At 59.9% G+C, this 55,370-nt stretch carries 59 protein-coding genes and 1 riboswitch (1 of these 60 only partly in view); of the genes, 20 read left to right on the forward strand and 39 right to left on the reverse strand.

Annotated elements, in window-relative coordinates; genetic code table 11:
• Positions 1–1,258 carry the 5' portion of an aconitate hydratase AcnA gene (acnA, locus tag K6T64_RS03565; RefSeq protein WP_288008580.1) on the reverse strand. Its footprint begins 1,454 nt before the window's first position, so the window shows 1,258 of its 2,712 coding nt (coding positions 1–1,258); its start codon is at positions 1,256–1,258; its stop codon lies beyond the left edge, outside the window.
• Between the two features lie 299 nt (positions 1,259–1,557).
• On the opposite strand from acnA, the gene K6T64_RS03570 reads away from it, so the two are divergent.
• The gene (locus tag K6T64_RS03570; protein WP_288008581.1) at positions 1,558–2,181 is read left to right on the forward strand and encodes an NUDIX hydrolase; all 624 of its coding nucleotides are present in this window, start codon (positions 1,558–1,560) and stop codon (positions 2,179–2,181) included.
• A 45-nt stretch (positions 2,182–2,226) separates the two neighbouring features.
• Here the strand turns inward: K6T64_RS03570 and K6T64_RS03575 are convergent, their stop codons facing one another.
• On the reverse strand, positions 2,227–3,261 hold the full coding sequence (locus K6T64_RS03575; protein ID WP_288008582.1) for an amidase domain-containing protein: 1,035 nt from the start codon (positions 3,259–3,261) through the stop codon (positions 2,227–2,229).
• Between the two features lie 147 nt (positions 3,262–3,408).
• Here K6T64_RS03575 and K6T64_RS03580 point away from each other — a divergent pair, with 147 nt between their 5' ends.
• From K6T64_RS03580 to K6T64_RS03590, 3 genes are all read left to right on the forward strand, one after another.
• Positions 3,409–4,164: an IclR family transcriptional regulator gene (locus tag K6T64_RS03580; RefSeq protein ID WP_288008583.1), complete on the forward strand. Its 756-nt coding sequence runs from the start codon at positions 3,409–3,411 to the stop codon at positions 4,162–4,164.
• A 44-nt stretch (positions 4,165–4,208) separates the two neighbouring features.
• The gene (locus K6T64_RS03585) at positions 4,209–5,324 is read left to right on the forward strand and encodes an isocitrate/isopropylmalate family dehydrogenase (RefSeq protein WP_414467671.1); all 1,116 of its coding nucleotides are present in this window, start codon (positions 4,209–4,211) and stop codon (positions 5,322–5,324) included.
• Between the two features lie 74 nt (positions 5,325–5,398).
• Positions 5,399–6,847 carry a phosphotransferase gene (locus K6T64_RS03590; RefSeq protein ID WP_288008584.1) on the forward strand — a complete coding sequence of 483 codons (1,449 nt, stop codon included), beginning with the start codon at positions 5,399–5,401 and terminating at the stop codon, positions 6,845–6,847.
• Here K6T64_RS03590 and K6T64_RS03595 read toward each other — a convergent pair.
• Together K6T64_RS03595 and rnhA are read right to left on the reverse strand one after the other, a co-directional pair.
• On the reverse strand, positions 6,815–8,017 hold the full coding sequence (locus K6T64_RS03595) for an epoxyqueuosine reductase (RefSeq protein WP_288008585.1): 1,203 nt from the start codon (positions 8,015–8,017) through the stop codon (positions 6,815–6,817). The two genes, K6T64_RS03590 and K6T64_RS03595, sit on opposite strands and share 33 nt — an antisense overlap.
• Positions 8,018–8,088: 71 nt before the next feature.
• Complete coding sequence (gene rnhA / locus K6T64_RS03600) at positions 8,089–8,559, reverse strand: ribonuclease HI (protein WP_100668433.1); 471 nt, start codon at positions 8,557–8,559, stop codon at positions 8,089–8,091.
• Between the two features lie 116 nt (positions 8,560–8,675).
• Here rnhA and K6T64_RS03605 point away from each other — a divergent pair, with 116 nt between their 5' ends.
• The 3 genes from K6T64_RS03605 (at position 8,676) to K6T64_RS03615 (ending at position 11,079) form a co-directional block, all read left to right on the forward strand.
• On the forward strand, positions 8,676–9,932 hold the full coding sequence (locus tag K6T64_RS03605; protein ID WP_288008586.1) for an aminotransferase class I/II-fold pyridoxal phosphate-dependent enzyme: 1,257 nt from the start codon (positions 8,676–8,678) through the stop codon (positions 9,930–9,932).
• A 121-nt stretch (positions 9,933–10,053) separates the two neighbouring features.
• Positions 10,054–10,647 (forward strand): hypothetical protein, encoded by a 594-nt coding sequence (locus tag K6T64_RS03610; protein WP_288008587.1) that lies wholly within the window; start codon positions 10,054–10,056, stop codon positions 10,645–10,647.
• A 126-nt stretch (positions 10,648–10,773) separates the two neighbouring features.
• On the forward strand, positions 10,774–11,079 hold the full coding sequence (locus K6T64_RS03615) for a YgzB family protein (protein WP_232059724.1): 306 nt from the start codon (positions 10,774–10,776) through the stop codon (positions 11,077–11,079).
• Positions 11,080–11,491: 412 nt separating this feature from the next.
• Here K6T64_RS03615 and K6T64_RS03620 read toward each other — a convergent pair whose 3' ends face one another.
• The 13 genes from K6T64_RS03620 to K6T64_RS03680 form a co-directional block, all read right to left on the reverse strand.
• A complete protein-coding gene (locus K6T64_RS03620) occupies positions 11,492–12,256 on the reverse strand; it encodes a hypothetical protein (protein WP_288008588.1) in 765 nt (254 codons plus the stop codon).
• Positions 12,257–12,728: 472 nt separating this feature from the next.
• On the reverse strand, positions 12,729–13,430 hold the full coding sequence (nth, locus tag K6T64_RS03625; RefSeq protein ID WP_232796609.1) for an endonuclease III: 702 nt from the start codon (positions 13,428–13,430) through the stop codon (positions 12,729–12,731).
• Positions 13,431–13,457: 27 nt separating this feature from the next.
• Complete coding sequence (locus tag K6T64_RS03630; protein ID WP_353737784.1) at positions 13,458–13,943, reverse strand: NAD-dependent epimerase/dehydratase family protein; 486 nt, start codon at positions 13,941–13,943, stop codon at positions 13,458–13,460.
• Entirely contained in the window at positions 13,840–15,342 is a 1,503-nt protein-coding gene (locus K6T64_RS03635) for an MFS transporter (RefSeq protein WP_288008590.1), read from the reverse strand. The genes K6T64_RS03630 and K6T64_RS03635 overlap by 104 nt, the downstream gene beginning before the upstream one ends.
• A 13-nt stretch (positions 15,343–15,355) precedes the next feature.
• Positions 15,356–16,174 carry an ABC transporter permease gene (locus K6T64_RS03640; protein ID WP_288008591.1) on the reverse strand — a complete coding sequence of 273 codons (819 nt, stop codon included), beginning with the start codon at positions 16,172–16,174 and terminating at the stop codon, positions 15,356–15,358.
• On the reverse strand, positions 16,134–16,961 hold the full coding sequence (locus K6T64_RS03645; RefSeq protein WP_288008592.1) for an ABC transporter ATP-binding protein: 828 nt from the start codon (positions 16,959–16,961) through the stop codon (positions 16,134–16,136). The genes K6T64_RS03640 and K6T64_RS03645 overlap by 41 nt, the downstream gene beginning before the upstream one ends.
• A complete protein-coding gene (locus K6T64_RS03650; RefSeq protein ID WP_100669506.1) occupies positions 16,958–17,398 on the reverse strand; it encodes a MarR family winged helix-turn-helix transcriptional regulator in 441 nt (146 codons plus the stop codon). The genes K6T64_RS03645 and K6T64_RS03650 overlap by 4 nt, the downstream gene beginning before the upstream one ends.
• A gap of 110 nt (positions 17,399–17,508) precedes the next feature.
• On the reverse strand, positions 17,509–17,880 hold the full coding sequence (crcB, locus tag K6T64_RS03655; RefSeq protein ID WP_288008593.1) for a fluoride efflux transporter CrcB: 372 nt from the start codon (positions 17,878–17,880) through the stop codon (positions 17,509–17,511).
• Positions 17,877–18,260, reverse strand: coding sequence for a fluoride efflux transporter FluC (locus tag K6T64_RS03660; RefSeq protein ID WP_170086224.1), 384 nt, complete (start codon positions 18,258–18,260; stop codon positions 17,877–17,879). Before K6T64_RS03660 ends, crcB begins: the two co-directional genes overlap by 4 nt.
• A 71-nt stretch (positions 18,261–18,331) precedes the next feature.
• Positions 18,332–18,394, reverse strand: a riboswitch (Fluoride riboswitch).
• A gap of 44 nt (positions 18,395–18,438) precedes the next feature.
• Entirely contained in the window at positions 18,439–19,305 is an 867-nt protein-coding gene (locus tag K6T64_RS03665; protein ID WP_170086225.1) for a 3-hydroxyacyl-CoA dehydrogenase family protein, read from the reverse strand.
• A gap of 135 nt (positions 19,306–19,440) precedes the next feature.
• Positions 19,441–20,220, reverse strand: a complete 780-nt coding sequence (locus tag K6T64_RS03670) for an SDR family oxidoreductase (protein ID WP_170086226.1) — start codon at positions 20,218–20,220, stop codon at positions 19,441–19,443.
• Positions 20,221–20,355: 135 nt separating this feature from the next.
• Positions 20,356–20,721 (reverse strand): DUF488 domain-containing protein, encoded by a 366-nt coding sequence (locus tag K6T64_RS03675; RefSeq protein ID WP_170086227.1) that lies wholly within the window; start codon positions 20,719–20,721, stop codon positions 20,356–20,358.
• A 34-nt stretch (positions 20,722–20,755) separates the two neighbouring features.
• Entirely contained in the window at positions 20,756–21,295 is a 540-nt protein-coding gene (locus K6T64_RS03680) for a nitroreductase family protein (protein WP_170086228.1), read from the reverse strand.
• Between the two features lie 160 nt (positions 21,296–21,455).
• Here K6T64_RS03680 and K6T64_RS03685 point away from each other — a divergent pair, with 160 nt between their 5' ends.
• Positions 21,456–22,763, forward strand: coding sequence for an acetamidase/formamidase family protein (locus tag K6T64_RS03685; RefSeq protein ID WP_288008594.1), 1,308 nt, complete (start codon positions 21,456–21,458; stop codon positions 22,761–22,763).
• 65 nt (positions 22,764–22,828) lie between these two features.
• On the opposite strand, the gene K6T64_RS03690 is transcribed toward K6T64_RS03685, so the two are convergent.
• The 4 genes from K6T64_RS03690 to K6T64_RS03705 form a co-directional block, all read right to left on the reverse strand.
• A complete protein-coding gene (locus K6T64_RS03690) occupies positions 22,829–23,335 on the reverse strand; it encodes a hemerythrin domain-containing protein (RefSeq protein WP_288008595.1) in 507 nt (168 codons plus the stop codon).
• Between the two features lie 87 nt (positions 23,336–23,422).
• The gene (locus tag K6T64_RS03695) at positions 23,423–24,658 is read right to left on the reverse strand and encodes a TIGR04053 family radical SAM/SPASM domain-containing protein (protein ID WP_288008596.1); all 1,236 of its coding nucleotides are present in this window, start codon (positions 24,656–24,658) and stop codon (positions 23,423–23,425) included.
• The gene (locus K6T64_RS03700; RefSeq protein ID WP_170086231.1) at positions 24,655–25,845 is read right to left on the reverse strand and encodes a radical SAM/SPASM domain-containing protein; all 1,191 of its coding nucleotides are present in this window, start codon (positions 25,843–25,845) and stop codon (positions 24,655–24,657) included. The genes K6T64_RS03695 and K6T64_RS03700 overlap by 4 nt, the downstream gene beginning before the upstream one ends.
• A gap of 176 nt (positions 25,846–26,021) precedes the next feature.
• Positions 26,022–27,470, reverse strand: a complete 1,449-nt coding sequence (locus tag K6T64_RS03705) for a hypothetical protein (RefSeq protein ID WP_288008597.1) — start codon at positions 27,468–27,470, stop codon at positions 26,022–26,024.
• A gap of 84 nt (positions 27,471–27,554) precedes the next feature.
• Here K6T64_RS03705 and K6T64_RS03710 point away from each other — a divergent pair, with 84 nt between their 5' ends.
• Positions 27,555–28,262: a Crp/Fnr family transcriptional regulator gene (locus K6T64_RS03710; protein WP_288008598.1), complete on the forward strand. Its 708-nt coding sequence runs from the start codon at positions 27,555–27,557 to the stop codon at positions 28,260–28,262.
• A gap of 52 nt (positions 28,263–28,314) precedes the next feature.
• Here K6T64_RS03710 and K6T64_RS03715 read toward each other — a convergent pair whose 3' ends face one another.
• The 5 genes from K6T64_RS03715 to K6T64_RS03735 form a co-directional block, all read right to left on the reverse strand.
• Complete coding sequence (locus K6T64_RS03715; RefSeq protein ID WP_288008599.1) at positions 28,315–28,959, reverse strand: amino acid ABC transporter permease; 645 nt, start codon at positions 28,957–28,959, stop codon at positions 28,315–28,317.
• Between the two features lie 5 nt (positions 28,960–28,964).
• On the reverse strand, positions 28,965–29,789 hold the full coding sequence (locus K6T64_RS03720; protein ID WP_288008600.1) for an amino acid ABC transporter ATP-binding protein: 825 nt from the start codon (positions 29,787–29,789) through the stop codon (positions 28,965–28,967).
• A complete protein-coding gene (locus tag K6T64_RS03725; protein ID WP_100668454.1) occupies positions 29,767–30,426 on the reverse strand; it encodes an amino acid ABC transporter permease in 660 nt (219 codons plus the stop codon). The genes K6T64_RS03720 and K6T64_RS03725 overlap by 23 nt, the downstream gene beginning before the upstream one ends.
• Positions 30,427–30,489: 63 nt before the next feature.
• The gene (locus K6T64_RS03730) at positions 30,490–31,344 is read right to left on the reverse strand and encodes a substrate-binding periplasmic protein (RefSeq protein ID WP_232796613.1); all 855 of its coding nucleotides are present in this window, start codon (positions 31,342–31,344) and stop codon (positions 30,490–30,492) included.
• A gap of 221 nt (positions 31,345–31,565) precedes the next feature.
• A complete protein-coding gene (locus tag K6T64_RS03735) occupies positions 31,566–32,735 on the reverse strand; it encodes a mechanosensitive ion channel family protein (protein ID WP_288008601.1) in 1,170 nt (389 codons plus the stop codon).
• A gap of 464 nt (positions 32,736–33,199) precedes the next feature.
• Between K6T64_RS03735 and K6T64_RS03740 the strand changes: the two genes are divergently transcribed.
• From K6T64_RS03740 to K6T64_RS03755, 4 genes are all read left to right on the forward strand, one after another.
• On the forward strand, positions 33,200–33,391 hold the full coding sequence (locus K6T64_RS03740; protein WP_353737785.1) for a hypothetical protein: 192 nt from the start codon (positions 33,200–33,202) through the stop codon (positions 33,389–33,391).
• 238 nt (positions 33,392–33,629) lie between these two features.
• Positions 33,630–33,866, forward strand: a complete 237-nt coding sequence (locus tag K6T64_RS03745) for a FeoA family protein (protein ID WP_013076518.1) — start codon at positions 33,630–33,632, stop codon at positions 33,864–33,866.
• A complete protein-coding gene (gene feoB / locus K6T64_RS03750; protein WP_288008603.1) occupies positions 33,863–35,899 on the forward strand; it encodes a ferrous iron transport protein B in 2,037 nt (678 codons plus the stop codon). Before K6T64_RS03745 ends, feoB begins: the two co-directional genes overlap by 4 nt.
• A 75-nt stretch (positions 35,900–35,974) precedes the next feature.
• Positions 35,975–36,187 carry a FeoB-associated Cys-rich membrane protein gene (locus tag K6T64_RS03755; RefSeq protein WP_100668457.1) on the forward strand — a complete coding sequence of 71 codons (213 nt, stop codon included), beginning with the start codon at positions 35,975–35,977 and terminating at the stop codon, positions 36,185–36,187.
• Between the two features lie 27 nt (positions 36,188–36,214).
• On the opposite strand, the gene K6T64_RS03760 is transcribed toward K6T64_RS03755, so the two are convergent.
• Positions 36,215–36,526, reverse strand: a complete 312-nt coding sequence (locus K6T64_RS03760; protein WP_288008605.1) for a cupin domain-containing protein — start codon at positions 36,524–36,526, stop codon at positions 36,215–36,217.
• A 140-nt stretch (positions 36,527–36,666) separates the two neighbouring features.
• Positions 36,667–38,151, reverse strand: coding sequence for a TPR domain-containing glycosyltransferase (locus tag K6T64_RS03765; protein WP_288008607.1), 1,485 nt, complete (start codon positions 38,149–38,151; stop codon positions 36,667–36,669).
• A 237-nt stretch (positions 38,152–38,388) separates the two neighbouring features.
• Between K6T64_RS03765 and K6T64_RS03770 the strand changes: the two genes are divergently transcribed.
• The 3 genes from K6T64_RS03770 to K6T64_RS03780 all read left to right on the forward strand — a co-directional run bounded on the left by K6T64_RS03770 (position 38,389) and on the right by K6T64_RS03780 (position 40,240).
• Positions 38,389–38,604, forward strand: coding sequence for a hypothetical protein (locus tag K6T64_RS03770; protein ID WP_288008609.1), 216 nt, complete (start codon positions 38,389–38,391; stop codon positions 38,602–38,604).
• Positions 38,605–38,688: 84 nt separating this feature from the next.
• Complete coding sequence (locus K6T64_RS03775) at positions 38,689–39,438, forward strand: response regulator transcription factor (protein ID WP_288008611.1); 750 nt, start codon at positions 38,689–38,691, stop codon at positions 39,436–39,438.
• Positions 39,439–39,535: 97 nt separating this feature from the next.
• Entirely contained in the window at positions 39,536–40,240 is a 705-nt protein-coding gene (locus tag K6T64_RS03780) for an SCO family protein (protein WP_288008613.1), read from the forward strand.
• A 130-nt stretch (positions 40,241–40,370) separates the two neighbouring features.
• Here K6T64_RS03780 and K6T64_RS03785 read toward each other — a convergent pair whose 3' ends face one another.
• The 3 genes from K6T64_RS03785 to K6T64_RS03795 form a co-directional block, all read right to left on the reverse strand.
• On the reverse strand, positions 40,371–40,958 hold the full coding sequence (locus K6T64_RS03785; RefSeq protein WP_100668464.1) for an HD domain-containing protein: 588 nt from the start codon (positions 40,956–40,958) through the stop codon (positions 40,371–40,373).
• A gap of 14 nt (positions 40,959–40,972) precedes the next feature.
• A complete protein-coding gene (locus K6T64_RS03790) occupies positions 40,973–41,644 on the reverse strand; it encodes a DUF1054 domain-containing protein (protein ID WP_288008614.1) in 672 nt (223 codons plus the stop codon).
• A 65-nt stretch (positions 41,645–41,709) separates the two neighbouring features.
• Positions 41,710–42,702 carry a D-2-hydroxyacid dehydrogenase gene (locus K6T64_RS03795; RefSeq protein WP_288008615.1) on the reverse strand — a complete coding sequence of 331 codons (993 nt, stop codon included), beginning with the start codon at positions 42,700–42,702 and terminating at the stop codon, positions 41,710–41,712.
• A 170-nt stretch (positions 42,703–42,872) separates the two neighbouring features.
• Here K6T64_RS03795 and K6T64_RS03800 point away from each other — a divergent pair, with 170 nt between their 5' ends.
• Both K6T64_RS03800 and K6T64_RS03805 read left to right on the forward strand, forming a co-directional pair.
• Complete coding sequence (locus K6T64_RS03800) at positions 42,873–43,376, forward strand: low molecular weight protein-tyrosine-phosphatase (RefSeq protein WP_100668467.1); 504 nt, start codon at positions 42,873–42,875, stop codon at positions 43,374–43,376.
• Between the two features lie 153 nt (positions 43,377–43,529).
• The gene (locus K6T64_RS03805; RefSeq protein ID WP_133121301.1) at positions 43,530–44,588 is read left to right on the forward strand and encodes a peptidase MA family metallohydrolase; all 1,059 of its coding nucleotides are present in this window, start codon (positions 43,530–43,532) and stop codon (positions 44,586–44,588) included.
• Between the two features lie 266 nt (positions 44,589–44,854).
• Here K6T64_RS03805 and K6T64_RS03810 read toward each other — a convergent pair whose 3' ends face one another.
• The 6 genes from K6T64_RS03810 to bioA form a co-directional block, all read right to left on the reverse strand.
• The gene (locus K6T64_RS03810; RefSeq protein WP_288008617.1) at positions 44,855–45,079 is read right to left on the reverse strand and encodes a hypothetical protein; all 225 of its coding nucleotides are present in this window, start codon (positions 45,077–45,079) and stop codon (positions 44,855–44,857) included.
• 134 nt (positions 45,080–45,213) lie between these two features.
• Complete coding sequence (locus tag K6T64_RS03815; protein ID WP_288008619.1) at positions 45,214–47,388, reverse strand: heavy metal translocating P-type ATPase; 2,175 nt, start codon at positions 47,386–47,388, stop codon at positions 45,214–45,216.
• A gap of 355 nt (positions 47,389–47,743) precedes the next feature.
• Positions 47,744–48,772 (reverse strand): biotin synthase BioB, encoded by a 1,029-nt coding sequence (gene bioB / locus K6T64_RS03820; protein ID WP_288008622.1) that lies wholly within the window; start codon positions 48,770–48,772, stop codon positions 47,744–47,746.
• Positions 48,769–49,479 carry a dethiobiotin synthase gene (gene bioD / locus K6T64_RS03825; protein WP_288008625.1) on the reverse strand — a complete coding sequence of 237 codons (711 nt, stop codon included), beginning with the start codon at positions 49,477–49,479 and terminating at the stop codon, positions 48,769–48,771. Before bioD ends, bioB begins: the two co-directional genes overlap by 4 nt.
• Positions 49,480–49,482: 3 nt before the next feature.
• Entirely contained in the window at positions 49,483–50,640 is a 1,158-nt protein-coding gene (gene bioF, locus K6T64_RS03830) for an 8-amino-7-oxononanoate synthase (protein WP_288008637.1), read from the reverse strand.
• Positions 50,640–51,992: an adenosylmethionine--8-amino-7-oxononanoate transaminase gene (gene bioA, locus K6T64_RS03835; RefSeq protein ID WP_288008627.1), complete on the reverse strand. Its 1,353-nt coding sequence runs from the start codon at positions 51,990–51,992 to the stop codon at positions 50,640–50,642. The genes bioF and bioA overlap by 1 nt, the downstream gene beginning before the upstream one ends.
• A 242-nt stretch (positions 51,993–52,234) precedes the next feature.
• On the opposite strand from bioA, the gene K6T64_RS03840 reads away from it, so the two are divergent.
• Both K6T64_RS03840 and K6T64_RS03845 read left to right on the forward strand, forming a co-directional pair.
• Positions 52,235–52,810: an RsfA family transcriptional regulator gene (locus K6T64_RS03840; RefSeq protein ID WP_288008630.1), complete on the forward strand. Its 576-nt coding sequence runs from the start codon at positions 52,235–52,237 to the stop codon at positions 52,808–52,810.
• A 292-nt stretch (positions 52,811–53,102) separates the two neighbouring features.
• Positions 53,103–54,104: a hypothetical protein gene (locus K6T64_RS03845; protein WP_288008632.1), complete on the forward strand. Its 1,002-nt coding sequence runs from the start codon at positions 53,103–53,105 to the stop codon at positions 54,102–54,104.
• Between the two features lie 213 nt (positions 54,105–54,317).
• Here the strand turns inward: K6T64_RS03845 and K6T64_RS03850 are convergent, their stop codons facing one another.
• Positions 54,318–54,893 (reverse strand): manganese efflux pump MntP, encoded by a 576-nt coding sequence (locus K6T64_RS03850; protein ID WP_170086254.1) that lies wholly within the window; start codon positions 54,891–54,893, stop codon positions 54,318–54,320.
• Positions 54,894–55,091: 198 nt separating this feature from the next.
• The coding region (locus K6T64_RS03855; RefSeq protein ID WP_288008634.1) for an RNA-guided endonuclease InsQ/TnpB family protein at positions 55,092–55,370 on the reverse strand (279 nt) is incomplete at its 5' end.

Genomic DNA, 55,370 nt, shown 5'->3' on the forward strand with positions numbered 1-55,370 from the left:
CCGAAGTACGAGCCAGGCCCTCTTTGCCGAATCCAAAGCCGCCCTGATCCACCGGCGATTCCACCGCTTTTTCAAAGGACGCCTTTAAATCCGGCAACGGCACCTTGTCCTGGGGCCGCTTCGGACCCGCCAACGTCGGTTTCACGGTGGAGAGATCCAGTTCCACGATGTCGCTGAATACCGGCTCGGGAGCCTCTTCGGTATGAAGCAGCCCCTGGGCTTTCAGATACGCCTCCGCCAAAGCGACATCTTCAGCCTTTCTCCCGGTCAACCGCAGGTAATCCAACGTTCTTTCATCGACAGGAAAATATCCCATCGTCGCGCCGTATTCCGGCGCCATGTTGGCGACCGTCGCCCGGTCCGCCACGGTGATAGAGGATAATCCGGGGCCGAAAAACTCGACGAATTTCCCCACCACACCCTTTTTGCGCAGAAGGTTCGTCACCGTGAGCGCCAGATCTGTGGCCGTCGACCCCTCGGGCAGGCGGCCGGTCAGCCGGAACCCGATCACTTCCGGGATGAGAAAATACAGCGGCTGGCCCAGCATCCCGGCTTCCGCCTCGATGCCGCCAACGCCCCAACCGAGTACGCCCAAGCCATTGATCATGGTGGTGTGGGAGTCGGTGCCGACCAAGGAATCGGGAAAAAGGACCGTCTCATCCCCGTCTTCCCGCCGTCCCACCACAGAAGCCAAGTACTCCAGGTTCACCTGGTGGACGATGCCCGTCGATGGTGGCACCACCCGGAAGTTCTCAAAGGCGCCCTGAGCCCAGCGCAAAAACCGATAGCGCTCTTCATTGCGCTGAAACTCCAGCTCCATATTGCGCTCCAGGGCCTCGGGGGTGCCGTACAGGTCGACTTGAACCGAATGATCGATCACCAGGTCCACCGGGACCAAGGGGTTGATTTTGCCCGGATCGCCGCCCATCTCTTTGACTGTCCGCCGCATCGCCGCCAGGTCCACCACCGCAGGCACGCCGGTGAAATCCTGAAGAACGATGCGGGCCGGCTTAAAGGGGATCTCCACAGGGTGACGGTGACTCTCCTGCCAATTGGCCAATTTCTTGACATGTTCCTCGGTGACCCCTTTGCCGTCCACCTGCCGCAGTGCCGCCTCCAACAACACCCGAATGGAGTAGGGGAGTCGAGAAATCGGGCCCACGCCCTGTTTTTCCAGGGCGGGCAGGCTGTAATAAACGTAAGACTTCCCCCCCGCCTCAAGCGTCCGCCGGGTTTGAAATACGTCCTGACTTGCCATCATTTTGCACCTCGCCTTTTACCATGATCGGTGTCCCTGTTGCAAACAGCTATAGTGTAGCGCATTTCCTCTTTTTCGTGAACGTTTTACCAAGCTGTTTCGTCGAACCCGGCCTGCTGTGCCTATTCCCAGTGTGTCGATTCGCCCTTCGGATCATCCCAAAAACGCGCCTTTGGGGCCTTCCGTCATAAACTTTTTGACCCGACCTTGGAGATCTTTACAACTCGGTCCTTCTTCACAGCTATAATGGATTTTGGGAGTAGAATCCCGAGCATTCGCGAAAGATGGGGAACGATGGCATGGAAACAGACGCGTTGGAGAACTTCCTAAAGGAGAGAAAACCGAGGATTCTGGGCAGCGAAGGTATGGTGCAAGCGGCCGTGGCGCTGCCTCTCCTGGAGGGAGACGGAGGATGGCAGCTGGTCTTTGAAGTGCGCTCCCACCGGCTTCGCCGCCAACCCGGCGAAATCTGTTTCCCCGGCGGACAAGTGGAACCGGGAGAAGATCCGGCGATGACGGCCATTCGGGAAATGGGGGAAGAGCTGGGGCTGCCAGAAAATCGCATCAAGGTGTTGGGGCCGCTCGACATTCTTGTAAACCCGTGGCGGACCATCGTCTACCCCTACGTGTGCCGGATTGACCCCGAACCCCTGCGTCCAAACCCCGATGAAGTCGAAGAAGTATTTTGTGTCCCCGTGGATTACTTTCTCCGTCATCCCCCGGAGGTGCACCACGTCCACCTGGACGTGCACCCCGAGGAAACTTTCCCCTTCCACCGTATTCCCGGCGGGCGCAACTACCCCTGGACCCGGGGACAGACACCGGAGTATTTTTACGAGTACAAAGGGAAAGTGATCTGGGGACTCACCGCCCGGATCCTGAAACATTTTCTCGATCTTACGACAACAGGTAAAAGCCGGTAGATGTGGGGCATCCGGGGCCCGAGACCGGACGGTCCCTCTTCCGGGTTACCCGTCCTCAATATGGATAAAGGCATATCGGGTTTCCCGGGTCCAAGCCGGGCTGTCGCCATAATCCCAAAGTCGATGGTAACTCGCGGTGGTGTGTGCGTTCACCAAGGGCTGTCCCTCGGGATCAAAATCAACAACGACAGCGGCGTGCTGCCACGTTCCATCCCCGTTCCAGTCGTAGAGGATGATGTCCCCCACGTATAAGCGTTGGGGAAGGTCCACAAACCGCACTTTCCCTTCCCTGGCCTTCTGCACCATATACCAATACAGACTGTGGGAGACAGCCCAACTCAGACTCCAGCGGTCCTCACCGCCTTCCTTCCAGGCGTACCACCACCCTTGCTCTGGCCGCTCGGCAGGCTCCATGGGAAAACCCCCATGCCACAGGCATTGGGAAACAAAGTTGGTGCAATCGACCCGAAAGGCGCGAAAACGCGGATTGTACCCGTCCCACCACAGTTCGGCGTATTTGAATACTTGGAGGCGGTCAAAACGGCGAAAAGAAAACAACTTGCGCCAGCGCTCCCGCCACCATCCCGGAGCCCGGTCCGCACTTTTCCCCTCTTGCTCCTGGGGGGAAGTTCCCCAAACCGCCCGATCGGCATCATTCAGCGGCCGCTCTTCCACAATTCTCCATGTACCACCTGCCGGAAGGAGGGCGAGACGCCAAGGATAGATTCGCCGTTCTTCTCCAACGTCTTCCCCGGTCCGGTACAACAGTTGCACGTGTTCCAAGACGTCCACCCACAGTTTTTCAGTGGATAAACGCGCAGACGCCGGTTTTTGACTTTTGGGATCACCAGGCCCGTTTGTCAGTTGTCGGTGAACCCGGCGAGTGTCGACCCGGGTAACGGATTGGAGGACCGTTCGGCGCCGACGGGCCAATCGTTGGTACCACAGCAGGGCTTCCTGACAACCGTGGACGCGAGAAGACGCCACCATCCGGCTGAGCCCCGCTCCGCCCTGGAACCAGATTTGATTTTTCTGTTCATAATACGTGCGAATTGCGTCGGCCCACCCCGGGTGGTTCACCGCCCCCGCCTCCTCGCGACCGCCTCTCCTTTTTTCATATGCGGCAAACGGAACGGTTCATCCCTTTTCAGCTGATAAAAGGCTGTGATAAACTACTGGATGAAACGAAGTTTTGTACGGTGAAACAGGGTCGGGGAGGATGCGGATGTGGCGGAGGGACAACGTGGCACCGTCCGAGCAGTGGAGCGGGCGCTAGACATACTTCTCTGTTTCTCCAGTACCGAGATGGAACTGGGTTTGAGCGAAATTTCAAAGCGGGTCGGTCTACACAAAAGCACGGTTCACCGGCTTTTGGCCTCCTTGGAAAGCCGGGGGTTCATCCGCCGGGACCCCCGTACAGATAAGTACCGCCTGGGTTGGAGCATTCTCGAACTGGTTAGCAATATCCACCAATCCGGGGATCTGTCCACGTTAGTTTTGCCGGAGATGACCCGGCTGCGTGACTTGTTGGATGAAACGGTGAGCCTCTACATTCGCTCTGGCACGGAACGGATTCGCATTCAGGCGGTGGAAAGCCATCAACCAGTCCGCCGGGTGGCCAATATCGGGCAGCGCCTTCCTTTGTACGTCGGCGCATCCGGGAAAGTCCTTCTGGCCTGGTCGCCCCCCGAAGTGGTGGATGAAACGCTCAACGATCCGAGAGTCCCGGACCGTTTCGATCGAGAAGAGTTCCTTCGCCAATTGCAGCAGGTTCGGGAGAATGGGTACGCCGTCAGTATCGAGGAGCGAGAGGCGGGAGCAGCGGCGGTGGCGGCGCCCGTTTTCGATCGGGGCGGTGCCCTCGTTGCCGCCTTATCCGTTTCCGGGCCAGCGGATCGGTTCACTCCGGAAGCTATGGACCGTTTTGCTCCCGCCGTCATGACCTCCGCCCGGGTGATTCACCAACTCCTCACCGCCGGCTAACCCGAACGGCAGAAACCGGGGCAAGCTAAAACCGGCTGGAAATTATGCAGATTTCAGGGGGTAATACAGTGGCTGAGAAAACGGTGATCGTCATGGAAGGAGACCAGACCGGGCAAGAGCTGTTAGAAGAGGCGCTTCGAGTGCTCGATGCCTCGGTCATCGGGTTTGAGATCGAATTTCGCCGCTTCGACCTGAGTCTTCAACACCGCCGGGATACGCGGAACCAAGTGGTCCACGAGGCTGCAGCGGCGATGCGGGAAACCGGCCTGGGAATCAAGGCGGCCACCATCACCCCGGAAGCGAAAGGAGACGTGGGGAGTCCAAACGCGATTCTACGGGAAGAGATCGACGGAACGGTCATCGTGCGCACGGGTCGCCGGATCCCCGGGCGGGCCCCTTTAACCGGGGTTTACGCACCGATCTCCGTGGTGCGGATGGCGGTGGACGACGCCTACGGAGCGAAGGAATGGCGGGAGGGAAACGGGCTCGATGAGGTGGCGTACCGAACCGAACACATCTCCCGACGGGTCTGCCGACAAGTGGCCGAATTCGCCTTCCAGCAGGCCAAACGGATGAAGGCAAAAGTTTTTGGTGGGCCCAAATACACCGTGAGCCCTGTGTACGAAGGAATGCTCAAGGAGGAACTGGATGAGGCGGCAAAGCGGCACCCGGAGGTCCGCTATGAACCGCAATTGATCGACGCCACCTACGCCCTCCTGTTAACCACCAGTGGAGAACCCTTGGTGATCCCTACCCTCAACCGGGACGGGGATTGCATGAGCGACCTCGTTCTCCAGATGTTCGGTTCCATCGCGGGGTCGGAGTCCCTCCTGTTATCCGTGGATGATCATTTGCGGCCCAAAGTGGTGATGGCGGAGGCGCCCCATGGCACAGCGCCCGCTCTGTACGGAAAGAATGTCGCCAACCCCATGGCCATGATCTTGGCCGGGGCAGCCCTTTTGAGCTACTTCGACACGGAGAATGCCACGGCAGCCAGCCGGGCGATCTACGAAGCTGCCCTGGAGGCGGTGGCGGACGGAGTGCGAACGGCAGATTTGGGGGGCAGCACCAGCACAACGGAATTCACCGACGAGGTCATCCGCCGGGTGCGCACCAAACTGGAGGTCTGGGAAACTTTGGGCGAAGCTGGCGCCCGGTGAGGGGCGACCGTCTATACCGCCGCCCTCCGGGCTTCATAGGCTACGATGATGCCGATGCTCGGAGGTGACTTTCGATGGCCGAATCCATCCCACCTTGGCTAAAACATTTATGGAAAGAATTCACAACTCCCCCCGCCTTCCTGGCGAAGGCCAGTGAAGCCCCTGAAAAGGTCAAACCGGCGAAAGACCAGGCAAAGGCCGTCAAGAATGGAACGGGAGACAAGAAAAAGCCATCTTGGGCAAAACCCGCTCCTTCCACTCCCGCCTCAGAGCCGGAAAGCCCCTGGGACGAGGAAGAGGGGGAGGGGGACCTGCCCGAGGTCCACGTGCGGCCGAAGCCCTCGAAGCCTCCGTCCCCCACGGGAAAGCCAAAAAAATCCGCCTCCCCGGCGGCCGGCCACGCCGGGGATTCTTCTCCCCCCCGCCCCACGCCCCGTCCAACGGCCAAATCTTCGGAATCCATCGCCGTTACCTCCCTGGGGGTGCGGACAGAGTTGGAGCGGTGGGGCTTCGACTCCAGCGTATTGGCCGCCTATCCCTATGTCTTTACCCGGGTGTCCCGACACGGCAGCGCCCTCCGATTGCAGAGCGCCCGGACCACCCTCGTCTTAAAGCGTTCCCCCCACAGTCCCCTCCATGTGGAGGCGATGCACCGCGCGCTGGATTACGCCTCTCGCCGGGGCGGCCCGGTGCCCCGCTGGATCACCCCTCGGCACACCGGCTCGACCCGGGCTTCTGACACGCCCTTTGTCCGGGGGGATGACGGATTGTACTACGCCATGGAGTGGATCGACGGCCGGGAGGTGGATTTGGCTTCAGCGGCGGACATGGCAAAAGCCTCGCAAAGTCTCTCCAAGTTCCACCAAGTGACCCATCGCTGGGTCAACGATGAAAGCACCGGGGAAGAGCGCCGTAACCTCCCCTCGGCTTTCGACATTGTCAGCCGACTCGCCCGGCGAACCGAAGAAATGGAAAAGGCGCTAAAACGCGCCGAAATCGTCAATGAAGAGCAGGACGATGACCTCTTCTACCTGGAGCACGCCCCGGTGTTCCTCCGCCAGGCCCATGAAGCCCTCGACCGGCTCCTCGCCCCGGAGTGCCAGCGCCGCCTCGAGCAGGAACGGGAGAGCCCGGCGGTGTGCCACATGGATCTGACTCCATCAAACCTGATCCGCAAAGGTCAGGTGGTATACTTGGTGGATTTTGACTACCTCGCCTACGCCCCCCGCACTCTGGATCTGGCCCACCTGTTGCGACGGGGCCTACAAAAAGCCAATTGGGCGCCAGAACTGGGGTTGACCGGCATCCTGCAATACAATACCGCCGTCACCTTGACCCGGGTCGAGTACCGCCTTCTGCAGGCCTTCTTGGCGTTTCCCCACCGCTTCTGGCGCACAACCCACCGCTGGCAGCAGGGGGACCGGCACGACGACCAGGTTCTCAGAGAATTTCGCCGCTGCGTCCGGGAGGAGCCGGCCCGGAAAAAATTCTTAGAGTGGTTTCGCCGACAAGCCCTGTTGTGAAAGCAAAGCCTCCATCCGGGCCCGCACCCGGGAGTCCGTCTCCCGTTCGGCGGCCTCCACCAGGGCGGCCCACCCTTCGGGGGTGCAGATCCGGGCGAGGGCCCAGGCGGCGGCGCTGCGCACCTCGGGCCGCCCATCGCCCAACCGATCGATCAACGGGGGGACCGCCCGGGGATCCCGCCAGGTTCCGAGCGCCGAGGCGGCGTTTCGGCGAAGGGTGTGCACCCCCCGCCACGCCACCGCCGTAACCCCGAACCTCCGCTCGAAAGATCGCCGGGACATGGTGAGAAGCTCTATCAGGTCGGGATAAGCGCGATCGAGGAATTCCCGGTCGGACTCAGGCCCGGGTTCACCGATCTCTTCCAGGAGCTCCGGCGCGCAGGCCGCCCGGCGATTGATTGGGCAGACCGCCTGGCAAATGTCGCATCCCCAGATTCGCGTGCCCATGGGGGCCTGAAATTCCTCCGGGAGAAGGCCTTTCATCTGGGTCACATACGATAGGCAGCGATTGGGATTGAGAACCCCCGGCGCCTCAAAGGCCTGGGTGGGGCACGCCCGCAGGCAGCGATCGCAGGTCCCGCACAAAGTGAAAACGTCCGGGTCAGCCTGACCGTCCACACGGGGACCTTCATTCCCCCAACGCCCCACTTCCCCAGGTGGATCGGTCCGTTCAGGTTCAATCCGCAAATCCGTCAGCAAGAGGCCCAGAAACACCCAGGAACCGTAAGGTTCCACGTACAGACATCCGTTCTTGCCAACCCGCCCGAGACCCGCCGCTTCCGCGAAGGCCCGCTCCACCAAAGGGCCGGTGTCCACCGCCGCCCGCACGGTGATCTCCCGGCCAGCCGTCGTTGCCAACCGGTCCGCTAAGGCCCCCAGCCGCCTGCGCAACACCCGGTGGTAGTCCTCTCCCCAGGCGTACTTGGAAAGCGCGCCCCTGAGACCCGGGGGGCGAGGGGTATCCCACCGCCGGTTGCGGTAGGGCATAGCCACCGCGACCACCGATTGCGCGCCGGGCAGGCTCCTCAAGGGGTCGATGCGATCCGCCGTATTCTCCGCCTCAAACTCGCACATCCACCCGGCCTGCCGTCGTTTTTCGAGAATACGGCCCAGGGATCTGAGGGGGCGCGCCGGTATGGCCGCCGCCTTCAAACCCAGGTCCGTTGCCATCCCTGCCAACTGCCGGCGAGAAATCTCCCATTCTCCTCGACAGGCCTGCTGGGCCCGGGCTTGGTCTTTCTTCATCGCTGGGGTGAAGGACCGCGGCCGGCGCTTCCTCCCGGTGAGGGCGTGGCGGCCCGGGCCAAGGCGTCACACCGCTCGTTCCACGCGTCGCCAGCATGGCCTTGTACCTTTTCAAAATCCACCCGGTGCACGTCGGTCAGCCGCAGGAGTTCTTCCCACAGCTCCCGATTCTGAACGGGCTCCTGTCGGCTGTTGCGCCACCCATTGGCGCGCCATCGCCGATGCCACCCCTGGCGGAAACAATTCACCAGATACGCCGAATCGCTGAATAACCGCACGCGACAGGGTTCTTTGAGAGCCCGAAGGGCATAGATCGCCGCCAGGAGCTCCATCCGCTGATTGGTGGTATGTTCTTCCCCGCCGGCCATTTCCCGCACGTGATCCCCGTATAACAGGACCGCAGCCCAACCCCCGGGGCCCGGATTTCCCGAACAGGCTCCATCTGTGTAAATCGTCACTTCTTTCACGACCTCACCTCATCCCCGATTATAACAAACCGCTGCCGCCGTCCGCTTTACCCGGCCAAATTTACATAGGCGGCCAACCGGCTGGGAAATCTGAAGGATGAGAAGGGGGAATCGAGATGCCGCGTGCCCGGAAACTGGCCGGCCTATCTCCGTATATTTTTGCACAACTGGAAGAGCGCGTGTACCGCCTGCGGGAGCAAGGGGTCGCGGATATCGTTGACCTCGGGAAAGCGGACCCCGATCATCCGAGCCCGGACCCCGTGGTTCGACGACTTCAGGAAACGGCGGCCGACCCGGAGAATCATCATTACCCGGCCTTCCGCGGTTCGCTGTTGTTGCGGCGGCGCATCGCAGAGTGGTATAAGAGGCGGTTCGGGGTAAACGTCGACCCCGAAACTGAAGTGATGGTGTTGTTAGGATCCAAAGAAGGCCTCTTTCACGTTTCATTGGCCTACGTGAGCCCCGGCGACGTGGGGCTCATCCCCGACCCCGCGTTTCCGGCCTACAACGACGGGATCTGGTTCGCCGGCGGCCGGGTGGTGCGAATGCCTCTTTTGCGAAAACGGGGGTTTACCCCGGATCTCTCGGCCATTCCCGAGTTCGAGGCGTCCAAGGCCCGAGTCCTGTTTTTAAATTATCCCCATAATCCCACCGGGGCGCTGGCACCGGACGATTTTATGGCCGAGGTGATTCGGTGGTGCCGGGAGCGGGAAATTCTCCTCTGTTATGACAACGCCTACAGTGAAATCACCTTTGATGGACACCGGGCCAAAAGTCTTCTTCAGTATCCCGGCGGCCGGGAGGTGGGGGTGGAGTTCACCAGCTTTTCGAAAACCTACAACATGGCCGGGTGGCGGCTGGGGGCAGCGGTGGGACACCGGGAAGCGATCGAGAGTCTCCTGGTGGTGCAGAGCCACGTGGATTCCGGCGTGTTCGCCCCCATCCAGTTCGCCGGCGCCACAGCCCTGGAAACCGTGTGGCCGGGGGATTTTCCCGAGCGACAACGGTTGATGTACCAAAAGAGGCGGGACGACGCCCTGGCCCGGTTCGCGGCCATTGGATGGCCGGTGGACAAACCGCCGGGCACCGTGTACCTGTGGGTCCCGGTCCCCGACGACATGACGTCCGAAACTTTTGCCGACAAGCTCCTGGACGAATATCACGTGGTGGTGGCGCCGGGCACCGCTTTCGGCCCGAGTGGAGAAGGGCATGTGCGCCTGTCCCTCACCACGGCGGACGAAAATGTGCACAAGGGTGTGGACCGCATCTGTACCGCCCTGCGCCGATGGCAGCCCCAAGGAGTGCCAAAGTCAGCCGAGCCGGCGCAAAAAGCCGGGATCGACCGCATCCATCAGACTTCACCCGCAGGTTGAGCCTTTTTCGGAAGCCAAAAATCGACCGGCCTTTCGGGCTCGCCCACCGGAGCAGCCATCTGCATTGACTGTCTTCACTAAACCTATCCTGCTGAACTCGTTGATAAGGGAGGACTGCCCGATGAAATGGTTCCTCACCCTCCTGATCCCCCCTTTGGCCGCAGCCCTGTTAACCGGTTGTGCCGAGCGGGCCAAGGAGTTGCGGGAACAGGCAATTCCCAGTCAGCCCCGGATCTTGAACGACAGCCCAAACCTCAGCCGGGTACCCCACGACAACCGCGGCGTCTACGGTGATCCCCGATCCGGCCTCCTGTCTGCCCGGGCTGTGGCAGACCAGCTCAACCGCCTGCCGGGCATTCGGGGAGCCGTGGTGTTGCTTCAGGGTCGCAACGCCTACGTGGGATTTCACCAGATCGGGCCGGACGACAGTCCGGAAGCCAAACGAATCGCCCGGGAGGGGCTCGATCCAACCCGGCCGGTCATCCCGCCCCGAGGGGCGGACACGGGAAAATTGGACCACCCCACCGCAGCCCGGGTGGAGAGAATCGTACGCCAAGCCCTGCCCGAGGTCAAAGTGGTGCGGATCACCACCGTCACCTCCTCGGTGGCGGAATTGCAAGGTTATGCAGCTTATATTGAGGATGGCGGCAATCCGGCCCGGTTTGTCGGCCGCTTTCAGCAGTCTGTCTCCCGCATTTGGAAAACTGGAGGCTGAGCCAACCCGGACCAACCCGGACGATGGCGGTTCAAGTTCACAACCTTCTCGAGAGTCCCTCGGGGGCGGGATGGATTTTCCCGCCCCATGCGTTCATAATGGAGAGGAAGCGCTTGTACGAGGGAGATGGACCCGGTGAAACTGAATCGCCTGCGCAACATTGCTCTCCTGCTCATCTTCGTCTCCTTTGCCGTGATGTACCTGGGGGTATTCTGGCCTCACACCGTTTTGCCTTTTACCTTGGCTGCAGGATTTCTAATCCTGATGTGGGCCATCGGGATTTATTTTCGCGTGGGAGCTGTTTCCATGCGGCTCCCCCAGGTGGAATGCCCGAACTGCCACCGGGTAACCAAGATGATCGGCCGGGAAGATGGGTGCATGTACTGCGGGACACCGGTACACCTGCCGGAAGAGCAACAAGAGCAGCGTTAAACCGGCGGAAAAGGGCTACGAACGGGGAATCGACTCTGCTCGGTTCCTCGATTTTTTGCGTTTCTGTCACCCCCAGGCGGGCGAGTGCATTTTCTAGAAAGGAGAGTCGCAACGCCCGATGAGGAAGGGGAGTCGTCCGCCATGAGGCCGAAACCGGGCGCAACCAGAAAGGGCCAAACGAAAGCGCCACGAAACCAGTTTCGCGTCCCCGGGGATCTGATGCGCCGCATGCGCCGGGAAGCGGCGGCATTGAACCTCGATGTGTGGGAATATATGGCCTTGATTGTGCACGGATCTGAAATGATCCGCCAATCCTTGATCCCGGAAGGTCTGGAAAATTCAGAGGTCCTGCGAAAAGTTTTGGGGACCCCCCTCCTGCTCGACATGGTGAAATCTACGGCCCATGCGGTGATCAAGGACGCCGTGAAGGAGTATCTGCCGGATTGGCGTTCGAAAGACCTAACTCCCGAACAGCTGATTGAATGGCTGCGCGGAATCGGTGCGAAAAAATCCCGGCCAAACGCTCGCACGCCGAATGGCCTTGGGCCCGGCGGCCCCGGCGCGGGGGGGCCTGTCCCCGGGCAGATGCCCTCGGGAGCGCCCGGGCCGGGCTATTGGCCGCCGGGGCCCGGCGTCCCGCCTGGGCTCGGCAACCCGTCTGGGCCCGGCTACTGGCCACCTGGGCCCGGGGTCCCGCCTGGGCCCGGCACCCCCTCCGCTTATCCCCGGTTTTCTCCGCCCGGATTCGGGGACGGGCTACCGGGCCTTCCGCAGTCGTCCGCGGCCCCCTCGGCCGGCCGGAACGGCCGGCCTTCCTCCGGGAGGACACCGTCGGGACCCGGGCCGGGCTCCGGTCAAAGCCGGCCGTCCGCCCCATCACCAGGTAACGGGGCGGGCCCCTCCGGGACACCGGTGCCCCTTGGCCCAGCCGATCCAGGGTTCGGTCCCTCCGGCACGCCCATCGGACCGCAGCCTGGGGCCGAAGCCTGGCCCGGGCCTGGATGGGCGGGATACGGTTACCCTCCGATGCCCACACCCCCACAAAGGGAACGGCGCCCATCGACAGGACCCGTCCAGGGCGACGCCGGGAAAGGGGGGCGCGGGCAGACGCCCAAGTCTGGCGCCAAGCCCAGCATCGCCTCGGCGCGAACGTCCATTTATGACTTACCCTGGCCACCGCCCAACCTTCTGCCGTGACAGATTTACGGGAAGGGCCTCCCGGGACTGCCGTCCACGTCCGACCCGGCCATTTCACACCTAAGGAGGTGACTCCCGTGACATTGCCGGCCTTCTTGCGGTGGGGCGTCATCTTTATGATCCTGTTTGTCGTCTATTTTTTTCTGGTGTCTGCCCGCGGCCCGGGAGCATCAGACGCCGCCTAGTGATCCCCGGCGCAGAAAACGATCTCGGCCCAGGCCGAGCGGACCCAGGGCCGGTACACCTCCGCGGCGAAAACCGCAGTCAGGCAGGAGACGTGCTCATCCGGGGGTGATTCAGGCTTCGGGACGCGCCTCCCGGCGAAAACCGAACTTCTGGCCCCGCGCCCGTTGAGACGACACTCGGTTCACTTTGGCGGCCTGGCTCCTTCCGGTCCGGCCGGGCGCCGCCTCGCCCCAGTCCCGGTCACATGGGGGAACGCCACCCCCCCATCAGCCTTCTGTCGTCCCCCCGGCCCCCGCTCTCGACCTTTGAGGCCGACGTCCTTGGGTCAGCCCCTCTCCCCGACTCCTTTCCCGCGCAAAGCGGCAGTAAGGGGCGAGGGGGCAGCGATCACAGCCTGGCGAACGGGCCGAGCAGATCTGGCGCCCGTGGTGGATTAACCAGTGGTGAGCCGCGGACCATTTCGCCTTTGGGATGCGCTTCATCAGTTGGCGTTCCGTTTCTTCGGGGGTTGTGGCATCGGCGAGCCCCAAGCGGTTGGCCACCCGAAACACGTGGGTGTCCACAGCGATGGCGGGCACCCCAAAGGCGTTGCTGAGGACCACGCTGGCCGTCTTTCTCCCCACTCCTGGCAGCGCCTGGAGCGCTTCACGGCTCTCCGGCACTTGGCCGCCGTATTCCTCCACCAGAATCCGGCAAGCCGAGACGATATTTTTCGATTTGGTCTTATATAGTCCGCACGACTGGATGTAGGGCTCGAGCTCCTCGGGGGAAAGCCGGGCAAAATCCTCAGCCGTGGGGAACTTCGCAAAAAGCGGCCCGGTGACGAGGTTCACCCGCTCGTCGGTGCACTGGGCGGACAAGATCGTGGCCACCAACAGCTCAAAGGGATTCCGGTGGTCGAGGGCACACTTGGCACCGGGATACGTTTGTTCCAACACTTCCAAGATTCGCTTCACAGGCACCCGCACCGAAACCCCTCCCATTCTCCTCTCTCCCTATGATAGCGGGTTTTCCCGAGTTTGGGAAAAGCCCATGAAACCCCGATCCCGGTCGACACGGAGCCCCGACCTTCCGGCCGCACCGTCCACCGCCAAAAGACTCAGCCCTTGCTGGAACATCACCGACAGCTTATACCTCAATTCTACCTTGTCGACATAAACATGCTCGAACAGGGATTCCCCGTCATCAAACCAGGGAAGATTTCCTTTTCGGGCTCGATCGATGAGGTCGTGAAGTTGCAAGGAATCCTCTCCCCAGATAAAGGTCGGCCTTAGAATGACGACTTTCATCTGTCCCGCGTGCATCAAAAGGACCTGTTCGGCCAACATTTTGGCCCGCCCGTAAAATGAACTGGGCCGCACCGGGTAAGGATATCGTTCAGGCCGAACCTTGGTCCCCCCGTGGCCTGTTGCGCAACGACGATACGGCTGCCCCCAGAGCACAAGCCATCGCCGCGGCCCAGAACACCGTGTGCATCGCACCCATAAACACCTCCGGAGACGGCTGCGCAACTCCGCCCGCCCCCACGGGGCCGACGGCCCCGGGACCTGCGCCCGTTGCACCCGATAAAACCCGCAGCCGGTAGGTGAATAACGACACCGACAGGGAGATCCCGAAGACCATCCCCAGATTACGCGTCAGCGCGTTCAACCCCCCGGCCAGCCCCACCTTCGCCCGGGGAACCGAGCCCATGATACTCGAATTGTTCGGTGACTGAAAGAGCCCTTGCCCAAACCCGAACACAGCGAGATGTACCGCGACCACCCAGGGGCTTACCTCCGCCGTCAGTTGGTTGAGGGCGACAAACCCCAAAGCATTCAACGCCAGTCCACCGGTGGTCAGGACGTAGGGCCCAATACGATCGGACAGCCACCCGGCGAGAGGCGCCGTCACCGCCATCACCACCGGGTTCGCCGCCATGACATACCCAGTCACAGCTGGCGATTGGTGCATCACTGTCTGGATAAAGAAGGGCATCATCACATTGACGCAGAACAATGAAACAAACGACAAAAACGCCGCGGCGCTTCCAGTGGAAAACATGCGAATTCGGTACAAGCTGAAATCCAGCATCGGATGGGGGATACGCACCTCACGCAAATAAAAAAACAACAAGATCAGCAGGGCAGCCACCATACCCCCCACCGTCGGAAAAGAAGTCCAGCCACGGCTTTCAGCCCCGAAAACCGCATACAACAGCCCAGTGATGCCTACCGCAAACATCGCGGCACCGGGTACATCGAAGGGCTCCGTGACACGACTCCGCTCCTTGGGAAGAATCCGCCAACCCGCGAAAAACGCCGCCACACCGATGGGTACGTTCACCCAGAAAATCGCCGGCCAGCCGAAATGCTCGATCAACAGCCCGCCGATCGCCGGACCGCTGAGCGTCCCCAGAGAAACTGTCGTACCGATAATTCCCAGCGCTCGCCCCCTCTCCCGCGATCCGAAGGTGGTCGCCACCAGCCCCTGACTGTTGGCCATCAAAAGCGAGGCTCCAACCGCCTGCACCACACGCATCCCAATCAGCATCTCCACTGATCCGGACACGGCGCACAAGGCCGATCCGGCCGCGAAAAGGGCAAAACCAAGGTTGTACAGCCGCCCACGCCCAAGCTGATCGGACAATTTGCCCATGGAGGGCAAAAGGGCACAAATCGTTAACAGATAGGCCGTGATCACCCACTGAACCGACGCCAACCGTACGTGAAACGTATTCGAGATCGTCGGCAGCCCAACGTTCGCAATGCTCCCATCCAGCGTGGCCATGAATGTTCCCACGGCAACGTTGGCCAAAACCCACCATTTATGTACCCGGGGAACCGGCGCCCGACCGCCGGAACCTTCCCGGATCATCGAACCCTCACAGACTTGTTCCACCCCAGGCACCCCCTTACGCCGCCATCCGCCGGGGAAAGAGAACTGTACTAAGAATGAGCATCACCGCACCCGCCCCGGCCAGAACCGCCCAATCCACCCCGAGGTGCGCCGGAGTCCCAAGGAGCAGTCCCCGCAGGCCGTCCACCAGATAACTCATCGGATTGATCGTCGCAATCACCCGGAGCCAATCCGGCATGATGGTCGTGGGGTAAAGGGCGTTGGATGAGAAAAAGAGCGGCATGGTGATGACCTGGCCGATGCCCATCATCCGCTCCCGGGTGCGGAGCAGCGCCGCCAGCACCATCGACATCCCGGAGAAAAAGGCCGCGCCGAGGACCACCGTGGCCAGAGCGCCCAGAATCCGCCAAGGGCCCCACAAGATGTGCACCCCGAGCAACAAAGCGAGGATGAGCACCATCACCGCCTGCGCGATGGAGCGGACCGAGGCACCGAGCATTTTGCCCAAAAACATCGCCGAACGCCGCATCGGCGTCGCGAGAAATTTTTGCAATTGTCCGGTCTCCCGCTCCCAGATGATCGAAATCCCGTAAAAAATCGCTATAAAAGTGACAGATTGGGCGAGGATCCCCGGGGTGAGAAAAGCGAGGTATGTGGTCTTGCCTGTAGGAATCATCCCGATGCGGCTAAAAGCCTGCCCGAACACCAGCAGCCACAACGCCGGCTGCACCGCCCGCATGAACAGCTCGGTGGGATCTTTGCGCAGCTTGCGGATCTCCAGTTCGATCAGCGTCCAGACGTGAAGCAGGTACAACCCCGGAGCCCCGGATCGTTTAACCGAGGCGCCGGGCCGTACGTCGGCTTCGGAGAACATCCCGCATCCCTCCCCCCTGCTCCTCAAAGGCGCCGGCATAATGGACGAACACGTCCTCTAATGTACCCTCCGGCTTGCCGGCGGCCACCCGCAGCTCCTCCAGCGTGCCCTGGGCGGCGATGCGCCCCCGGCTCATCATCGCCACGCGATGGCAGAGAGATTCGGCTTCCTCCATATAATGAGTGGTCATCACCACGGTCATCCCTTCCTCCTGCTGAAGCCGGCGGATGTGATCCCAGACCCCCTGCCGGGCGACGGGGTCCAGCCCCACCGTGGGTTCATCGAGAAACAGCACCTTGGGGCGGTGCATCACCGCTTGACCGATCTCCAGCCGTCGGATCATCCCCCCGGAATACGTCCTCACCGGCCGATGGGCCGCTTCGGCCAGCCCCATCGATTCCAGCGTTTCCTCCACCCGCTCCCGGCGCACCCGGCGGGGGAGACCAAAAAAGCGGGAAAATAGCAACAGATTCTCATAACCGGTGAGGGTGGCGTCCACGCTCAGCATCTGGGGCACGTACCCGATGGCCCCCCGCACCCGGCCCGCCGCCCGACGCACCGAGTATCCCGCTACAAAGGCCTCCCCTTCATCCGGGCGCAAGAGGGTGATCAACATCTTGATCGTCGTGGATTTTCCCGCACCATTGGGGCCGAGAAGGCCAAAACACTCCCCTTCCGCCACGGCAAAATCCACCCCGTCCACAGCGCACACCTCGCCAAATCGCTTGCGCAAACCGCGCACCTCCACCGTCCACCCCGCCCCCCCAAAATCCGAGGTCATCCTCATCGCCCCTCTTCCCTGACGAACTGGGCCAATTTATCCATCAACGCCAAAAGTTGTTTTTGCTCGTCGGGCTCCAGTCGGGCAAAGGGCCTTGCGAGCCGCCGAATCCACTCCTGCTCCACCGCCCGAACCACGTCTTCCCCTTGGCGCGTCAGGCGGACGGTCCGGCCCCGGGCATCCCGGGGATCCGGCTCCCGGCTGAGCCATCCCACCCGTTCCAGACGGTCCAACATCTGGGACATGGCGCTGGGGCCGACATCCACTCTCTGGGCCAACTCCCCCACCGAACACCCGCCAGTCCGCTGTAGCTTCCTGAGAATCATCCACTGCACCCGGGTGGGTTGCCGGCGGGGCTCGCCGAACCATCCCGCCCGAACGTATCGATTCACCGCCTGCAAATGTTCAAAAAAGCGCTCTAACCCCGCTGGATCCGGTCCCATCTGCTCCACCTGAGCCCCTTCCTTTCAGATCCATTATATCACGAACTAAAATATTCGATCGAGAGACAGGCCCATTTCCCGGTCGGCCCCGCCCTCTCCCTCACCCCCGGTCAGATCCTCCCGACCCCGATCCACAGCCCGAGGCCACCCGCCACAAGCCCGAGATACAGCGATGTGGCCACATATACCACGGCCTTTTTCCGATTTCCTTCCCACCAGAGAAAAAACGCCTCATAACAAAACGTCGAAAACGTCGTATATGCCCCGCAAAACCCCGTCCCGAGTAGCGCATACCAGGTCGCGGACAGGGTGCCCGCGGCTTCCCGCCCGGCCAGCCAGCCGAGGAATAATGCCCCGGTCAGGTTAATGATCCACGTGCCATACGGGAACAGCGGCATCCACTTCCGAGCCACCCAATTCCCGAGGGCAAACCGGGCCCAGGTGCCGAGAACCCCGCCGATCGCCACCCACAACGACATCATATTTGACCCCTCCGATGTATCCAGCCCATCGCCGTCTGATGGCCGGCATAGGCTAACAACAAGCCCCCCGCTACACTGGCGTGAAGATAGAGCAGGGCTTCCCAAAGATGCCCCCTTACCACCAAATGCAAGGTTTCAAGCACGAGGGTGGAAAAGGTGGTATACGAGCCCACGAATCCCGTCCCGACTCCCAGGCGCACCGCCGCGGGCAGTGACCACCGTTCTAGAGCCATGGTGAGGAAAAGGGCTAGTACGTACGCCCCGGAAAGATTGATTCCAAATGTCGCCCAGGGCCAGCCCATGGAGGGCTGCAGCAACGATAACCCGTAGCGCGCCAGACTTCCCAGGATGCCGCCTGCCGCCAGAGCCCACCACAACATTTTTCTACCGCCTCCCGCTCCAAGACCCGGCAAACGCCCGGGCTCTTTCAAAAAGAAACTCCTACTGACCACTGTCAGTAGGAGCCATCATCTGCGTAGCGCAGCCATTGGTGAGCTCCATCACCCTGGAGTTCTCTCATCCCCAGTGTACGCAGAAAGACTTGTCCCTGCAACCCGCCTACTCGTACGTATAAAACCCTTTGCCGGATTTTCTCCCGAATTCTCCCCGCTCGAACTTCTCTCGCAGGATTTCGGGCGGCTTCATGGCCGGGTCCCCGGTTTCGGCGTATTGTTGCTGCATGACATAATAATTGACATCAAGCCCCGTAAAATCCATGAGCGTAAAGGGACCCATGGGGTGGTTCAGGGCCTTGGTCGCCGCCAAGTCGATGTCTTTAAAATCGGCGATCCCCTGTTCATAGAGATACATCGCTTCCTTGAACAAAGCCATGAGCAGCCGATTCGCAACAAATCCCGAGATCTCTTTTTTTAGGAGGATCGGGGTTTTGCCGATGCGCCGGCACAGCTCCACGGCCGTATCCGCCGTGTCCTCAGAAGTTTGGGGGTTCATCACCACTTCGACGAGTTCCATGACCAGGACCGGATTGAAAAAATGCATATTGCATACGTTCTCCGGCCGCCGGGTGGCATCGGCGATTTTTGAACTGACAATGGTGGAACTGTTGGTGGCGAGGATGGCGTGGGCCGGTGCCAGCTCATCCAACCGAGCGAACAGCTCCCGTTTTGCATCGAGCTTCTCCACGATCGCCTCAATCACGTAGTCCGCATCCCCCACCGCTTCGGCGAGATCCGTCGTCCATGACAACCGGCTCCAGGCTCCGTCCACCTGTTCCCGGGATAATTTCCCCTTCTGTACCCGTTTCTCCAACTGCTCGGTCAGCACCTGCCGGGCCCGTTCGAGGCTCTCGGTCGCGATGTCCTGCACCTTGACCGGGTACCCGGCCAAAGCGCACACTGCCGCAATCTGGGTTCCCATCGCTCCGGAACCCACCACGCCGATTCGGTTCACCGCATCGATGGACACCTTTGCGTCTCCCCTCCGTATCCTATTCGTTGACATGACTTCGGTGATTGGGTAAAGCCCGTGAGCAGATCGGTTCGATCCCAAGCTCGCCCTTGTTTGTTGCCGCCTCCAGACACGGCCACCCGGTTCGACAGGTCACATCACAGTGGAGCCCCCGTCCACTGTCAGGACATGGCCGGTCACATAGCTCGATGCCGGTGAGGCCAAAAAGATGGCCACACCCTTTAATTCACCTTCCTCGCCAAATCGCCCCAGAGGTGTCCCCCGCAGAATGGTGTCTCCGTTTCGTTCGAGGATCACCCGGCTCATCTTGGTCGGGAAAAATCCCGGGGCAATAGCGTTCACCAGAATATTGTACCGGGCCCATTTTACAGCCAAATCCCGGGTTAAACTGATGATCGCCCCTTTACTGGCACTGTATCCCACGGCATCGAGCACCTCCGGAGGAGACCCGACAAGGCCCGCCACCGAGGCAATGTTGACGATCCGCCCGCCTTGCCCCCGCTCAATCATGTGCCTCCCCACCGCCTGGGACATCAAAAACGTACCGGTGACGTTGGTTTCCATGACTTTGTGCCAAGCATCCAGGGGCATATCCACCGCTGGCGTTCCCCAGGATGCGCCACTATTATTCACAAGAATATCGATGTGGCCGAAGGTCCTCAGGGACTCATCCACCACCCGGCGCACATTCTCAGGTTCCGCCACGTTACACGCCAAGGGCAGGGCCTTTCGTCCCAAAGCCCGCACCTCTTCGGCCACCTGCTCACAATTCTCCACCCTTCGGGAACACAGCACCACATCGGCCCCCATCTCCGCGTACCCCAGTGCGATCTCCCGGCCCAATCCCCGACCCCCACCGGTGATGATCGCCACTTTCCCCGTTAAATCAAACAAATCCCGGGCGTGTACCACCCAAACCTCCCCCCAACCTCAACCAAATGGTCGTTTTATTCCAGCTGGTGTTCACCGGTGCCTCAGCCAGAACCCCGGCCTTCCCACTGCCTTTGGCCTCTTTAATTAGTTCGACACCGAAGCCGCGAATCCTTTTTATTCTCGCCAATGGTGCAAACAATTCAGCAAGACCACCGCGTGGTTATGGACCTCGTCCTTGGCCGCATAAACCAGGGTGACCGTCTCCCGCTCCGCCGCCTGCAGAATCTCCTCGACACACCTGCGATGTGCGGGATCGCTCCGCAACTCCTCCTCGTACCGACGGCGGAACTCAGGGAATCGATCGGGCCTATGGCAAAACCACTTGCGGAGCTCAGGGTTTGGGGCCACCTCCCGCATCCACTGATCGATCCTCGCCTCGGCTTTGGACAGGCCCCGGGGCCACAGGCGATCCACCAGAATTCGTCTCCCGTCCGTCAGATCCGCCGGTTCGTATGCGCGTTTCAAACGGATCGTTCCCATCTTTTACACTCCATTACTCTTTTACCGCAGTTCTCTACTCTTGCCAGGACTGCCCGAAGCGATTGAGGAAAATCACCTGCTCTTTGGCATGAGGCGGTTTCCCCTCCGGCCACGCCGCCGGCCGGCCCACCCCGAGGATCGCCAAAACCCGCCGATCATCCGGCAGGTGGAGAACTTCCCGGGCATAGCCCTCCCGGCGGGCCGATTCCTCGGCGTCCTGGGCGTGGTACACGGCACCAAAAGCCATCCCCAGCCCCTGCTCCACCGCCGCGAGCCACATAAACGCACAGGCGATGGAGCCATCCTGCACCCAATATTTGCTCACATCCGGCCGTCCGGTCACCACAATTCCCGCCGCAGCGCCGGCCAACCAGGGCATATACGGCGTGGTTTGGGTCAACCGAGTCAAAATTCCGCGATCTTGGATTACAATCAGTTCTCTGGAAATCAGGTGATTCCCCGTGGGAGCCCGATATCCCGCCTCCACCACCGCCCGGAGCACCGCCGGTTCCACCCGCGCATCCAGAAACTGCGTCACTTCGCGGCGCTGCCGAATCGCCTCCAGCACCTCCACATCCGTCGCCTCCTCGGTGCATATCATAAATTCCGGTGAGTTTACTATACCATATTGCCCTTTGGAGATCGGAATCCAAAGGCCCCTACGTCTTATATTTTTGTGATAAAGTACAAGACAGGAAGTATCATAAATTGGTTCCACGAGAGGGGACACGCCGATGAACGACTCAAAGGGTAGTCCGACCGTGTTCGTGAACACATTTACGAATGGAGTGCTCGACCCAAACCAGCCAATGTTGGGGCCTGTACGGGACGGCGGACACATTGTGGCCAACACAACCCCGGGATGTTGGGGACCCATGATCACGCCGGCCATCCGAGGTGGCCATGAGGTGACCCAGCCAGTTTTTGTTGCTGGAGCCGAGGTCGGAGACGCTATCGCAATCCGTATCCAGTCCATCCGAGTCACCTCCATAGCAACCGCGTCCGGAAACGACCGTACGGTGGAAGGCAGTTTCCTCGGGGACCCGTTCTGCGCAGCCAAATGTCCGGTGTGTGGCACGATGTATCCGGAAACACGCATCGAAGGTATCGGCCCTCATTCGATCCGCTGTACGAACTGTGGGGCTGACGCCTCACCATTTCAATTCACCAACGGATATACGATCGCCTTCGACGAAAACTACGAACTTGGCGTCACCCTACCCCGTGGTGCGGCTGAACGGATCGCAGCAAATGGACGGCAATTCATGGCCACCCCGGAACATTCGATTCAAAATCCTATCGTAACCTTTGCACCCCACGACATTGTTGGGGCGGTGGCCCGAGTCAGACCGTTTCTCGGGCAGTTGGGGACCACGCCGTCCCGGCCGATGCCCGACTCTCACAATGCCGGGGATTTTGGATCATTTTTGCTCGGCGCCCCTCACCAATATGCCCTGACACAAGAAGAACTGGATGAGGCCCGAACCGATGGACACATGGACATCGCCAGGGTTCGGGAAGGTGCCATCCTGGTTTGCCCGGTTAAAGTCCCCGGTGGCGGAGTCTATCTGGGTGATATGCACGCCTTACAAGGCGACGGTGAAATCGCAGGTCATACGTGTGATGTGTCGGGGGTGGTCACCCTACAAGTTCACGTGATCAAAGGCGCAAATCTTGAGGGGCCGATCCTGATCCCTAACGAAGAAGACCTGCCTTATCTCGCCCGACCGTTAACTGAATCGGAAAAGGCGCTGGCGAAAGCCCAGGCGACCAAGTGGGGATTCGACGCGATTGAGGAAACGGCCCCGGTCTCCGTTGTCGGCAGCGGTCCAACGTTGAACGCCGCTACGGACAACGCGCTCGAACGAGCGGCCCGCTTGTTCGGCATGTCTGTTCCCGAGGTCAAGAACCGCGCCACCATCACCGGTTCGATCGAGATCGGCCGGCACCCTGGTGTCGTGACGGCCACATTCTTGGTGCCAGTCGATCGACTGGCCAAAGTAGGCCTCTTGCCGCTAATACAAGAACAATATCGTCTTTAGGTCGAGAGGGTAAGGCAGTCGAGGAGCCTTTACAGTCCCCCGACCGAAGGCGCCCTGGGTTCCCCTCAGGGCGCCTTTTCCATCTTGCGGTTCGCCCGGGCGAGCGCCTCCGCCACCTCCGCCCGCTCCTCCGGCGTCAGGATTCGGCTGATCATCGGGAAAAAATAATGATCCTCCTTCTCAATATGCCGCAGAACCAAATATGCTAGTAAACGCACAGCTTCCCCCCAGGGCCCGGCCACATCCCCGGTCCCCGCCCGGGAGTGCATCCCCGCCAGCACTTCCCGGTGCCGCCTGCGGATTAAATCGTGCTCCTCCCGCAGCCTCACCGCCGGCCCGGCCACCGCCGAGGGAAAATACCGTTCCACCTTGGGCAAAACTAATGTTTCCTCATAGACAAAATGATGATCGATTTCCCGCCCGAGTTCCCCGAGGGCCAAGCGGTACAACTCCGGGGACCGATCCCGGCGCACCGCCTCCATCCGCTCAGCCAGTACCCGATGTTCCAATAAAAACGTATGGAACTCCGGGGCGGTCAACTCCATCACCGCCTCCCATTCCTCCCGGTCCATTGCCCTACTCCTTTCCCAACGATAATGCTGCCCTGCCGCCACGACCAACCCCGCGTATCAGAGCCAGCCGCCCTCCACCTTCGGCCGTCATACCCCGCCACCGGCTTCCGCCGCGTCCCTCAGGACAGCGGGCACCCAGGGGCAGCTGGGATCACTCTCCAAATAATCCCCGGTCAACGCGTACGCCCGGGCCCGGGATCCTCCACACACCCGGCGAAACTCACACACCCCGCACTTGCCCTTGTAACCGTCGGGGTCCCTTAATGCCCGAAGCACCGATGAATCCCGGTAAATCTCGCGCAGCGAGGTCTGGTGGACATCGCCAACCCGGATCGGCAGAAACCCGCTGGGATACACCTCGCCTATGTGTGACACAAACACAAAACCATTCCCGTCATTGACGCCACGGGGCGCCCTCCCGGATCCGCCGAACACACCCCGCCGCGCCTCGGTTCCACCCGGTTTCCCCCCACCGGTCCCAAACCCGCCTTCCATTCCTCGCATCATCTGGCGCCTTTGCACCAAAACCCGCCGATAGGGCTGGGCCTCGGTGGTCTTGATGTCGAAGGGAGCCCGGTCCGCGAGCTCCGCCAGCCAACGGTAGAGACCTTCCTGGGTGGCGTAATCTACAGCGTCCTCCTTGCGCCCCCGCCCGGTGGGCACGAGGAAAAAGACACTCCACAGGACCGCTCCGCTCTCCGCCACCAGCCCGGCCAGCTTTTCCATCTCCCCGACATTATACCGGGACACCGTGGTGTTGACCTGCCGCTCGATCCCTAGCTCCGCCGCGATTTTTAGAATCCGCATCGTCTGGGCGAAGGAACCGGACGTGCCCCGGAACCGGTCGTGGGTTTCCGCCCGTGCCCCGTCCAGGCTCACGGCCAGCCGCATCACCCCGGCCTCCTTCAACCGCTCCAAAGCCTCCCGGGTCACCCGGGGCGTGGCGCTCGGGGTCACCGACATGCGCAGCCCCCGCTCAGCCCCGTACCGCACAAGGTCGAACACATCCGGCCGCTCAAACGGGTCTCCCCCGGTCAGCACCACCAACGGGACCTTCCACTCGGCCAACTCGTCCAGAAGCCGAAACCCCTCTTCCGTGGTCAACTCCCGGGGGTCCCGACGAAACTGCGCATCCGCCCGGCAATGCAGGCAATGCAGACTGCACGCCCGGGTCACCTCCCAGATCACCAGAAAGGGCGTTGTGGCATAATCCAGCGAAAAAGGCCGCGGGGCGGGACCGGGAATCCTGGATTCCTCGGTCCCAAACCCCACGCCATCCCGCACCTTCCAACTCTCCCCTTCCTCTCCCCGGCTTCCCCTCATGCACTCTCCCCCCGCAGCGCCTGGTCGTGAATCTCTTCATCAGTCAAATAACACGCCGGATCCGAAGCCCAAAAGTCCCCGTAAACCGCCTCGGCCCGGGTGCGAAAATTGCCCCCGCACACGTCGTAAAACACGCAATCTTTACACCGCCCGTGAAGCCGTTCTCCCCGATCCCTGAGTCCCTTGAGCAGATCGTGGCTCTCGTCTGACCAAATTTCTCCGAAGGAACGCTCCCGAACGTTTCCAAACGTATAATGCTGGGTGAACTGATCCGGGTGGACGTTCCCTTGATAATCCACGTGACAGATGGCGATCCCCGATCGGTTGCCCCCGTTCATGCGCAACCTCCGGCGGATGGCCTCAGCCCGGGCCGGATCTTTCTCCCGCATGTGCAAATAGAGATACGCCCCGTCGGCGTGGTTGTCCACGGTGAGGATTTCTTTGTCAATTCCCCTCTGGTGCCAATCCTCCACCTGGTCGATCAATTGCCCGACCACCTTCCGGGTGACCTCCGGCGAAATGTCTTGCTCCGCCGCCCCCCGGCCGCTGTACACCAAGTGGTAAAAGCAAGCCCGGTCAAAAGGCTCATCCTCCAAAAGCTGCAGCACAAAGGGCAGGGTGTGGACATTATCCTTGTGAATCGTAAAACGGATGCCCACCCGAATCCCCGCCTCGGCGCAGTTCCGCACCCCGCGCATGGCCCGGGCAAAAGCCCCGGCCCGGCGCCGAACCCGATCGTGCACATCCGGTGTCCCGTCGATGCTGATACCGACATATCCCACCCCAATACGCTTTAACTCCCGGGCCACTTCCGGAGTGATGAGCGTGCCATTGGTGGACAGGGTCACCCGAATCCCCTTGGAGGTCGCGTATTCCATCAGCTCCAGGGCATCCGGCCGGGAAAGAGGCTCGCCTCCGGAAACTAACAAGACCGGGACCTTGAACGCCGCCAAATCATCGATAAACGCCCGGCCCTCCTCGTGGGTCATCTCTCCTTCAAACCGTCCTGGCCCGGCATTGGCATAGCAGTGCTGGCATTGCAAGTTACACGTCCGGGTGATCTCCCACACCACCACGGGCCCTGCCCCGGGGCGTACCCCGGTGCGCGACCGCCGGGCGCCCTCCACATAGCGCAGTCCATCCCCAAACGCCGGCTCTTCCGTCAACAAACTCGTCAACCCCAGCATCCGTATCCCTCCCGACGCGGTCTGCACCGCGCGTCATGTCCTTCTTTCTCCAGTCTATCGCCTCGGTCTCTTTCATACAGAGGGATCACCGCCGGGATGGCGAGAAAATCTTGAACAGAACCGGACGATTTTATGGCACATAAGCTTCCGTGGGCAGATTCGCCGTGGCCTTGCGGTCATCGCCGGTACACCGCCCACATCGCCCCGGCGTAGACCAGCCACGCCAATACCCCGACCACCGCCCCGATCCAGGCCAACTCCTCCCGGCCACTCCAGGAACCCGCGGCAAGTAAAACAGCACCGCCAGCAAAACCCAACAAGGCCACTCCGGTGGGAACCTGCGGCATCATATCCCGGACTCCCACCAGCCGCTCCCCCGGGGCCCGGCGAGTCGCCGGAGCGAGCCCATGGCCGTACTTGCTCATCCACCGCAGGAATGGCAGGATTTTGGCCATATATGCAGCAATCACCCACCCGAGAAAGCCGAAAACCACAAGCAGCATCATGCCCATAAACGCCGGCCCCACCGTGCGCCCCGACGCCTCCGCCCCCAAAGCCACAGCCCCCCAGGCTAACGTAACGGGCCAGCCAGCCGCGAGCCCCGCCGCTATCCAAGGGATCACCCATTCGAGATCTCGACGCCGCCTGTACCGAAGGTGCTGAAATAAGTGAAATAGTAACAATCCGTAAGCCACCAGGTACAGGACCCATCCGATCCCGACCGAGAGGCTCCCGGCGACGCCCCACAGACCCATGCCGGCTCCCGGCCCGGGGGCGAGAACGAGGGACACCCCTATCGCGATCAGCAGGGTTCCTGCCATCAGACCAAGCTCCGGGCCCCTTCGCTCGAGCCCCGGGTGTCGGGAGGAGACAAAAAGACGAATCAGGCGGGGACTCAAGATGAGAATCAGGGTGGTGAACCAGCCGGTCACTCCCGCCACCATGTGGAGGAGAAGGCTCGCCCGACCTAAGAGAGGCACCCCCAGGGCCATTCCAACACCGAGAATCAGCACCGCAAGCAAAAAGATGAACACCCACGCCGACCGAAGCGCTTCTCCGCGCTTTTTGAGCGTCCGAGCCGTGCAACCCAGGTTCCAAAGCAACAGTGCGAAAGCCCCGAGGACGAACAGTCCCCCTATGGCCGTGATCATCCACAGCCGGCACAAAAATCCCAGGGGTATCGCCACCGCCCCCAGCACCATCAACACGTACTCGATATACCCCAGTCGGATCGAGTAGAGCCGCCCCTGAAAGGCCACCGGCGTAATCTGCAAGAGCGCCCCGTGGACGGTGGTCAAGGCGTATCCCACGACGAACAGATGAATCGCCGCCAATGGGAACGAATCGGCCCACGCCCCCTGGGCGATGGCCGGAGCAGCCGCAACGAGAAGAGCCCAGGTTGCCCCGAGAAAAACCAGCCCCGTGATCATATACACTCGAGTGATGCGAAACCGCGGCCCGAGCCCTTCACTAGCCCCGGCCCTTGCACCGGCCCCCCGGACTCCATCCATCGTCCCCGCCCCCGCGTGGTGCAATTTCTCATCAAACCCAGGCAACACCGCCGCCTCTCTCCCCCGGTTATTTTGAGGATACCAAGGGACACTTCGACCTTCCGTGACCCCCATCACAACCCCGCCTACAATGAGCTTTCCCGCCCGTTGTCCTTAGGACTGATTTTCGATATCGTTGGGACAAAGGCGGTGATCATCATGGGCATCACACAGCGGATTCCCCTGTTTGAACACCTGCCTGAAGAGCAACTTCAGGCAGTGGAGAATTTCTGCACACCTTTGAGCATTCCTTCCCGGGGCATGATTTTTCATCAGGGCGACCCCCTTGAACGGGTCTTTTTTCTGTCCCGGGGGCTCGTGAAAATTTATATCTACGACGTGGACGGGCGGGAGCAGATCATGGCCGTTCTCGGAGCCGGCGAAATGTTCCCCCATGCGGGTTTTTTTGACGAGACGACCTACCCGGCCCACGCCCAGGCCATTCGGGATACCGATTTGGTGGCCCTGACCCGCCAAAAGTTGGAACGTTTGGTGCTCGATTCCCCCGATGCCGCCATGGCCCTCATCCGGGTTCAGGGCCGCAAGATCCGCGAGCTTCAGGCGAGACTTCAGAATTTGACTCAGCATTCCGTTCTGGAGCGGGTGGCGTGGACTTTATGGCAACAGGTCTTGGAATGGGGGCGGGTCGACGCGGAAGGATATGTGATGTCCTTTCCCCTCACCCATTACGAACTGGCCAAATGGGTGGGCACCACCCGGGAATCGGCAAACCGGGCCATGAGTTTGCTCAGAAAACAGGGAGTCATCCAGGTGCAGGGGGAGCAGCTCCGCATCCTGCAACCAGACGTGTTGGAATCTTTGGCGGGCGGACTCAAAGAGGCGGGCAAAGGACGGCCCGGGAAGTAAACGAATCCGGGCGAAAAAATGGCGGTCCGAGCCCCGAAGAGCTCCGCCGCCGTCACCGGTACTGGGCCACCCGCCGCTCCAGAGCGATCCCCAGCCGGGACAAAGGAAAATTCAAGATAAAGTACGCCGCAACGGCCATCAGATAGAGCAACGTGGCCTGGCTGGTGGCATTCACCCCGAGCTCTGCCCGGCGCATGATATCCATCACGCCGATGGTAAAGGCGAGGGATGAGTTTTTCACTTGCAGGACGAGAAAGCTCACCATCGCCGGCAGGATCGTCGCCAAAGCCTGGGGCAGAATGACCTTTCGCAAGGTCGTCCAGCGGCTGATCCCCAGGGCCGCTGAAGCCTCCCGCTGCTCGTGGGGGATACTGTGAAGCCCCGCCCGAAACAGCTCCACTGCATAAGCACCTCCGTAGGCCGATAACCAAATCGCCGCGGCAGTGAAAGCGTCCAATTGGATCCCGTATTGGGTCAGTCCGAAAAAGACCGCAAACAACTGTAAGATCTGTGGCGTACCACGGATCACTTCCACGTAAGCGCCCACCACCGCCCGCAGGGGCCAAGGACCGTACAGGCGCGCCAGCGCTCCGAAGAGGCCGATGATCAGCGCCAACACCGTCCCTAAGACGGTAAGCGCCACGGTGACGAGCATTCCCTGCCCAATGGGGCCAAGGTATTGAAGAACCACTTCCACCGGCGTCACCTCTGGGGACTGAGTTGGTAAGATTTTACGACGGCCGGCTCGACATCGTCAGCCGGGCCATGATCCAATACCCGCCGCAGGAAGGTGCGCGTCCGTTCGTGTTCAGGGTTGGATAACAATTTCCGCGCCGGGCCGGACTCAATGATCTGCTGGTCGGCCATCACCACGATGGTGTCCGCTACATCCCGGGCGAAAGCCATTTCATGGGTCACCAACAACATCGTCATACCGTCGGCGGCCAATTGCCGAATGACCGACAGGACATCGCCCACCAACTCCGGATCCAAAGCGGACGTGGGCTCGTCGAAGAGCATCATTTGCGGGTGCATGGCCAGAGCCCGACAAATCGCCACCCGCTGTTGCTGTCCGCCGGACAGGTTGCGCGGATAGGCATTTTCTTTATCGCCGAGACCCACCAAGTCTAAGAGGCGCCGGGCTTCCTGGATGGCTTCCTGCTTGGACACTTTGTTCACGTCCATGGGCGCGAGGATGATATTCTCTAGAACGGTCAGGTGAGGAAACAGATTAAACCGTTGAAACACCATGCCCACTTTCTTCCGGATCTCCGTCAACTCCCGGTGACTGGGGCTCCAACCGCTGTCCGTTCCCTTGAGCATATGGCCGAGCACCCGGATGGTGCCGGATTCAAAGGGCTGTAAATAGTTCACACAACGGAGGAGCGTGCTCTTTCCGGCCCCGCTGGGGCCGATGATCGCCACCACTTCGCCCACCTCGACATCGAGGTCGATATCCTTGAGGATCGTGTGATCCCCAAATCGCTTTGTCAGACCTCGAATCTCAAGCACCCGCTGCCTTGACACGGCGCTCCCACCTCCTTACTGTCAGGGACAATCCATAGCAGACGATAAAATACAGCACCCCAGCGATCAAAAAGACGTTCGTATACTGAAAGGTTTCGCTGCCCGCCTGGTACGCTTGATACATGAGTTCCCCCACCCCGATGGTGATCACCAAGGCCGTGTCTTTCACCAAATCGATCGCCGCACTGGTGCCCGGCGGCAAGATCGCGAGGAGGGACTGGGGGACGATCACCCGCAACAGCGTGGTTCTCCGGCGGAGTCCCAAAGCCTCGGCGGCTTCGCGCTGACCGAAATCCACGCTCATGAGGCCGCTACGAAAGATCTCGGAATACAGCGCCCCATAAAATCCCCCCAGTACGATCACCGCCGCTTCAACGCCCGGAATGATAATCCCGATCTGTGCCAAGCTGTAATAGACAAAGAACAACTCCACAATCACCGGCGTCGACCGGACGATTTCTACATACACGGCCCCGATCGCCCGGAGGGGAGCGATCTTGCTCATCCTCATGAAGGCCAGTACCCCGCCCACCACCAGCCCGACGACCAGGGAGGCCACCGTTAACTCCAAGGTGACCAGCATGCCGTGCAAAAAAGATTCCCCGTAACGCTGCCAAAGCCCGAAAAGCGATTGCATGACTCCCTCCCGAAAACGCCTTTTCCATCAGGACGGCTTGGGCGGCCTTCGCGGATGGCGCGATCAACTTCCTGACTGATTTCCTAGTCCTGCGAGATACGAAGGATCCGTCAAGCCGTATTTTTCAAGAATTTGTTTCAAGCCTCCATTCGATTGTTCTTGAACCAGAAACTTGTTGAGTTCATCCAAAAATCGCTTCGAATAATCTCCCTTCGCCACGCCATAGTACCCGGCCGGTGCCTGGTTCCCCTTTCCTGTAATCGATTCCGGAACGGGTCCCAGAACCTTAATGTGCAAAGAAGGATTCTTTTTCACCGCCCACTCGGCGTACATCACCGGTTGAAACGTCGCGTCCACCCGCCCGGAAGACAGGGCAAGAAACGCTTCGTTGACACTGTTGTAGGACTGATTCACCGCTCCGGGAATCCTCGGGACGAAGGCCTGTTCAGCCGTGCCGGTGGCGGTGGCGATCTTTTTCCCCTGTAGCCCTTCCACCGTGGCCGCCGGAATTCGCGGAAAGTCGGAATTTACAATAATTCCTTCTACATATTTAATCACAGGATTCGAGAAAGTCAGCACATCTTCGCGCTCCGGCGTTTTAAAGATGTTCGCAGTGATGTCATCTCGCTTCGAGGCCACCGACTGGATGGTGGCAGGAAAAGCCATGGAATGAACCTCCAGTTTTGCCCCCAGTGTCGAAGCGAATTTGCTGAGGATGTCAATATCCACGCCGGACCACTGCTGAGTTGCCGGATCCTGATACTCCAGGGGTGGAAAGCTGGCCACTGCCACGCTCAAAACCTTGGACGACTTCACCTTATCGAGCAGATCCCCTGTCCCCGAGCCCTGCGGCGAACTGGAGGCACCACAGGCAGTCAGCGAGAGGAGAGCCGCTATGCTGAACATGCCCGCAGCCATCCTCCGCAATAACCGTTGACCCATTATCCGTTTCAGACCCCGTGATAACATCTTCACACCCCTTTATGCCTCATGTCGATGCCGCACAGCCTTCAACAAGCCCTTTTCGCCAGGCAACTTCCATATAGCCCATGGCGTGGCGACAACTTCATATTAACATAAAGTTGTTGAATAGACAAGGATAGACATCGTTTCTCCCGCGTAATCGGGAGTCCACTGAACTATCCCCGCAGGGGAGTACGCCTTTCTTCTGTGCTCTCTGCCTCGGAGGGATCTACCGATGTAGAGGAGACATCGGGGGAAGGAGTGGAGGAAGATTCCTCGGGGTCCGGCAGTTTCATCTGGAGTGGCGTCTCAAAATACACCGATTGCGATGGGAAGGCGATCTCCACTCCGTGGCGTTCGAGAATTTCCATGATCTTCAAATTGATTTCCTCTTTTACCTGCAAATACTCGGACCAAACGGTGGTTGTGGTGAAATAGTACACAAAGATATCCAAACTGCTCGCCCCGAACTGGTCAAAGTTCACCAAGATCGTTTCATTGTGGGTTTCGGGATGCTCGTGCAATAAGGCGCGAATCTCCTTCACACATTGTTCCAGTTTCTTTCTGGGGGTTCGATAGGATAGGCCGAGATGAAAGCTCACCTGGCGCTTCCCCATCCGAGCCCAGTTGGTAATGGGCTCACCGGCTAACAAGGAGTTGGGTACAGTGACCAGCGCCTGGGCAAAAGTGCGAACCTTCGTGCTCCGAAAGGTGATGTCCTCCACCGTTCCTTCTACGGAAGGCGTCTTAATCCAATCCCCGATGCTGAAGGGCCGCTCTGTAATGATCACAAACCCGGCAAAAAGGTTGGCCAGGGAGTCTTTGGCTGCCAACGCCAGAGCGAGCCCTCCCAATCCCAGCCCCGCCAGAAAGCTGCTTACCTGAAATCCCCACTCTTGGGCGACCATCATGACCGCCAGGGCCACAATGAAAAAACGAATCACCCGGGTTAAAAAAGGTGCGACAATTCGGTCGAACTGGACGCGAAGGTGTCCGCCCAGATGCAAGAACAACGGTGTCACCTGAAACAATGCGTGGGCCACGACAATGATGATGAACGTATGAAGGGCTTGACCGAGCCAGCGAGGTTGCGGTTCATAAAAAATCAGAACGGCCAGGTAGAGCCCCAACCCCACCAAAAACCATCGGAGAGGCTTTTCCAAAGCCGCAAGCAGACCATCATCATACCTGTTGCTGGTCTTTCGGGCGAATCTCATCAGCGTGCGGACAACGAGTTTGCCGAACACCTTCTGAAAAACTAAAGCTGCACCTACAACGAGTAAGCTGAAAACGGCTCGCCACAGGATAGGGTCCAATTGAAGGATCTGCGCATAGAAGGCTTTCATGTTCATATCCCCCACGACAGTTCGCATCTCGAACCTGTTTTTGCGATTAACTCTATCATCCCATCTACAGACCTGATTGTCCAATAGCCGGGTGCATTCCACCGCCTTTCTCTTACCCATTCAAGCACACGGAAACTTTGGAAAGGATTTGGACAAGCGCGAACCCGCCTTTAAGCCTTTTTTGCGAAGTCTCTTTATCGTGAAATCGAAGAGATTTTCGAGGGATGGATTGTGCGCATGGATCCCACAAGGCGCGGATTTCTAAAGGCTCCTTTGGCCGGTTCCGCGTACATATTAACGGAAATTTTAGGTATTTCAAGGCTTGCTTAAGCCGCTGAAGCGACCCAAGGGGCAGATCTCGGGTTGGTCCCCAATTCACCCCGGGATTCGGGTTTCCTCAATCCGTGGCTTCGGGAGATCCCACAAGTACCGGAGCGATTTTGTGGACCCGGGTGGTCCCCACAGTGGCTCAAGGAGTGAGCGCTACGAATTTTGATCCAAAGATGATTCAGTGGATCAGCCCGAGCCATCTTATATGGAGCGCCTACTCCGCCGGGGACATCCGCTCCCGGTCCGGGGCGAATAAACGGCTTTTGTACCAGTGCGAATTCCCGGAAGGCAAAGCCTCTATGGAGGTACTCGTTCACGCCCAATGATCTGCCGATCGCACAGGAGGTCATGAACTCCCGAGTGCTTTGACGCCTGCCCGGCCACCCGAGCCAGGTTTTTTGTCTGGATCGTGCCAATGGATGAAACTCCTCACATACAACTCAGTCACTTCCGTGTTATAATAGGCTCTACAACGTTCACTTATTTTTCACAATTCGCCGCTGCCCAATCCTGTATACTCATGATAGGGTTAATGATAACGTTTCTCAATTGAGGTGGTTCCCAATGACATTGAACGACTGCCCACCCGGAACACTTTGTACAGTGATCGATGTCCTCGCTCCTAAGGACGGACACCGCCACCGCCTCATGGAACTCGGCCTCGTACCCGGCACCGACCTGAGGGTGGTGCGCCGGGCCCCGTTCGGCGATCCGCTGGTGATTCACGTCCGCGGCGTTCAGCTGGGGATCCGCCGAAAAGATGCCCGGTTCATACAAGTGGAGACGGAGCGACGGCCGTGAAATCCGCGCAGCAGCCTGCGGAGGTTCGCGGCCCGGTGGCTCTCTCCACCATTGCCCTGGCGGGGAATCCCAACACCGGGAAAACCTCACTGTTCAACCTTTTGACAGGAACCCGCCAGTACGTTGGGAACTGGCCCGGGGTGACGGTGGAGAAAAAAGAGGGCCTGTGCAAAGATTTGCCGGGATGTTGGGTGGTGGACCTGCCGGGAACGTACAGCCTCGCAGCCCGGTCCCCGGAGGAGCGGGTGGCGGTGGAATACCTGTTGTACCAAGGTCCTTCGGCGGTCGTCAACGTGGTGGACGCCTCAAGTTTAGAACGACATTTGTATTTTACTGCCCAGCTGTTGGAGATGGGGTTGCCCGTGGTGGTCGTCCTCAACATGATGGACACGGCGGCCGCCCGGGGTTTCAACATCGACGTTTCTCTGCTGGAACAGCGCCTGGGGGTCCCTGTGGTGCCAATGACCGCCCGGCGGGGGATTGGAAAAGAGCAGTTGATTCGTCGCCTACAGAGCGAAGTCACGCCCGCTGCCTTCGTCCTGCCCTACCCGCTGTCTGTGGCAGCGGTGGTGGCCCGGGCGGAAGCCGCCCTGGCGGCCCTGCCAGAACCTTTGGCCGGACGCCGCCGGGCCCTGGCCGTCATGGCCCTGGAAGGAAACCCAGCCGTAATAGCGGCTTTGGAACAGGCGCTGCCCCCGACCGCGGTGGCAACCCTGGCGAACCTTCGCAAGGAGTTTACAGAGAGTGGAGAGCGAATCCGCCAAGCCCGGCACGAATGGGCGGCCCAGACGGCCCGGGAAGTCGTGGCAGGCGGGGGACAATTGCAAGGAGAGCGGACGTGGAGTGATCGGCTCGATCGCTGGCTCTTGCACCCGATTCTCGGGGTCCCGTTGTTCCTGGCAGTTCTCTTTCTTTTGTTCCAAGTGACTTTTAGCTGGGTGGGAACCCCCCTGTCGGATGCCCTGGACAGTGCAATCAGCGGCCCTATAGCGGCGGGACTTCAAGCCGCTTTGGAAGCCATGGGAAGCCCCGGGTGGTTTACGGATCTCATGATCCAAGGCATCCTGGGGGGCGTGGGAGCGGTGTTGGTGTTCATTCCCCAGATCGCCGTACTGTTTCTCGGTCTGTCCTTTTTGGAGGATTCCGGTTACATGGCCCGGGCGGCGGTGATTACCGACCGGGTCATGCAAGCCGTGGGGTTGGGAGGGCGGTCCTTCATTCCCATGGTACTCGGTTTCGGGTGTAACGTCCCCGCCATCATGGCCACCCGCACCTTGGAGGACCCCCGGGCGCGGCTGGTGACGGTCCTGGCCATTCCGTTCATGTCCTGCTCGGCCCGGTTGTCCGTCTACGCCCTCCTTGTCCCGGCCTTCTTTGCCCGGCACCAGGCGGAGGTCGTGTTCTTGTTGTACTTGGTCGGCGTGGCGGCGGCCCTGGGGACAGCGTGGCTGTTGGGGAGGCTGGTTGGAACCGGCGACTCGCTTTTTGTCATGGAGCTGCCGCCTTACCACGCCCCCACCGCCCGAAACCTCACTTTGCATACGTGGGACAAGGTGAAGGGGTTCTTGCGCAAGGCGGGAACGATTATTTTTTCCGTGTCGGTGTTGTTGTGGTTTCTCGGGAGGTTTTCGTTTCAGGGAACCGTGCCCGTGGAGCACAGTTTTCTCGCCGGGCTCGGGGGATGGATCGCCCCCTTGTTCGCGCCGATGGATTTTGCCACCTGGCAGGCCGGCGTGGCCTTGATCACGGGATTTTTAGCGAAAGAATTGGTGGTGGCCACGATGGGAGTGGCCTACGGCGCGGGAGAGGCGGCGGGGGGACTCACGGCCCTGTTGCAAGGAGCGTTCACCCCGGCATCGGCGCTGGCGTTTTTATTTTTCGTCCTGTTGTACACGCCGTGTCTCTCCACCGTGGCGGTGATACGCCGGGAAACAGGGTCCTGGAAATGGACGGCCGCCTCGGTGGTGTACAGTGTAAGTCTGGCTTGGGTAGTTTCGCTGGGGGTCTACCATATCGCCAGGTGGTGGATATGAGACACAAAAAGGCCGGCCGCACAGTCTGAAAGGCGGTTCCATGTGTAGGTAGAATCACAGAAAGGTGGAGAGTCAATGGTCTATATCGTGATCGCCGCCGTCCTTGGATATGCGGCCTGGCAGTTGGTCCGCCTCTTTCACCGGACCCGCTCCGGTGGATGCGCCGCAGGATGTGACCAGTGCAACGGCTGCGCCCTTGGCCAAAGTGCGGGCCAGTTTCAAAACAGCGCTCGGAAATCTTTTATTCAGCTCGATGAAATCCCCCTTGACCCGGGCAAACGGGAGTAACGGGCCCCGCCCAGGTAAGCAAAACCGTCACTTTTCTCCGACCCCGGGAGGTACGAGAACCAGAGCGAGTACCGCGTCTTCCAAGGACTCCACGCGGTGCGGTACTCCGGGTCCGACGGCGATCATTTCGGCCGGCCCCAGTGTCAGCGGCCCTCCCCCCGGTTCAAAAGCCTCAAAAACCACTCGGCCCCGCAGAACAAAGGCGAGCAAGTGAGCATCCACCCGGTGTTTGTCTAAAACTCGTCCGGCGGGCAAGCTGAGTTGTATCACCCGGGCCGGTCCGCCTTGGGCGACTCGCCTGGTGAGCTCCTCGGCCATTTGAAAACGATGGTGTTCCATGCCACTCCCCCCTCGGTTTCACGTCACCATCAGGATAACGGACGCCCATTAAGGTCGTGGTGACGCGGGTCACAGGAGGACCAGCGTTCCTTATCGCTGGCCCTGGCGCATGGAAATCCGCGGTTTCAAGCAACCTGCTTTCACCGATTCTGGGGAGGATTATCGGGTTGCAGGATCTGTCGGGCCTGCTGGTGAATGAGGGCGATCTGCTGGGCAATGGCTTCATCGTAACCCGGGCACTGGCCGTACAAATCCGTGTACCGGGCGTTCGCCTCGGCGATCCGCCCGGTCAGCCCGCATATGTTCGCCTGGAGGAGATCGGCTTTCCAAGCGTGAATATCCGCATCTAAGTTGACCAACCCGGCGTAGTTGTCCCCTTGGGCCCGAAGGCGGCGCAGATCCTCTTCGGCAGCCTGGAGTAGCTGCTTCGCCTTTTCCACCCGAACATGGGCCAAGTAGTAGTGCGAATCTGGAAACTGGGGGTCTGTTTCCTGCATCCGCTCGGCCACCCGCTCCGCTTCGTCGTAGGCGGACTGAAACAGATACGCCTGAACCAACAACCTCTGGATCTCCAGAAGCGCCCCGAATCCAGGCGTGGTCTTGGCCCGTTCCTCCGCAGCCAGGAGAAGGCTCGTCCCTTTTTTGACGTCGCCGGCGGAAAGGACTTCCCGCCCCAGGTACATCAACCAGGTCGGGTCTGCGGGTTCTTCTTGCACCATTTGGTTCAAGAGGCGAATATTCCTCTGCAGCTTGGCGCGAATATCTGTATTTGCCGGATCGTAGCCGTCGTGCAGGATTCGAATCGTCACCAGGTAGTCCCGGGTTCTCAAGTCTGTGTAGCGGTTGCCTTTCACAGGAGCAATCTGTTCGTGGATCCGTCCGTGAAAGCGCAGATCCCCTCGCCGGGGGAACAGGCGGGGAACGTTCATGGCGATGGAAGTCGTGGAGCCCAGGCGGTTGATAATCATCGGATGAAGAACCGGAGTTGGTGTGACGGCATCCAGCATGGCGGCAGCTTCCCGGATCAACGGTTTATCATCGGGGTGCACCCATTCGTCGGCATCGATCCAAAGCACCCAATCGGCAGCGATGTTGTCAAGACCAAAATTCCGCGCTGCGGCAAAATCATCGTTCCACGCATAAAACAGGACCCGCACGCCCGGAAAAGTCTCGGCAACGGCGACCGTGTCATCGGTGGAACCCGTATCCACCACCAGGATTTCGTCCACCGCCCCCTTCAAACTTTCCAGGCAACGGCCGATGCTCCGGGACTCATTCTTCGCCACAATCACCGCCGCAACCGTCGGAACCCGCGGCCAGGCCAAAAGTTGCTCCACGATTGGGTGACTGCGACCGTTATCCAAGATCGGGTCTCCTTCTTCAGCCGGAGCATTCCAGCGGGCCAGTTGTTTTTGCGGATGAAACAAGTAAGCCCTGCGAAACGCCTTTCGTGCGGAGGTGCCGTATCCTTGGCGCAACAGGGCTTCCCCCAGGATCTCCCATGCCGTCGTATCCGCCGGGTCAGCCCGGAGTGCCTTGAATCCGAGTCGCTCGACTTTGATCCAGTCTTTCTCCTCCAGCGCCCGGCGCATTTCCTCATGAAGCGGAACCATCGGCCCCCGCATGCACGTCCCTCCATCCCGGGTTTCACCGGCTTTAGGCGAAGATCCCGGTCAATTTCACCTTCCTTCTTATGAAACGCCACTTGACAGCGGTCGTCAAGCCGGGCCCTCGTTCACCCGCGGCGCTGATCCACGCCAAGTGGCGTCGAATTTTTCATTGACAATCATTTTTGAATACGATAACGTACAATTACGGATGGGTGACTCTTCTCATGTCGTGCCATAAAGGTGATCTGAATTGTGAATATTCAGTTTATTCTTGCCATGTTTGTGGTCGTCGCGGCCGTGATGGTAGCGGCCGGTGGACTGATTTCATTATATAAAACGGATCAAGCCACAGCCTTTCAAGGCATCCTCGATCTATACGGGCCGAACCTGGCTCCAACGAGGTTCCGTTCCTCTGAATGGGGAATGGGAGTTTTACTGGAAGCAATTGCTGACCCCGGCGGATTTTGAACCGGGCCATCTTTCCCTTGTACCCGCCTACATACAAGTACCCCGGACCTGGCAGGGGCAAAGGGCGAAGGGAGGGATCCCAGGATGAAGCCGAATCCTTCGGTACTGGTCGTCGATGACGACCCGGAAGTCAGGGCACTGGTGGAGTTGTACCTCAACCGCCACGGTTACCGGACGAGTACGGCGGAAACGGGCCGCCATGCTTTGGACTTCTTGAAACGGGAAAGTCCCGACCTCCTCATCCTTGACGTCGTGCTCCCGGATGTCAACGGCGTGGAGTTGTGCCGGGCCATCCGTCGGTATTCGGACGTACCTGTACTATTCCTCAGTTGGAAAGGCACTCCAGACGACATCATTGCCGGCCTCGACAAAGGCGGGGATGACTACGTGACCAAACCCTTCGACCCGATGGTCTTGGTGGCCCGGGTCAAAGCCCGGCTGCGGAGGGCGAAGGTTGAACGGGAAGAAACCCCACGGCCTCAAACCTTATGCTTCGGAAATGTGGAAATCGACTTCCGCTCCTACAACGTCCGGGTCGACGGCCGACCTGTGGAGTTATTCACAAAAGAACGGCAGCTACTGTTTTTCTTGGCCCGGCATCCAGACCAGGTGTTTAGTCCGACCCAGCTCCATCACCACGTTTGGGGATGGGATGCGCCAAGCGACGAGCGGACGGTGCCGGTCCACATCAGCAACCTGCGGAAAAAAATCGAACCGGATCCCAGCCGCCCCATCTACATCCGGACCGTGCGAGGATTTGGATATCGATTTTCTCCACGGGAAGACAATGGCACGGGGTGCGAGAACCCTGCCACGAAATTGAAACAAAAATAGCCCGTTTGAGCCACGCCGGCCCAGGTGAGACTTGATACCATCGGACTTGGAAGATGTAGCCGGATCCTGAATTTGATGACGGAAAGGGTCGGTGACCGTGAAAAGATCGATTTCAAAACGTCCCAGGGTTCGTCGTGCGGCCCTGTGGTGGGCGGCTGGTTCTGTGGCTGCCACCGTCCTTGCGGGGTGTGGCGCCACCGCGGGCCCCGACAGCGGCACGGCGGCCCAGGGGCAGGGTGGAGCCGGGGGCCAGGCTGGAGTCATTCAAAACACTCCCCAGGCCCAGGACCTGCGCCAAGCCAACTGGCACATTCAACCGTACCAAGCGACCGATCAGGACGGAAAACCGTTTAACACCGATCAGATGAGAGGAAAGATCTGGTTAGCGGACGTCATTTACACCAACTGCCCCACCATGTGTCCGGTGATGACGCCGAACATGGCCCAGGTGCAGAAAAAATTAAAAGCGGCGGGAGCCTCGGCGGAAATCGTGTCCTTCAGCTGCGACCCCGATACGGACAAACCCGAGGTCTTGAAAAAATACGCCGAACGCTACAACGCCGATTTAAAGATGTGGCATTTTGTTACAAGCCCTGGGTTTGATGTCACGAAGGATTTCGTGTTCAAAAGCTTCCATACATCTTTGACAAAAAATCCCCCGGAGGTATCCGGAGGCATCACCATGTACAACCACACGACTCAATTTTTCCTGATCAATCGCAACGGCCAAATCGTCAAGATGTACGACGGTATGAAGCCTCCCATCGACCAGATCGTCCAGGACGTCAAAGCCCTTGAATGACATGGGCGCTCTTCGCCCGCGATCCATTCCCAGTATATGCCGGACATCAAAGCTGCGGAGTTCCTCGTGATGCGAAGTCGTTCGCAACCCGAAACGAGTGCGGCCGGGACCCACCCCGGCCGCCGCCGTGTCAACTCCCCGTTCCGGAAGCCTGGGTGCCCTCCAGTCCCAGTTCCCGGGCCGCGCCCTTGAGAGCCTCGATGACAAACCCGATGTGTTCATCGAGATCCACCCCCAACTCCTCGGCGCCCCGGCGCACATCCTCTCGGTTGACCCCTTTGGCGAAGGCCTTGTCCTTCAATTTCTTTTTCACGGCCCGAACATCCACATCGTAAATACTTTTCGTCGGTCGGACCAAAGCCACGGCGGTGATAAACCCGGACAGCTCATCACAGGCGTACAGACACTTGTCCATCAGGTGGTCCCGGGGCACGCCGAGATAATCCGCGTGGCTGAGAATCGCATGGATGACATCCTCCGGGTAGCCTCTCTGCCTCAGGATCTCGGCGCCCCGGGTGGGATGGTCCTCGGGAGATGGCCAGCGGTCGTAATCAAAGTCGTGCAATAGACCCACAATCCCCCATTTTTCCTCATCTTCCCCATACTTGCGGGCATAGGCTCTCATGGCCGCCTCTACGGCCAAGGCGTGTTTGATGAGATTCGGGTTTTTCGTGTACTCGTTCAACAGTTCCCACGCTGCCTCGCGATCAAGTGACATCGTATGTGCCTCCTTTATCGGGCCGACCCCGTACGGGATGATGGTTCCCCGGCGGAATGGGCGCCCGGAATCACGGCTTCATAAAGTGGGAATAGTTCCAACAGCACAGTTTGGGCGAGGCTGAGAAACGACTCGCCTTTCACTAGAGCCGGCTCCTGTCGGTCGAGCCGGCGGCCCACTGCCAAACCGGCTGATTTTTTCTCCAAGGCCACGCCGAGCTCTTTGAGGCCACCTCCGTCGAGCCGAGGCCAGGGCCGGTCCGGCGCCCCGTCCCGGTGCAGGGCCCACAGGTAAGAAGAAGGCACGAGCGCGGCAGCCTCCTCCCCGTGCTCCCGCAACCACCGGGCAGCTTCCGGCTTGTCCTCCGCTTCGGGTTTGATCACCAACCGCACAAACACCTCTTCAGCCCCAATTCCCACTTCAAAATGTGCATATCGTTTATACCCCCGGGGCGAACGGGAGAGTGCCATCCACGTCTCGTCGGGAGGGTTAACCTTGCGCCGGGCATGAGCTGCAACATGGGGGTAAAAAGACACCCCGGTCTCCCGGGACAGCCGAGGGGCCAACTCGTCAGCCAGCGCCGTCAACTTCGGCCGCACCCGGGAACGAATCGCCTCCATCCGCTCCTCGAACTCCGGGATCGAAAAGACGGCAAAATCTTCCGCTTCAAAGCCGTTGAACGCCACCGCCAACCCTCCTTTTCCGCGTCCAGGCTCCATCCGGCGACCACGCCTGGCCTCGTGGTGACGGGTCAATACCCTTTGCGGGAATCCACCCGGTTGACCCATTCCCCGGCCCCGGACAAGTACACCTGGAGATTCTTTAGGAAAATTTCCAGTGCCCGGTCGTTGTAATAAGGCGAGAGACCCGAGATATGAGGGGTGAGCAGGCAATTCTCCAGTCCCCAAAAAGGATGGTCCGAAGGAAGCGGTTCCTGTTCAAACACATCCAGGGCTGCCCCGGCAATCCACCCTTCGGTCAATGCCCGCAGAAGAGCCGGTTCATCCACGACGCCGCCCCGGGCCATGTTGATCAAAAACGCCGTCGATTTCATTCGCCTCAATTCCGCCTCCCCGATCATGCCCCGGGTCTGGGCTGTGAAAGGGACGAGCACCACGAGATAATCCGCCCCGCCCAAAAGTTCATCCAATCCATCTTTTCCGGAAAATACACGATCGAAACCATCCACGGCCCGCCCGCTCCGGTTATGGCCCCATACCGTCAACCCGAAGGCCCGGGATCGCGTCGCCAAATCTTGGGCAATCGCTCCGGTCCCCAGCACCCCGAGTACCTTGCCTCCCAGCTCGTCCACGCGAAGCTTGCGATCCCAGACCCGCTCCCTCTGAAGGCGGGCGAACTCCAGGAGCCGGCGGCTGTGCATGAGCATAACGCCCAGGGCGTGCTCGGCCATTTGAGGGCCGTGAACCCCCCGAGCATTGGTCACCACGATCCCCCGCCGATCCAGTGCCGCCAAGGGCATCCGGTCCACCCCGGCGGAAAACACCTGGATCCACCGTAGGCTCTTCATCTGCTCCACCCGACGATCATCCAAATCCATCCCGTACGTAATCAGGACTTCTATCTCGGCCAGATCATTCCCCATCTCTTCCAAGCCCTGCACTGTCCGGATTTCCACCCCGGGAAAAACCTGTTTCACCCGCTCGCCATGCTTGGTTTTTAACGGCACAGTGCTCACCACGTTCAGTCGCCTGTGAGTGCTCGATTCCGTTCCGCTTTGCCCCATCGCCTCCGCCTCCTTTCCGGTCTCCCCACCACAGTGTTGCCCGTCCCGACCCGACGCCACCCCGCTCCCGGGGGACCGTCGCGAAGAAGCTCTTCCCTACGGGTCTTGAACTTGTTACCATGAAATAAGAATAGCAAAAACACCGCCGAGGGGCGAGAAGAGGTGGAGGCTTGATCCGGGTTTTATTCGTGTGTCTTGGGAACATCTGTCGCTCGCCGATGGCCGAAGCCGTTTTCCGCCGGCAGGTCGAGGAAGAAGGTCTGTCCGGGTGCATCTCCGTAGATTCTGCCGGGCTGGGCACTTGGAACGTCGGGGATCCGCCCCACCCCGGTACCCGCCGGGTCCTGGATGCCCGGGGCATCTCTTGGGAAGGCCACCGGGCGCGGAAGGTGTCCCGGTCCGATCTGGGCCGGTTCGACTATATCGTCGCCATGGATGAGGATAACCTCGCAGGATTGAGACGGCTTGATCCCGCGGGCGAGTATCTCCACAAGGCGTCACTGCTGCTCGACTGGGCACCGGAAACAGAGGTGCGCGAAGTCCCGGATCCCTTTTTTACCGGGACGTTCGAATACGTCTACCGGTTGGTGGAGGCCGGATGCCGGGGATTATTGGAACACATCCGAACGGTGCACCGCTGCGATCCTGGACCCGGAGATCTCACCCCGGAATGAACCTGGCAAGACACCATCACCACAAATTCACCATAAGAATTTTATCCTTTTCCCCTAGGACACTTTCTTCTCACAAGTGGTCGTCACCTGGTAGAATAGAGCCAAGAACAAGTTTCACGTAGGGCAAAGGTGTTCGGTTAGGAGGTGGGCCCGTTGAAAGGACTGTGGCTAGGGGGAATCATCCTGTTATTGAGTCCATTTCAACAGGTGGGGGCGAACCTGCAGAATGTCGAGGTTCCTCCGGCGGTAGCCCAGGTCATTCAGCACATTGAAGATCTTGCACAGCAAGTCGATGAGACATGGATTACCATCTCTAATATGCTGGAAAGCGGCCAGGCCACTCCCGATCAGATCAATCAACAGCTCGACCAACTCTCCCAGGAACTCAACCAGCTGCACCAGGCATTAGTCGACCAGTCACTGGCCAGACAGATCGGGATCCACCGATTGCCGCCCGAGCGGGCAGGATCCCCGCAATCTGTATCGGGAATCAATATCATTCCCGGGGATGCCAGGGTCTCCCGGGGAGCGTTGCAAGCTGCGGCAGATCTCGTGAAAAACGTCTCTCTGCCGATCTTGAAAAACGAATTGGGCCAACAACCCCAGAGGGCGCAGGTCGTACTGTTTTCCACCCCTCGCACTTATGGTAGTGCCTTGGCCCGGGCTGGTGTCGATCCGAACATGATTCCCCAGATGGTGGCCCATACCGGAGGTGTCACCGTGGGAAACGACATCTGGCTGCCCCTGTACCCCGTTCAGGCGGAATCGGATCTCGCCAACGTCCTCACCCACGAGTTGACCCATGTCACCCTCAACGAGATGGGAATTGGCGATCAACTGCCGGTGTGGATCAATGAGGGCATCGCTTGGTATGATGGGACCCAGGCCCAGGCCCAACTGGATCCGCAAAAGGTGACCGCTCAGGATGAGGCAATGATCCAGCAACTCCGGACTGTGGCTCGCCGGGGGGCACTGTTGCCCCTCTCGGCCGGGGAAGGGCAGATCATCCAGGCTCCCTATAATGTGGAGTGGCAAGACTATCTGGCGGTGCGCCAGCTGCTCAAAGACGGAGGAATGGAGAAGTTCCGGTCGTTCCTGCAGGACGTTGCCACTAAAGGTGTGGACCAGAGCTTCCGAGATCATTACCAGATGGATCTCGGACAGTACGAGAACCAAGTGGAGTCCGCCCTGGTGGCCGCTTTGCAGGGATAGTTCGTCGGTCAGAGGGGGCGGGCGTCACCCGTCCCCTCGCGCCACCGAGTCAACATTTGGCAGTTCGCCAATCTTACCGAAATGGCCCATGTACCCAATTCCCAACCTTCAAACGATAAAATTGTCCTTCATATCCCTTCATCGGCTTGGTCTTGGGATGATGACAGGGGTTCACGCTTAATGATTCGATCGCTTGTAGGATTCGTTTTGCCGTGACTTTATCCAACTTTCTAATAACCTTGCTGGCCTCTTTCGCGAACAGCAATTCATAACCCGAGGTCACGCTTCAAGTCCTCCAACGGTATGGCTTCACGTTTCATCAATTCTTGCCTGCCTTGTTCAATGGCTCGAATATCCTCTGGCGTCAACAGATCGTCTTCTTCGTCAAGCTGATTTTCCAATAGCCACGACAAAAAACTTTTTGCAACCAATTTATTTTTATCGTTCAAATGCTTGATCAATTGTTCCAGCTCTTGCTCAAGAGCACTCATGGTGCTGACCTCCCCGGTGAAATTCACGATCTTACCACAGATCCATTATAGCAAAATCGCCCTAAAGTGTCCGACGGCCCGGTGACCATCACTGTTACCTTGAGCTGGAGGATGTCACCTCATGCCGCCCCGATTCAAATTCGCACCCGTTTGAGGCGCAGGGCACCCAGCACCACCATCACGGAACTGAAAGCCATGGAGGCTCCGGCGATGAGGGGGCTCAACCAACCCGCAGCCGCAGCGGGGATGCCGATGATGTTGTACCCCAGGGCCCAGAACAGGCTTTGGCGAATGTTGCGCAAGGTCGCCCGGGAGAGGCGGACGGCGCGAACCACCCCCTCCAAACCGGTTCCAATGAGGGCTACTTCGGCGGCGTCCAGGGCCACGTCCGCTCCCGTCCCCACGGCGATGCCCACATCGGCCGCCGCCAGGGCCGGCGCGTCGTTGATGCCATCCCCCACCATGGCCACTTTCCGACCTCTTTTTTGATACTTCCGGATCACCCGGACCTTATCCTCGGGAGAGAGTTCGGCCAGAACGTGGCGAATCCCGACCTGCCGGGAGACGACCTCGGCGGTATGCCGGTTGTCCCCGGTGACCATGACCAACTCGATCCCCATTTCTTGCAGCGCTTTCACCGCCCGACGGGACTCCTCCAATAGAACATCGGAAACGGCGATCAAACCGGCCAATCGGCCATCCACCCCCACCTGGATCACAGTCTTGCCTTCTGACTCCCAGAGATCTTTCTCAGGGGGGACAACTCCTTCCACACCGCATTCCTCCAAGAACCGCCCGTTCCCGATTACCACCGTCCGCCCTTCCACGACGGCCCGCACTCCCCCGCCTCCTGAGGACACAAAACCCTCAGGCTCCGGGAGCGGCCCCAATCCAGTAGCCCCTTCTGCCAGGATTCGCCCAAGGGGATGTTCCGAAGGCCCTTCGGCCGAAGCAGCGAGGCGAATGAGGTCATTCCGCGAGCGAAGGGGGCCCGGTCGAATCACCCGCACATCTGTCACCGCAGGTCGCCCCCGGGTAAGAGTCCCGGTTTTGTCCAGCAGCATCACCTGAACCCGGTGCAACTGCTCCAGCGCCTCCCCGCCCTTAAAAAAGATTCCCATCTGCGCCGCCCGCCCGGTTCCCACCATCACCGCGGTGGGGGTCGCCAAGCCGAAAGGGCACGGGCAAGCGATCAGAAGAACGGCCACGGCGTTCATGAGGGCGGTGGGGAGTGCGCTGGTCGTGCCGCCGCCCGCAAAAAACCACACGCCGAACGTCCCGACGGAGATGGCGATCACCGCCGGAACAAACACATTGCAAATCGCATCCGCCAACCGCTGGACCGGGGCCTTCGACGCCTGGGCCTCTTCAATGAGCCCGATGATCCGCCCCAAGGCAGAGTCTGCGCCGACCCGCTTCACCTGGATCCGGAGAGTCCCCTGTTGATTGAGCGTCGCCCCGTACACCAGATCCCCCGCCCTTTTGACGACGGGGAGCATTTCCCCCGTCATCATCGATTCATCCACATCCGATTCTCCGGCCACCACCCGACCGTCCGCCGGGATTTGCTCCCCGGGTCTGACCACCACCACGTCCCCCACCTGGAGTTGCTGGACCGGAACGTCCCGCTCTCCCTGGGGGGTCCACAGGTGGGCAAATTTGACCTGGAGGGAAACGAGCTCGGCCAGGGCGTCGGCGGTGCGGTTTTTTGCGTGAGATTCGAGAATTTTGCCGAGTCGGACCAGTGTGATAATCAAAGCTCCAGTTTCAAAATACAAATGTCCCGACCCCCGGAGGATCATCCACACGCTGTAACCATAAGCTGCCGAAGTGCCCAAAGCCACCAGGACGTCCATGTTGGCCGAACCGCTGCGAAGGGATTTCCACGCTCCCACGTAAAAGGCCCAACCGGCGACGAATTGAATCTCGGTGGCCAAAACCCATTGCACCCGGGGATTGAGAAACGCCCTCGGGATATACGGAAAACCGGCCATATGGGCCATCACCCACAAAAACGGCAGAGACAAAATCAGGGAAAAAACAAACATTTCCCATTGACGGCGCCGATCCCCGGCCGAGTCTTTCGTCTGTTGATCAGGGTGGGCGCCGTATCCCAATTTTTCTACACGATCGATGAGCTCTTCCAGATCCACAGCCCCGGGGATGTACGTCACCGTGGCCCGCTCCAAGGCGAGATTGACGTTCACATCGAGAACCCCTTCCTGCCGTTTCACCACCCGCTCAATCCGGGTGGCGCAGGCGGCACAGTGCATGCCCGTGATCCGCAGGGTCGCTTTCTCCTTTTCCATCCCGCCGCCTCCCTCGAAAAGCCAGTCTATGTGTATTCGCCAGATGGACCAAGCTAGACCACTCCGTCCGAATTTCAAGGACAGCACAAAAAAAGCCCGTCTGGGCCGTGATGTCCGAGTTCTTCCAGCTCATACAGTTCAGTGACTGGCGAAATCTGAACATCAAGCGGACGGGAATTGACGAGAGCATGAGGAGGCGGGCATGGTATGGGCATATCTGCGACTGCCTCGGTACTCGGCGCTTTTGGACTGCTGGTTCTTCTGGGCTTGGCCGCAAAGGTGGCCGCCCTCGTGCTTCAAAGGCGGGGGGCGATGTCGCTTCCCATGTGCGGAACATCACCCCGGGCGCCGGGAATTACAGGGCACAGGTCTCAATCTCAAAACCGAGATCTTCGATCATCTTCCAATCCGCCTCGGGCAACTGCCCTTCCGTTGTCAGGTAGTCGCCGACAAAAATCGAATTGGCGGCATAGAGTCCCAGAGGCTGCAGCGTCCCCAGGTTCACTTCCCGGCCGCCGGCGATGCGGATCTCTTTTGCCGGGTGGACGTAACGGAACATGGCCAGTACCTTCAGGCAGTACCGGGGATTCAGTTCCTTTCGGCCTTCCAGGGGCGTTCCCGGAATGGGGTTGAGAAAATTAATCGGAATGGAGTCCACGTCCAAATCTTTGAGGGAGAAGGCCACATCCACCACGTCCTCTGGGGATTCTCCCATGCCGACGATACAGCCCGAGCACGCCGAGATACCGGCGGCTTTTGCCGTCTCCACCGTTTCCACCCGGTCGCCGTAGGTGTGCGTTGAACAAATCGCCTGGTACTGGTTCGCACTGGTGTTCAGATTGTGATTGTAGCGGTGCACCCCGGCGTCGGCGAGTTGCTGGGCTTGTTCCGGGGTGAGAAATCCGAGGCAACAGCAGATTTTTAGATCGGTGGTGGCCCGAATCTCTCGAACCGCTTCAACGATTCGCTCCACCTCTGAGGGGGCCGGCCGTCTGCCACTGGTCACGATGCAGTAGGTGCCGGCTTTGCGCCGCACCGCCTCCCGGGCCCCTTCCAGGATCGTCTCTTTTGAAAGGAGGGGGTATTTGGCCACGTCCGCCGTGGAAATGGCGGACTGGGAGCAGTACCCGCAATCTTCGGGACAAAGGCCGCTTTTCGCATTGAGGATCATGTTCAACTTTACTTTTTTTCCAAAATACCGTTGCCTAAGCCGAAACGCCCCGTCTAACAGGGCGGGCACGTCTTCATCCGGCGCGAGTAGAATAGCCAGGGCCTCCTCCCTGGTCACGGCTCGTCCGCTCAACACCTCCCGGGCCAGGCCCGCCCAGTTCCGCATTCCTTTCAAAGGTGTCACCGCAACATTCGCCTCTCCCCGAGTCATCATCGATCCCCTCCACGTATCGATTGAAGTATCGCTTCCAGATCCACGTGCGCCTTGACAGCGCCCAATATTTCCTCCCTCCCCGGGCGCCCGGGCAACCAGGGTACCCGGCCGAGGATCGGGACATCGGAATATTCCCGGATCAGTTCTGGGTTTGTTTGCTCAGCGACCGTGCCTCCATCCCGGCCCCCGCCGTTTAGAATCACTCCCGCCACCCGGAGTCCCGCCTGCCTGGCGTAGGCCACGGTGAGCAGAATATGGTTGACCGTTCCGAGCCCGGCCCGGGCCACGATCAACACCGGCAGGTCCGCACCCTTCGCCAGCTCGACGGCGGTAAAACCATCCGCCAGGGGGACCGTGATTCCCCCCGCTCCTTCCACGAGGACCAGGTCGTGGCGCTGAAGCCTCACATTCAAGATCTCCCGCCACATCTCGGGATCCAGCGCCACCCCTGCCCGCCGGGCCGCCAGGGCAGGGGCCAGGGGCTCCGCCAGGGTGTGCGGACAGATGGACGATTCCTCTTCCTCCAAACCGCCGAGCCATTTCAACCGGGCGGAATCGGAGCCCGGATCTCCCGGTCTGCAGCCGCTTTGCACCGGTTTCCAGGCCGTCGCTCGGAGCCCGACCTCTCGATAGAGGCCCACCAACGCCCCGGTAATCCATGTTTTTCCAACCTCCGTGTCCGTCCCGATCACCACAGCTCCGCTCACCGATCATCCCTCCGTTGTAAACACTGCCAGGATCCGATCCACATCTTCCATCCGGTGGGCGGCGGTCACCGTCAAACGAATCCGGCAAGATTCGGGTGGAACCGTGGGCGGGCGAATGGCCGGAGCAAAGATTCCGGCTTCGTCCAGCCGGGCGGCCAGACGCAGGGTCTCCCCCACTTCCCCGATGATGACCGGAATGATAGGGGTCGAACCCTCGGGGACCCGCCAGCCTCGTTCCCGAAGACCTGTGCGCAGTCGGGACGCCAAGGCGCGCAAATGGTCCCTGCGCCACTGCTCCTGCTCCATGATTTCCACCGCCACCAGGGCGGCGCCCACCGCTGCCGGAGAAGGGGCCGTGGAAAAAATAAAAGGCCTGGCGCGATTGATCAGGTAGTCGATGACCGCTTTCGCCCCTGCCACATATGCCCCCTCTACCCCCGCCGCCTTGCTGAGCGTCCCCATTTGAATGATTCGAGGTGCTGGGGACAATCCGTAATATTCCATCGTCCCCCGCCCGCGCTTTCCCAGCACTCCTCCGGCATGGGCATCATCCACCACCACAAAAGCGTCGTATTTTCCCGCCACCTCCAAGAGCCCGGGCAGCGGGGCCACATCCCCGTCCATGCTGAACACCCCGTCGGTATAGATCAGACGCCGGCGGGCGGGGCCGGCCGCGATGATTTTCGACTCTAAGTCCCCGGGATCCGCGTGGCGGTACACCGAGACCCTGGCCCGGCTCAACCGGCAACCGTCGATGATACTCGCGTGGTTCCACTCATCACTGAAAATCACATCTTCTTCACCGGCGAGGGTGGTGGCCAAGGCGACGTTGGCCATGTAGCCCGTGGCGAAAACCAGCGCCGCCTCGGTGCCCTTCCACCGGGCGATCCGCTTCTCCAGGGCTTCGTGCAGTTCCGTGTCGCCGCTGATCAAGCGAGATCCGGTGCTTCCCGCGCCGTACCGGATCATGGCCCTGTGAGCCGCCTCGATCAGGCGCGGATCCTGGGCCAGACCCAGGTAATTGTTCGAGGCACACATCAACATCCGGCGCCCTTCCACCGTCACCTCGGGCCCCGGAGCTGACTCGACCCTCCGCAACCGCCTGCGAAGTCCCGCATCCTCCAGGTTTTGAAGTTCTGCCTCAAGGCCGGTAGAGTCCATCACGACACAGCCCCTTCTTCCACCGCCCGGATCAGGATATCCGTCATCGCCTCCAGGTCCCCTTCCGGAGTGGCGAGAGGCGGCATAAACACCACCACGTCCCCGAGAGGACGGATGATCATCCCCTCGTCCCTGGCCTTCCGGCATACGGCAGCCCCCATGAGCCTGCGGGCGGGAAAGGGCTCCTTGGTGGCCCGGTCCGCTACGAGCTCGATCCCGACCATCATGCCCTTTATCCGAATGTCCCCGACGTGGGGATGGTCGATCAGTTTCTGAAGGCGCTTCCGGAGATACGCTTCATTCTTCTGGACCCGGTCCACCAACTGCGTTTCGTCAAATAAATCGAGATTGGCCAGGGCTGCGGCACATCCCAGCGGGTTGCCGGTATAAGAATGACCGTGATAAAAAGTTTTTTCCTCCCAGGGTTCACCGAGAAAAGCTTCGTAGACCCGGTCGGTGGTCAGGGTGGCCGCCACGGGGAGATAACCCCCCGTCAGCCCTTTGCCGCAGGTGAGAAAATCTGGGGATACCCCGGTGTGCTCGCAGGCGAACATCTTCCCGGTCCGCCCGAACCCCACCGCCACCTCGTCGGCGATCATGAGCACGTCCCACCGGGTGCACAAGTCCCGAACCTCCCGCAGAAAACCGTCGGGCATGGCAATCATCCCACCTGCCCCCTGCATTTCGGGCTCCACGATCAGGGCGGCGGTTTCCCCGCCGTGCGCCTCCAGGGTCTGGCGAAGCAGGTGAAGGCAGGCAAAGCCGCACGTTTTTGGCTCTTGGTTCAGGGGACAACGGTAACAGTAAGGGTAAGGAACGCGAACCGTTTCAAATAAAAGTGCACCGTACGCCCGGTGATATAAATCAATGGCGCCCACACTCACCGCGCCCAGGGTGTCCCCGTGATACGCCCCGGTCATGGTGATAAATTTTCGCTTTTCGGGATGGCCTATATGTTGCCAGAACTGGTATGCCATCTTGATGGCGATCTCCACCGCCTCGGCCCCGCTGTCCGAGTAAAATACTTTATTCAAGCCCGGAGGAGAGATCTCGATCAACCTTTCCGCCAATTCCACCGCCGGCACGTTGAGTTGCCCAAGCATCGTGCAATGGGCGATTTTCCCGAGCTGATCGGCGATCGCCCGATCGAGTTCCGGCACCCGGTGGCCGTGGACGTTGAGCCACAGGGAGGACACGCCGTCGTAATACCTCCTTCCCCTCACATCTTCCAGCCACACCCCCTCCCCGCGCTCCACGATCACCGGCTCCTGATCAAAAAAATCTTTCATCTGGGTGAAAGGATTCCACACGTACCGCCTACTTTTCTCTAATAAGCCGAGATATCGTTCCACCCCATCGCCCCCTATTGTTAACTCAAATAAACATAATGGTTAACATCCGAGGCTTATGATACCAGATTGTCGAGTTCACGCGCAATCCGGGGTGACATTTTCATTGGCTGTTTCATAGATATAGAGAAAGAAGTGGGGCATTTTCTCAAAGAAATCGGAACATCGGCGATAGGTTCTGTATGCGATCGACCGGGAATGGCTATACCAATAGTAACGAAAAGGAAAGATATGGAGGCGAAACCATGGAAACGGTAGAACGGTGGACCACGCGCTCTGACGCTTGGGCGCCCGAAGATGACAAAAAATTGGCGGACATTGTATTGCGCCACATTCGCGAGGGCAGCACCCAGCTGAGCGCCTTTGTCGAAGCGGCCAGCGAATTGGGCAGGACCCCCGCCGCCTGCGGTTATCGCTGGAATGGGATCATTCGGAAAAATTATGAGGAGGCAATTCAAGAGGCAAAGCGGGTGAAAAAAGAGCGGCTGGCCCAAACCCGGGGCCGCAGGGGGCGCCGGCGTCAGGTAGGGCACCAGTGGAACATTGATGCGGTGATCCAGTCCCTCCGAGCCTGGGAAGAGGTATTCCAAAAAATGGAGCGGGAGAACGCGGAGCTCCGGCGTACCGTCACCCATTTGGAGGATAAAGTCCGTTCTCTGGAAGAGGAGAACCGCCAACTTCGCGAGGGAGGAGCTCTGTCCCAAGCTGAACAATTACGACACGACTCCCGGGAATTCCTGGCCCTGGTGGATCGGGCTCGGAAGCTTTTCCAGGAAATCGGCGAAAAACAGCCGCCATTAGGGGTGAAAGCCCAAGAGTAAAACCTCCCGGTGGATCGGTGGTCGACTCCGCGCAACCTCACCGCCACCTCGAGGCACTGGAATTGAATTCTCCACGGCACCCATGCGGGCGGCCTCCGGGTCGCCTGATCATGCCAACCGCCGCCTTTCCTCGACAGTGGCGCAAGAAGGCGGCGGCTGGCGTTCTCCATTCCTTCCCACAAACTCCACTGGATCGTCATAATTTCGCCGGCATCTGCCCGCCCAAAGAATCGAAACGGGATACAATAAAAATGAGTGATTCCGGATTTGGACGTAAAGGAGGGCGGGGTGCGTGGCGACTGCATCCGCATGGATTCACGCCGTACTAGGTACCCTTTTTCTTCTCTTCGTGTTTTACCTCGCCGGCGGTGCACTGGCTTCATTGGCCGCAGCCGGGTACGGAGCCCGCAAGCACGACGCGCGCGGCCTCCGTTTGGCCCGTCTGGTGGTGCGAAAAACAGCGGTCCGGGAATGGCTGGTTTTTCTCCTCGGAGTCGTTCCCCCGATCATCATCGGGGTTTTCGTCCGATTGGCCGATGCCACGGCGTACATGTTGACCCAAGGTTGGCTGACGACCGTTTTCCTCCTTTTTACGGGTTGGGGAGCACTTCAGGTGTTTAAAATTCTCTTGTATAAATATCCGCGGTCTCCGAAGCTTTTCATTCCCTTCGGCATCGCCGCGGTGGTTCTTCTTCTTCCAGTTCCGGCGCTGTTCATGGTCACCGGGGAATTCGCCGCCCAGCCGGATCTGTTCGGCGGGTTCATCACTTTGATACTGGCCATGTTGCAGCCGTCGGTGCTTTGGCGGGCGCTGGACCTGACGATCACCACCGGGCTGATCGGTGGATTCCTGGTGGTCAGTATCGCTTACCGCCGTTTGCGCCGGATGGCTGCCGATTCGCCAGTTCGCCGGTTTTATCGCTGGGCCATGGAATCCGGATTACGGGGTACCATGGTTTCCGCAGCCCTTTTGGTATTGTCCGGGGCCGTCACCGTCGCTTCGTTATCTCCGAACGCCCAGGCGGCGCTGACCGGCGGGAACATCGTCCAAACCGGCTTGTTCGCCGCCGCCGCTCTTTTCCTCGTCGGGATCGCCGCCGCTTCCTGGCTGCTCAGCCGATCGAATCACGCCCGCGGTGTGGTGGGGACCCTTGGGATCCTTCTCGCAGCCATATTGGTTGTCATGGGCAGTCTCCACGCCGAGATGCGGGCCTATCAGAACGGCCCGTATTTCGGACAGGTGCCTCCGGGGTTGTACCCGAGCATTTTGCAACAGAGGATCTGCGGGTGGTGATCATGGCCGGGGGCCGGCCATGCTTTCCCCGGCTCGCAATGACGAGCCGAATCGGAATGGCGCACGGTGGAATCACGTCACCTCGGCCTTTTTTAACATCTCCGGATGGCGTTTCTCCATCTCATCCAGCAAAACATGCCCTTCTTTGACGTCCGAGCGCGAACCCTTGGTCACTGTATACGCCACAGGCAGTTCATGCTATCATCGTCCGTTTCAACCGAGGGCTTGGTGAACACCGACCAGAATGAGCAAAAATCCGGCGACCAGAGAGGAATATTTACCGAGCAGTCGTGCGAACACCCCCACGCCGATCAGGTTCCCAAACCAGATCATGATATATCCCCACATCGAAATGACCGCGGTTGTCGTCCAAATGGTCGTGGCGTTTGAAACCGTCCCACCAAAAGCACTGACAACATTTGTGAAAGACAATGCAAGACCGAGCAGTGCTCCCTGCTTCCAGTTTGGTCGTGTTTGAATCTTGACTTTTCCAGTGTGTCGGGAGATACGCGGATGAACGTATCCGGAATACCAGAAAAACAACCCTATACAAGCGAGTGCGATACAGGATGCCCACCCAGCTTGTTCGGCAGTGAAGTAATGAGAGATCAGCTTACCGGCGTACGCACCGAGAAATGCGGTGCAAAAACCAACGCCATTGACGACCGCATTAACCCGGTGAGGAAATTTGATTTTTTGACTTCCGTACGCGATTCCCACACCACAGTTGTCAAAATTCGCTCCGATGCCAATGAGATTTGCCGTAATGAACGCATTCCACCAGCTCATTTTCCCGACCCCTCCCATGACACTTCTGATAGCCCTTGCCACGATATGAGGCTGGGCCGGCTCGTGTATGGGACAGGAGGATCAAGACATGTACCTGTTTTTAGTTGACCTCCTCACCCCTTTTGGCGGGGGATTCCTTCCTGCCACCAGAGGCCTTGTTGCACCCCTTGGATCGGTCGAACGACCGACTCCCCGGCTCTACACCGGAGAACAGGCGATCCGGGCCAGTCCAGCCCGTAAAATGTTTATCGCTCCCACTGTGTCCGCATGGCCCTCATACCCGCACTGTTCACACCGGAATGTCGATTGCGTCGGCCGATTCGCCGGGCTTTTGTGCCCACATTCCGGAACCGGACAAGTCTGGCTCGTGTACGGGGCCGGTACGGCCCCCAGCCAGCCTCCCAACCAGTGGAGCTTGTAGCCCAAGAACGTTTGAAACATGAACCACCCTTGGTCCAGGATCGCTTTGTTCAGCCC

Origin of the sequence: Kyrpidia sp., from assembly GCF_023512215.1 — a bacterium.
In the GTDB taxonomy this organism is placed as follows: domain Bacteria; phylum Bacillota; class Bacilli; order Kyrpidiales; family Kyrpidiaceae; genus Kyrpidia; species Kyrpidia spormannii.

Coding starts and splice junctions, on each gene's coding strand:
- K6T64_RS03760 (WP_288008605.1), bottom strand. CDS start 36,526: ATGGAACACCATCGTTTTCAAATGGCCGAGGAGCTCACCAGGCGAGTC.
- K6T64_RS03850 (WP_170086254.1), bottom strand. CDS start 54,893: ATGAGCTGGTGGAATGCGTTCATTACGGCAAATCTCATTGGCATCGGA.
- K6T64_RS03650 (WP_100669506.1), bottom strand. CDS start 17,398: ATGGGACCGGATCCAGCGGGGTTAGAGCGCTTTTTTGAACATTTGCAG.
- K6T64_RS03570 (WP_288008581.1), top strand. CDS start 1,558: ATGGAAACAGACGCGTTGGAGAACTTCCTAAAGGAGAGAAAACCGAGG.
- K6T64_RS03705 (WP_288008597.1), bottom strand. CDS start 27,470: ATGGGGGTCACGGAAGGTCGAAGTGTCCCTTGGTATCCTCAAAATAAC.
- crcB (WP_288008593.1), bottom strand. CDS start 17,880: ATGATGTCGTTGTGGGTGGCGATCGGCGGGGTTCTCGGCACCTGGGCC.
- K6T64_RS03745 (WP_013076518.1), top strand. CDS start 33,630: ATGACATTGAACGACTGCCCACCCGGAACACTTTGTACAGTGATCGAT.
- K6T64_RS03610 (WP_288008587.1), top strand. CDS start 10,054: ATGAAATGGTTCCTCACCCTCCTGATCCCCCCTTTGGCCGCAGCCCTG.
- K6T64_RS03695 (WP_288008596.1), bottom strand. CDS start 24,658: ATGAGGGGAAGCCGGGGAGAGGAAGGGGAGAGTTGGAAGGTGCGGGAT.
- K6T64_RS03795 (WP_288008615.1), bottom strand. CDS start 42,702: ATGGGGCAAAGCGGAACGGAATCGAGCACTCACAGGCGACTGAACGTG.
- K6T64_RS03700 (WP_170086231.1), bottom strand. CDS start 25,845: ATGCTGGGGTTGACGAGTTTGTTGACGGAAGAGCCGGCGTTTGGGGAT.
- K6T64_RS03675 (WP_170086227.1), bottom strand. CDS start 20,721: ATGGGAACGATCCGTTTGAAACGCGCATACGAACCGGCGGATCTGACG.
- K6T64_RS03785 (WP_100668464.1), bottom strand. CDS start 40,958: ATGTCACTTGATCGCGAGGCAGCGTGGGAACTGTTGAACGAGTACACG.
- K6T64_RS03640 (WP_288008591.1), bottom strand. CDS start 16,174: ATGTTCTCCGAAGCCGACGTACGGCCCGGCGCCTCGGTTAAACGATCC.
- K6T64_RS03595 (WP_288008585.1), bottom strand. CDS start 8,017: ATGGCAACGGACCTGGGTTTGAAGGCGGCGGCCATACCGGCGCGCCCC.
- K6T64_RS03840 (WP_288008630.1), top strand. CDS start 52,235: ATGGAAACGGTAGAACGGTGGACCACGCGCTCTGACGCTTGGGCGCCC.
- K6T64_RS03585 (WP_414467671.1), top strand. CDS start 4,209: ATGCAGATTTCAGGGGGTAATACAGTGGCTGAGAAAACGGTGATCGTC.
- K6T64_RS03755 (WP_100668457.1), top strand. CDS start 35,975: ATGGTCTATATCGTGATCGCCGCCGTCCTTGGATATGCGGCCTGGCAG.
- bioB (WP_288008622.1), bottom strand. CDS start 48,772: ATGATGACTCGGGGAGAGGCGAATGTTGCGGTGACACCTTTGAAAGGA.
- K6T64_RS03605 (WP_288008586.1), top strand. CDS start 8,676: ATGCCGCGTGCCCGGAAACTGGCCGGCCTATCTCCGTATATTTTTGCA.
- K6T64_RS03815 (WP_288008619.1), bottom strand. CDS start 47,388: ATGGAAAAGGAGAAAGCGACCCTGCGGATCACGGGCATGCACTGTGCC.
- bioF (WP_288008637.1), bottom strand. CDS start 50,640: ATGGACTCTACCGGCCTTGAGGCAGAACTTCAAAACCTGGAGGATGCG.
- K6T64_RS03710 (WP_288008598.1), top strand. CDS start 27,555: ATGGGCATCACACAGCGGATTCCCCTGTTTGAACACCTGCCTGAAGAG.
- K6T64_RS03645 (WP_288008592.1), bottom strand. CDS start 16,961: ATGAGGATGACCTCGGATTTTGGGGGGGCGGGGTGGACGGTGGAGGTG.
- K6T64_RS03685 (WP_288008594.1), top strand. CDS start 21,456: ATGAACGACTCAAAGGGTAGTCCGACCGTGTTCGTGAACACATTTACG.
- K6T64_RS03690 (WP_288008595.1), bottom strand. CDS start 23,335: ATGGACCGGGAGGAATGGGAGGCGGTGATGGAGTTGACCGCCCCGGAG.
- K6T64_RS03775 (WP_288008611.1), top strand. CDS start 38,689: ATGAAGCCGAATCCTTCGGTACTGGTCGTCGATGACGACCCGGAAGTC.
- K6T64_RS03810 (WP_288008617.1), bottom strand. CDS start 45,079: ATGAGTGCTCTTGAGCAAGAGCTGGAACAATTGATCAAGCATTTGAAC.
- K6T64_RS03615 (WP_232059724.1), top strand. CDS start 10,774: ATGGACCCGGTGAAACTGAATCGCCTGCGCAACATTGCTCTCCTGCTC.
- K6T64_RS03590 (WP_288008584.1), top strand. CDS start 5,399: ATGGCCGAATCCATCCCACCTTGGCTAAAACATTTATGGAAAGAATTC.
- K6T64_RS03660 (WP_170086224.1), bottom strand. CDS start 18,260: ATGTTGTGGTGGGCTCTGGCGGCAGGCGGCATCCTGGGAAGTCTGGCG.
- K6T64_RS03735 (WP_288008601.1), bottom strand. CDS start 32,735: ATGAAAGCCTTCTATGCGCAGATCCTTCAATTGGACCCTATCCTGTGG.
- K6T64_RS03765 (WP_288008607.1), bottom strand. CDS start 38,151: ATGCGGGGGCCGATGGTTCCGCTTCATGAGGAAATGCGCCGGGCGCTG.
- K6T64_RS03730 (WP_232796613.1), bottom strand. CDS start 31,344: ATGGCTGCGGGCATGTTCAGCATAGCGGCTCTCCTCTCGCTGACTGCC.
- K6T64_RS03725 (WP_100668454.1), bottom strand. CDS start 30,426: ATGCAATCGCTTTTCGGGCTTTGGCAGCGTTACGGGGAATCTTTTTTG.